The sequence below is a fragment of the Halopseudomonas xiamenensis genome (assembly GCF_014219065.1).
Lineage (GTDB): Bacteria > Pseudomonadota > Gammaproteobacteria > Pseudomonadales > Pseudomonadaceae > Halopseudomonas > Halopseudomonas xiamenensis.
Window position 1 is genome coordinate 53,668 of the sequence record NZ_JACLGO010000001.1, and the last position, 56,894, is coordinate 110,561.

At 65.5% G+C, this 56,894-nt stretch carries 49 protein-coding genes and 1 pseudogene (2 of these 50 only partly in view); 17 read left to right on the forward strand and 33 right to left on the reverse strand.

What is annotated here, in order from left to right; translation table 11 throughout:
- The 4 genes from fliJ to H6X51_RS00330 all read left to right on the forward strand — a co-directional run.
- Positions 1-284, forward strand: the 3' portion of a protein-coding gene (gene fliJ / locus H6X51_RS00315) for a flagellar export protein FliJ (protein WP_185265525.1). The gene continues 172 nt to the left of window position 1, outside the view; 284 of the gene's 456 nt are visible here — the last part of the coding sequence; its start codon lies off the left edge, out of view; it ends in the stop codon at positions 282-284.
- Between the two features lie 69 nt (positions 285-353).
- On the forward strand, positions 354-683 hold the full coding sequence (locus tag H6X51_RS00320; protein ID WP_185265526.1) for an STAS domain-containing protein: 330 nt from the start codon (positions 354-356) through the stop codon (positions 681-683).
- 148 nt (positions 684-831) lie between these two features.
- The gene (locus H6X51_RS00325; protein WP_185265527.1) at positions 832-1,176 is read left to right on the forward strand and encodes an Hpt domain-containing protein; all 345 of its coding nucleotides are present in this window, start codon (positions 832-834) and stop codon (positions 1,174-1,176) included.
- A 340-nt stretch (positions 1,177-1,516) separates the two neighbouring features.
- Positions 1,517-2,791, forward strand: coding sequence for a flagellar hook-length control protein FliK (locus H6X51_RS00330; protein WP_185265528.1), 1,275 nt, complete (start codon positions 1,517-1,519; stop codon positions 2,789-2,791).
- Between the two features lie 290 nt (positions 2,792-3,081).
- On the opposite strand, the gene H6X51_RS00335 is transcribed toward H6X51_RS00330, so the two are convergent.
- From H6X51_RS00335 to H6X51_RS00355, 5 genes are all read right to left on the reverse strand, one after another.
- Positions 3,082-3,756, reverse strand: coding sequence for a DUF4142 domain-containing protein (locus H6X51_RS00335; RefSeq protein ID WP_235991184.1), 675 nt, complete (start codon positions 3,754-3,756; stop codon positions 3,082-3,084).
- Positions 3,757-3,839: 83 nt separating this feature from the next.
- Entirely contained in the window at positions 3,840-4,589 is a 750-nt protein-coding gene (locus tag H6X51_RS00340) for an alpha/beta hydrolase family protein (protein ID WP_185265529.1), read from the reverse strand.
- Positions 4,565-5,674: a DUF3182 family protein gene (locus H6X51_RS00345; protein ID WP_185265530.1), complete on the reverse strand. Its 1,110-nt coding sequence runs from the start codon at positions 5,672-5,674 to the stop codon at positions 4,565-4,567. Before H6X51_RS00345 ends, H6X51_RS00340 begins: the two co-directional genes overlap by 25 nt.
- Before the next feature lie 34 nt (positions 5,675-5,708).
- Positions 5,709-5,978 (reverse strand): YgaP-like transmembrane domain, encoded by a 270-nt coding sequence (locus H6X51_RS00350; RefSeq protein ID WP_185265531.1) that lies wholly within the window; start codon positions 5,976-5,978, stop codon positions 5,709-5,711.
- 11 nt (positions 5,979-5,989) lie between these two features.
- Positions 5,990-6,364 carry a Rho termination factor N-terminal domain-containing protein gene (locus tag H6X51_RS00355; protein WP_185265532.1) on the reverse strand — a complete coding sequence of 125 codons (375 nt, stop codon included), beginning with the start codon at positions 6,362-6,364 and terminating at the stop codon, positions 5,990-5,992.
- 187 nt (positions 6,365-6,551) lie between these two features.
- Here H6X51_RS00355 and ku point away from each other — a divergent pair, with 187 nt between their 5' ends.
- Together ku and ligD are read left to right on the forward strand one after the other, a co-directional pair.
- Positions 6,552-7,415, forward strand: a complete 864-nt coding sequence (ku, locus tag H6X51_RS00360) for a non-homologous end joining protein Ku (RefSeq protein ID WP_185265533.1) — start codon at positions 6,552-6,554, stop codon at positions 7,413-7,415.
- Positions 7,416-7,446: 31 nt separating this feature from the next.
- The gene (gene ligD, locus H6X51_RS00365; protein WP_185265534.1) at positions 7,447-10,005 is read left to right on the forward strand and encodes a DNA ligase D; all 2,559 of its coding nucleotides are present in this window, start codon (positions 7,447-7,449) and stop codon (positions 10,003-10,005) included.
- A gap of 36 nt (positions 10,006-10,041) precedes the next feature.
- On the opposite strand, the gene H6X51_RS00370 is transcribed toward ligD, so the two are convergent.
- Positions 10,042-10,377, reverse strand: coding sequence for a DUF3509 domain-containing protein (locus H6X51_RS00370; RefSeq protein WP_185265535.1), 336 nt, complete (start codon positions 10,375-10,377; stop codon positions 10,042-10,044).
- Positions 10,378-10,902: 525 nt separating this feature from the next.
- On the opposite strand from H6X51_RS00370, the gene H6X51_RS00375 reads away from it, so the two are divergent.
- From H6X51_RS00375 to glgB, 5 genes are all read left to right on the forward strand, one after another.
- The gene (locus H6X51_RS00375; protein WP_185265536.1) at positions 10,903-11,067 is read left to right on the forward strand and encodes a con-10 family general stress protein; all 165 of its coding nucleotides are present in this window, start codon (positions 10,903-10,905) and stop codon (positions 11,065-11,067) included.
- Positions 11,068-11,207: 140 nt separating this feature from the next.
- Entirely contained in the window at positions 11,208-12,065 is an 858-nt protein-coding gene (locus H6X51_RS00380; protein WP_185265537.1) for an SDR family oxidoreductase, read from the forward strand.
- Positions 12,058-14,031 (forward strand): alpha-1,4-glucan--maltose-1-phosphate maltosyltransferase, encoded by a 1,974-nt coding sequence (locus H6X51_RS00385; RefSeq protein ID WP_407925924.1) that lies wholly within the window; start codon positions 12,058-12,060, stop codon positions 14,029-14,031. Before H6X51_RS00380 ends, H6X51_RS00385 begins: the two co-directional genes overlap by 8 nt.
- 10 nt (positions 14,032-14,041) lie before the next feature.
- Complete coding sequence (gene treS / locus H6X51_RS00390; protein WP_185265539.1) at positions 14,042-17,365, forward strand: maltose alpha-D-glucosyltransferase; 3,324 nt, start codon at positions 14,042-14,044, stop codon at positions 17,363-17,365.
- A complete protein-coding gene (gene glgB / locus H6X51_RS00395; RefSeq protein WP_185265540.1) occupies positions 17,358-19,553 on the forward strand; it encodes a 1,4-alpha-glucan branching protein GlgB in 2,196 nt (731 codons plus the stop codon). Before treS ends, glgB begins: the two co-directional genes overlap by 8 nt.
- Before the next feature lie 263 nt (positions 19,554-19,816).
- Here the strand turns inward: glgB and H6X51_RS00400 are convergent, their stop codons facing one another.
- The 18 genes from H6X51_RS00400 to glgA form a co-directional block, all read right to left on the reverse strand.
- On the reverse strand, positions 19,817-21,472 hold the full coding sequence (locus H6X51_RS00400) for a proton-conducting transporter transmembrane domain-containing protein (RefSeq protein WP_185265541.1): 1,656 nt from the start codon (positions 21,470-21,472) through the stop codon (positions 19,817-19,819).
- Positions 21,469-22,986, reverse strand: a complete 1,518-nt coding sequence (locus H6X51_RS00405) for a complex I subunit 5 family protein (RefSeq protein ID WP_185265542.1) — start codon at positions 22,984-22,986, stop codon at positions 21,469-21,471. Before H6X51_RS00405 ends, H6X51_RS00400 begins: the two co-directional genes overlap by 4 nt.
- A complete protein-coding gene (locus tag H6X51_RS00410) occupies positions 22,983-24,407 on the reverse strand; it encodes a complex I subunit 5 family protein (RefSeq protein WP_185265543.1) in 1,425 nt (474 codons plus the stop codon). The genes H6X51_RS00405 and H6X51_RS00410 overlap by 4 nt, the downstream gene beginning before the upstream one ends.
- Entirely contained in the window at positions 24,404-24,706 is a 303-nt protein-coding gene (locus H6X51_RS00415) for an NADH-quinone oxidoreductase subunit K (RefSeq protein WP_185265544.1), read from the reverse strand. The genes H6X51_RS00410 and H6X51_RS00415 overlap by 4 nt, the downstream gene beginning before the upstream one ends.
- On the reverse strand, positions 24,703-25,614 hold the full coding sequence (locus tag H6X51_RS00420) for a hydrogenase subunit MbhD domain-containing protein (RefSeq protein ID WP_185265545.1): 912 nt from the start codon (positions 25,612-25,614) through the stop codon (positions 24,703-24,705). The genes H6X51_RS00415 and H6X51_RS00420 overlap by 4 nt, the downstream gene beginning before the upstream one ends.
- Positions 25,601-25,909 (reverse strand): monovalent cation/H(+) antiporter subunit G, encoded by a 309-nt coding sequence (gene mnhG / locus H6X51_RS00425; RefSeq protein ID WP_185265546.1) that lies wholly within the window; start codon positions 25,907-25,909, stop codon positions 25,601-25,603. The genes H6X51_RS00420 and mnhG overlap by 14 nt, the downstream gene beginning before the upstream one ends.
- A gap of 1 nt (position 25,910) precedes the next feature.
- Positions 25,911-26,165 carry a monovalent cation/H+ antiporter complex subunit F gene (locus H6X51_RS00430; RefSeq protein ID WP_185265547.1) on the reverse strand — a complete coding sequence of 85 codons (255 nt, stop codon included), beginning with the start codon at positions 26,163-26,165 and terminating at the stop codon, positions 25,911-25,913.
- Positions 26,162-26,653, reverse strand: a complete 492-nt coding sequence (locus H6X51_RS00435; RefSeq protein WP_328795597.1) for a Na+/H+ antiporter subunit E — start codon at positions 26,651-26,653, stop codon at positions 26,162-26,164. Before H6X51_RS00435 ends, H6X51_RS00430 begins: the two co-directional genes overlap by 4 nt.
- A 98-nt stretch (positions 26,654-26,751) precedes the next feature.
- The gene (locus H6X51_RS00440) at positions 26,752-27,714 is read right to left on the reverse strand and encodes a lysylphosphatidylglycerol synthase domain-containing protein (protein ID WP_185265548.1); all 963 of its coding nucleotides are present in this window, start codon (positions 27,712-27,714) and stop codon (positions 26,752-26,754) included.
- Complete coding sequence (gene clsB / locus H6X51_RS00445) at positions 27,711-28,949, reverse strand: cardiolipin synthase ClsB (RefSeq protein WP_185265549.1); 1,239 nt, start codon at positions 28,947-28,949, stop codon at positions 27,711-27,713. Before clsB ends, H6X51_RS00440 begins: the two co-directional genes overlap by 4 nt.
- Positions 28,946-29,728: an endonuclease/exonuclease/phosphatase family protein gene (locus tag H6X51_RS00450; protein WP_221627157.1), complete on the reverse strand. Its 783-nt coding sequence runs from the start codon at positions 29,726-29,728 to the stop codon at positions 28,946-28,948. Before H6X51_RS00450 ends, clsB begins: the two co-directional genes overlap by 4 nt.
- A gap of 5 nt (positions 29,729-29,733) precedes the next feature.
- Complete coding sequence (locus H6X51_RS00455) at positions 29,734-30,648, reverse strand: DUF72 domain-containing protein (protein ID WP_185265551.1); 915 nt, start codon at positions 30,646-30,648, stop codon at positions 29,734-29,736.
- A 162-nt stretch (positions 30,649-30,810) separates the two neighbouring features.
- A complete protein-coding gene (gene glgX / locus H6X51_RS00460; RefSeq protein ID WP_185265552.1) occupies positions 30,811-32,964 on the reverse strand; it encodes a glycogen debranching protein GlgX in 2,154 nt (717 codons plus the stop codon).
- A gap of 6 nt (positions 32,965-32,970) precedes the next feature.
- Positions 32,971-33,315: a DUF2934 domain-containing protein gene (locus H6X51_RS00465; protein ID WP_185265553.1), complete on the reverse strand. Its 345-nt coding sequence runs from the start codon at positions 33,313-33,315 to the stop codon at positions 32,971-32,973.
- Positions 33,312-36,083 (reverse strand): malto-oligosyltrehalose synthase, encoded by a 2,772-nt coding sequence (treY, locus tag H6X51_RS00470; RefSeq protein ID WP_185265554.1) that lies wholly within the window; start codon positions 36,081-36,083, stop codon positions 33,312-33,314. The genes H6X51_RS00465 and treY overlap by 4 nt, the downstream gene beginning before the upstream one ends.
- Positions 36,076-38,145: a 4-alpha-glucanotransferase gene (gene malQ / locus H6X51_RS00475; protein WP_185265555.1), complete on the reverse strand. Its 2,070-nt coding sequence runs from the start codon at positions 38,143-38,145 to the stop codon at positions 36,076-36,078. The genes treY and malQ overlap by 8 nt, the downstream gene beginning before the upstream one ends.
- Positions 38,142-39,905, reverse strand: coding sequence for a malto-oligosyltrehalose trehalohydrolase (treZ, locus tag H6X51_RS00480; protein ID WP_185265556.1), 1,764 nt, complete (start codon positions 39,903-39,905; stop codon positions 38,142-38,144). The genes malQ and treZ overlap by 4 nt, the downstream gene beginning before the upstream one ends.
- Positions 39,893-41,464, reverse strand: coding sequence for a glycogen synthase GlgA (gene glgA, locus H6X51_RS00485; protein WP_185265557.1), 1,572 nt, complete (start codon positions 41,462-41,464; stop codon positions 39,893-39,895). Before glgA ends, treZ begins: the two co-directional genes overlap by 13 nt.
- Positions 41,465-41,710: 246 nt before the next feature.
- Here glgA and H6X51_RS00490 point away from each other — a divergent pair, with 246 nt between their 5' ends.
- Positions 41,711-42,208 (forward strand): CinA family protein, encoded by a 498-nt coding sequence (locus tag H6X51_RS00490; RefSeq protein ID WP_185265558.1) that lies wholly within the window; start codon positions 41,711-41,713, stop codon positions 42,206-42,208.
- Positions 42,209-42,213: 5 nt separating this feature from the next.
- Here the strand turns inward: H6X51_RS00490 and H6X51_RS00495 are convergent, their stop codons facing one another.
- Complete coding sequence (locus tag H6X51_RS00495; RefSeq protein WP_185265559.1) at positions 42,214-42,618, reverse strand: hypothetical protein; 405 nt, start codon at positions 42,616-42,618, stop codon at positions 42,214-42,216.
- A gap of 185 nt (positions 42,619-42,803) precedes the next feature.
- Here H6X51_RS00495 and H6X51_RS00500 point away from each other — a divergent pair, with 185 nt between their 5' ends.
- On the forward strand, positions 42,804-42,968 hold the full coding sequence (locus H6X51_RS00500; protein WP_105646280.1) for a con-10 family general stress protein: 165 nt from the start codon (positions 42,804-42,806) through the stop codon (positions 42,966-42,968).
- A 145-nt stretch (positions 42,969-43,113) separates the two neighbouring features.
- On the forward strand, positions 43,114-43,815 hold the full coding sequence (locus H6X51_RS00505) for an FKBP-type peptidyl-prolyl cis-trans isomerase (protein ID WP_185265560.1): 702 nt from the start codon (positions 43,114-43,116) through the stop codon (positions 43,813-43,815).
- 307 nt (positions 43,816-44,122) lie between these two features.
- Here H6X51_RS00505 and H6X51_RS00510 read toward each other — a convergent pair.
- Both H6X51_RS00510 and H6X51_RS00515 read right to left on the reverse strand, forming a co-directional pair.
- Positions 44,123-44,842 (reverse strand): annotated as a pseudogene (locus tag H6X51_RS00510) (EAL domain-containing protein); the annotation flags it as partial.
- 96 nt (positions 44,843-44,938) lie between these two features.
- Entirely contained in the window at positions 44,939-47,062 is a 2,124-nt protein-coding gene (locus H6X51_RS00515; protein WP_185265562.1) for a carboxy terminal-processing peptidase, read from the reverse strand.
- A 102-nt stretch (positions 47,063-47,164) separates the two neighbouring features.
- Between H6X51_RS00515 and H6X51_RS00520 the strand changes: the two genes are divergently transcribed.
- A complete protein-coding gene (locus tag H6X51_RS00520) occupies positions 47,165-48,115 on the forward strand; it encodes an NAD(P)H-quinone oxidoreductase (RefSeq protein ID WP_185265563.1) in 951 nt (316 codons plus the stop codon).
- Between the two features lie 299 nt (positions 48,116-48,414).
- Here H6X51_RS00520 and H6X51_RS00525 read toward each other — a convergent pair whose 3' ends face one another.
- The 5 genes from H6X51_RS00525 to minC all read right to left on the reverse strand — a co-directional run bounded on the left by H6X51_RS00525 (position 48,415) and on the right by minC (position 52,381).
- Entirely contained in the window at positions 48,415-49,707 is a 1,293-nt protein-coding gene (locus tag H6X51_RS00525) for a M18 family aminopeptidase (protein WP_185265564.1), read from the reverse strand.
- Positions 49,708-49,722: 15 nt separating this feature from the next.
- A complete protein-coding gene (locus H6X51_RS00530) occupies positions 49,723-50,358 on the reverse strand; it encodes an RluA family pseudouridine synthase (RefSeq protein WP_185265565.1) in 636 nt (211 codons plus the stop codon).
- 39 nt (positions 50,359-50,397) lie between these two features.
- Positions 50,398-50,655 (reverse strand): cell division topological specificity factor MinE, encoded by a 258-nt coding sequence (gene minE, locus H6X51_RS00535; protein ID WP_185265566.1) that lies wholly within the window; start codon positions 50,653-50,655, stop codon positions 50,398-50,400.
- Positions 50,656-50,657: 2 nt separating this feature from the next.
- Complete coding sequence (gene minD / locus H6X51_RS00540; protein ID WP_185265567.1) at positions 50,658-51,464, reverse strand: septum site-determining protein MinD; 807 nt, start codon at positions 51,462-51,464, stop codon at positions 50,658-50,660.
- 146 nt (positions 51,465-51,610) lie between these two features.
- A complete protein-coding gene (minC, locus tag H6X51_RS00545) occupies positions 51,611-52,381 on the reverse strand; it encodes a septum site-determining protein MinC (RefSeq protein ID WP_185265568.1) in 771 nt (256 codons plus the stop codon).
- Positions 52,382-52,511: 130 nt separating this feature from the next.
- Here minC and H6X51_RS00550 point away from each other — a divergent pair, with 130 nt between their 5' ends.
- Positions 52,512-53,474 carry a lipid A biosynthesis lauroyl acyltransferase gene (locus tag H6X51_RS00550; RefSeq protein ID WP_185265569.1) on the forward strand — a complete coding sequence of 321 codons (963 nt, stop codon included), beginning with the start codon at positions 52,512-52,514 and terminating at the stop codon, positions 53,472-53,474.
- The gene (locus tag H6X51_RS00555; RefSeq protein ID WP_235991185.1) at positions 53,474-54,655 is read left to right on the forward strand and encodes a patatin-like phospholipase family protein; all 1,182 of its coding nucleotides are present in this window, start codon (positions 53,474-53,476) and stop codon (positions 54,653-54,655) included. The genes H6X51_RS00550 and H6X51_RS00555 overlap by 1 nt, the downstream gene beginning before the upstream one ends.
- Before the next feature lie 176 nt (positions 54,656-54,831).
- Here the strand turns inward: H6X51_RS00555 and rapA are convergent, their stop codons facing one another.
- Positions 54,832-56,894, reverse strand: partial view of an RNA polymerase-associated protein RapA gene (gene rapA / locus H6X51_RS00560; RefSeq protein ID WP_185265570.1) — the 3' portion only. It continues 781 nt past the right edge of the window; 2,063 of the gene's 2,844 nt are visible here — the last part of the coding sequence; its start codon lies off the right edge, out of view; its stop codon occupies positions 54,832-54,834.

Here is a 56,894-nt window from a genome sequence, read left to right on the forward strand (position 1 = left end):
GCGGCGGCCAGGGCGTGGGGCGCGACTGGCTGATCAACTACCAGCGCTTCATGACCCAGATGCAGACCGCCATCGAACAGCAGCGCCAGACCCTGGACTGGCACCGCCAGAGCCTGGAGCGCGCGCGGGACAACTGGCGCCAGCGCTACCAGCGGGTGGAAGCGCTGCGCAAGCTGATCGAGCGCTACCAGGAAGAAGCCCGCGCGCGGGCTGACAAGCAGGAGCAGAAGCTGCTCGACGAGCTGACCCAGCGCGCCTTCGCCAATCGCGATTCGCCGTTATAGAGATTTCGTTACCGAAGAGGGCTAACATAGGACATAGGGTGTGTTGTGTGCTTGTCCAAGGGGGAGCCCATGCCGATCCATGCAGCGTTATCAGACGATGGCCAGCAACTGACCATCAGCGTCACTGGCCGCTTTGCTTTCTGTGCCCATCAGGATTTTCGCCAGGCTTATGAACGGGCCGGTGCGCCGCGCCGCTATGTCGTGGACCTGCGCGACACCGAGTACCTCGACAGCTCGGCGCTCGGCATGCTGTTGCTGTTGCGCGATCATGCCGGTGGCGACGCGGCGGATATCCGCATCGTCAACTGCAGCAGCGATATGCGCCGGGTGCTGAGTGTTTCCAACTTCGCCCAGCTGTTCCAGATCGAGTCGCCGGCGGTGGCGCAGGCGGGCTGCTGACCGGGCGGTCATTATGTGATCAGGTTGGCAGTATAAGCAAACGGTCATCTGGCTAAGGTAGTCTTTGCCGGACAGCTTGGGCATACTCGCCCGCCGGAACGGCGCGTCAGGCCCGGCCGTTTCGGTTCTCACTCAGTCAGGTGTATCCATGTTTGAACGACTTTCCGATCTGGATCCGGCGGTACAGGACATGCTCCGCGACTTGATGCAGGATGACTATCAGGCGCTGTTGCAGACCTTCCTGCAGGATACCGACCGGCGTCTGTGCCAGTTGCATGAAAACCTCGACCGCCACAACTGGGAAGGATTCCGCCAGGCGGCCCACAGTTTCAAGGGCAGTTGCAGCAATATGGGCGCGCTGGCGCTGCGCGAGGCCTGCGAACGGGCCGAGGACGCGGCGCTGAATGCCGACCCGGTGGCCGCCGCGCAGGTCTGCGCGCTGCTCGACCGGCTCAGCCTGCGCATCAGGCCGCAGTTGGTGTGTCGGTACTGAGCGGGGCGGCGCTTGGGTAAAGTACTTTTGTGCTGCGACCCAGGCCCCACCTGAGCTTTACTCCGTCATTCTCGGCAGCTCCATACTGTCGTCCTCGGGGCAGGTTGTGATGGCTGTTCACTTGACCCCGTCGTCCTTCGCGAAGGCGAAGGATCCACAAGCCACTCCGAGCCAACCGGCACCCTGGATCCTTCGCCTTCGCGAAGGATGACGGGTGAGGGGCGAAGGATGATGGGGGAGGAGTGGCTACGCTCTTTGCGGGAGGTGTCCAAGGTATTGGCCCGGAACTTGCTCTATTCATGTAAAGAATCTGCGTTTGCGTCTTCCATGGAGAGTATCGATGTCCACCAGCCAAGCCTTGATGGCTCTGTTGAGTACCGACCTGCGAGCTGCCGGCCAGGGCCCCGGCGCCCGGTCGGCGCCGTCTGCGGACAGCAACGGGGAGTTTGCCGGGCTGCTTGCCGAGCAGTTGCCCGCGCAACTGGAGTCGGCACTGGAGCAACTGAGCCCGGAACAGCTGGCCGCGCTGGAGCAGGCCGCGCTTGCCGCCGACGGCAAGATGTTGCCGGCCGAACTGCAGGATCTGCTGCAATTGCCGGCCGACGATACTGCCGAGCCGGTCGCCGAGGATGCGCTGGCGGTGATTGGCCAATGGATGCAATGGCTGCAGGAGGCAGCCGATCCCGCAGCGTCCCGCTCCGCCGCTACTGCCCAGGCCGGTGAACCGGCGACCATGGTGGCTGCCCGTGCGCCGAGTGCTGGCGAGTCAATGGCTCTGGCGATGGCCGGTGTGCAGCCAGGTGAGGAGGTCGAAGGTGAGCTACCAGGACGCGAGCTGGCCGGCAGAGGCCCGCAGGGCCGTGAACCGGTGAGTGTCGACTCCGCACGCCAGGCATCGGCCAGCACTGGGCTGCAGCAGAATACCCAACAGACTTCACCGCAGAACAGCCAACAGGAATTCGCCGCCGCCCTGCAGCGCGCCAGCGGCAGCGATAGCACCCCGTCATCGCCGGCCATGCTCGGCAAGCTGGTGGAGCAGCTGGAAAGCCTTGGTCGCCGCGAGGATGGCGACACGCTGGATAGCCTGGACCGCCCCGGCGCCCAGGTGGCGGGCAGCGCGGCACTGACCGCACGCCCGGTGGCGGCGGCGACGCAAGCCATGGGCGTGCCCTTTGGTCAGCCGAGCTGGGGCGAGGCCATGGTCGAGCGGGTGATGTGGATGTCCAGCCAGAACCTGCGCAGTGTCGAGATCCAGCTGGACCCGGCTGAACTCGGTCCGCTGGAGATTCACATCCAGCACCGCGGGCAGGAGCTGCAGGTCCAGTTCGTCAGCCAGAACCCCAGTGTGCGTGAAGCCCTGGAAGCGCAGATGTACCGGCTGCGCGATATGTTCGGCCAGCAGGGCCTGGAGCAGGCGCAGGTCAGCGTGGCTGACCGCTCGCCGGGTGAGCAGCCCCAGTCCCGTCAGGGCGATGGTCAGCTGGCTGAGCGGGGGGCAGGGCGGGCTGGCTCGGGCGGCGGCCTAAGCACTGGGGTCGATGGTGAGATAATCGAATCAGCAAGCGTACTGTCGCAATCTTTGCCGCTGCGGCGATTGGTCGATTATTACGTCTGAGCTTGGTTGATCCTCGCATTGGGTTGTCGAGCGCCCGCTCGACGACAGGCTTTGGCGGTGGGAGTTGGCGTAGCGCAGGCGCGCTACACCCCGGGTCCGTGGCACCCCGAATGGAGAGCGGCTCGTGGCGGGTTGTCGAGCGCCTCGGGCCGCGATCGGACCGGGGCACGTTGACCGGGTCACGCTGACCGGGTCGCGCTCGACTCGATGATAGGGCTTAGCGGTGGGGCGTGGCGTAGCGCCCGAACGGGGACCAGGACGCTACACCACTGGCTTGCCGGGTATGCACCTCAGCTATCCGGCGTAGCCTCCACCAGCTGGCGAGCCTCTTCCAGGTGTTCCTGCAGCTTGGGCAGGGTTTCCCTGGCGAAGGCGGCTATGCCGGCATCTTCCGAGCGGCTGGCGCGTTCGAACAGTTCGATGGCCTGCTCGTGGGCTGCTACCTGGTTATTGGCATAGGCTGCATCGAAGGAATCGCCATCACGCGCCTCGAGGATCATGCGCTTGGCCTTGTCCATCAGGGTCGCCTCGTCGGAAATCTCCATATTCCTGGCAGCTGCCAGCTCGGCCATCTTCTCGTTGGCGGCGGCATGCTCCTTGATCATGCGCTCTGCAAAGGCCTTGACTTCGGCAGACTGGGATTGCTCCAGGGCCTTGTGCGCGGTTTCGATTTCCGCCACGCCCTTGGCCGAGGCTTCTTCCAGGAATTCCTCCGCATCAATGCTGTCGACGCTGGTATCGACGCCGGCCATGCCGCCATCGACCTGGTCGTCGTTGCGGATGGCGCCGGTGGTATCGGCACTGCCGCCGTCACCGGTGGTGGCAGGGGTGCCGGTGGGGCCGGAGGTTTCGGGGGTGCGGTCGTTCATGTCCTGGGCGAAAGCGGGCTGGGCAATGTAGCCAAGGGCGATGGACATGATGGCGGCTGCCAGGATCTTCAGGTGCGTCGGTTTCGAGCTGTGCATATCTCACCTCTGCTGTTTTTGTGTACCTATCTGAATAGAGAAATATCCGTCATCCAAGGTTCAACCAGAATAAAGCGCAGCGCTCAGGATAGATGCCCGATGCGGTCACCGATGATCATCTCGCTGATCCAGTTGGTGAGTATGTCGGTATAGGCATGCTGGCAGCGCTCGTCGGACAGGCCATGATCGGCACCGTCGATGATGCGGTGGGTCATCGAGTGCGCCCTGCGGAACGAGGAACGGTAGTTCATGATGGTGCTGTGCGGCACATGCTCGTCATGTTCCGACTCGACGATCAGCACGTCACCGAGGAAATCGGCGCAGGCACCCAGCGCCCGGTTGTCCAATGGGCCGAGCAGGGTCTGGCGATAGCGCATCAGCTGTGCGCGGTCCAGTTGCTGCTTGGGCACATGCCACTGGTCGTCCCAATACAGCGCCGGTACGCGCATGGCCAGCCAGCGTACCGGTCGCAGGGTGGTGAGAATGGTCGCCAGGTAACCGCCGTAGCTGGTGCCGATCACCGCGATGCGCTCCGGGTCGGTGCTTGGGTGTTGCGCCAGGCGATCGTAGGCCACCAGCATGTCCTGCAGGTTGTGCTCGCGGGTGACGGTCTGCTTCTGCAGCAGGGTCTTCTCATGGCCGCGCAGGTCGAAGGTCAGGCAGACGCAGCCGAGGCCGGCGATGCCGCGCGCGCGGGTCATGTCCCGGGTTTGGCTGCCGCCCCAGCCATGCACGAAGAGGATGCCAGGCATGCGTTTCTGCGGTGCCAGCAGGGTGCCGGCGATGCGCTCCTGCTCGACGCTGAGTTCTATGGATTCGCTGGTGGCTGCCATGGGCTGAGTCTGACTCCTGTGGTAAGCGGGCCGGTGCTCGGATCATCGCCCTGGTACAACACCAGGGCACCGTCGGGAATCGGCGGCGCGGTCCCGTAGATTTCCCAGCTGCCGGCCTGTATGCGTTGCAAGCTCGGGTCGTGGGCGAAGGCTGCCAGGGCATGGATCTCGGCGCTGCTGGCGCCGCCGATGCGCCAGGATTGTTCCAGTACGCCACTGCAGTGCTGCCCGGCCGGGTCGCGGCCAACGGCGACGTCGCAATTGCGCCGTGAGGCGATAAAGCCGGGAAAGGCAGCTTCGGCCGCCTGCTCGTAACGCTGGGCCAGGCCGATGACGCGGCGCGCCAGGGGCATATCCAGCTGGCGCAGCAGGGCCTGGTAATCGCCGCGCACCACCCACAGGTCCGAGCCGCCGTATACCGCTTCGCCGTCATTGGTGCGGGTCAGCTGCTGGGTGCCGAAGTAACTGGCAACCAGGTTGCCGACGCGCGCCTGGCCGACGCTGTAGGTGGTCACCTCGCTCAGGTTCAGTTCCAGCACCAGGCCTTCCTGGTGCACCTGGGTCCGGTCCTGCTGGCCCAGCCAGTGTTCCAGCTCGGTCTGTGAGGCTATCACCTGCTGGCCGCGTCCGGCGCGCGCCTCCACCTGCTTGGCGCGTATGGCGCCTTGCTCCAGCAGACGGCGGCCGGCGCGCAGGGCATCGTCCACATCGAAGGCGCTGTAGCCGGGCAGCACCACCTTGCCGGCCAGTTGGATAAAGCGCTCGTTCCAGCCGACGGGGGCGTGGGCGTTGGCATCGATCAGCGGGTGGGAAATGGCCTTGCCGGCCATGAACGGCTGGCTGACCACGCCGCCGTAGAGGTCGGCATCGCTGCGGACGGCCGGTTGCGGCGCGATCAGCGTGGCGTCGGGCACCACGTACTGCTGGGGCGCGGCGTGGCAACCCTGCCGGACACCGGCAAACGGCATGCCCAGCAGCTCGGCTATCTGCATGGCCAGGTGCCGATGCACATGGCGCTCATGCGCCGCGACCGCCTGGCCGGTCTGCAGCAGTACCACTGCCCCCGGCGATTGCACCTCGCTCATGGACTTCCTCCAGGCCAGGCTCAGCGGTGAAGCGTTACTTGAAGCGCGGCGCCGGCGGTGCTGGCGGTGGGGCGAGGCGCTGCTCGCGCATTTCCCGCAGCCGCTGCTTGGCCGGGCAGTAACCCCGCACGCCGCGATAGATCACCGCCGCACCCAGGGCCAGATTGAGCAGCCCCAGTGGCCCCGGGCGTTTCAGGCCCTTGCCGACCAATACCAGACCGCCGCCGATGGATACCCACTTTTCCGCCGGGGTGACGTTGTGGGTCGGCGGCTTGCCAAACAGTTCTCGCAATGCGTGGTACATGATCGATCTCCTCATTGGGCCCGGCGCAGGGCATTGACCAGTTCCTGCTTGCGCATGGTCGAGCGGCCCCGAATGTTCTGCGCCCGTGCCTTGGCCATCAACTGATCCTTGGTCTGCTCCTGCAGCGAGGCCGAGCGGGAGCCGGCCTTGCGCGTGGCGGCGGCCTGCTGCGCCGAGTCACTGCGCGCGGCAGCCTTGCTGCCGGTGGATTTCTTCTGCCCGGAGCCGCCGGAGCGGTTGCCACCGCCGGACTGCTTGTTCACCGTGGCCCAGGCGCGGGCTTCGGCCTGCTTGCCGGAAACGCCCTTGCGCTCGTAGCTTTTCTCGATGTGCTCGGCCTTGCGTTTCTGCTTGTCGGTGTACTTGTCTTTATCACCTTGAGGCATGTCGATATCTCCCGGTTGGTTGATGATGGACAGGATCGGCCGCTGGCCCGTATCAATACAGACAATGGGCAGGGGCGGGGAGGTTCATTGTTTTTCTGCCGGATGCGGGCCGTGATCGGAGCTGAACTTTTGTCATTGGCGCCCGGTCATCCGTAGACAGGCACACAATGAACAGGAGCATCCTGTCATGGCACGGGCAATCTGGAAGGGCGCGATCAGTTTCGGCCTGGTGCATATTCCGGTCTCGCTGGTATCGGCCACCAGCTCCAGCGGTATCGACTTCGACTGGCTGGACCAGCGCAGCATGGACCCGGTGGGCTACAAGCGGATCAACAAGGCCACCGGCAAGGAGGTGCCCAGCGAGCATATCGTCAAGGGCGTCGAGTTCGAGAAGGGGCGCTACGTCATCATCAGCGAAGACGAGATCAAGGCTGCGCTGCCCAGGGCGACGCAGACCATCGATATCTTCGCCTTCCTCGACAGCGCCGAGATCCCGTTGCTGAATATCGCCAAGCCGTATTTCCTCAGCCCCGATCGGCGTGGGGAGAAGGTCTACGCGCTGTTGCGTGAAACCCTGGTCAAGACCGGCAAGGTGGCACTGGCGCATGTGGTGGTGCGTACCAGGCAGAGTCTCGCCGCGCTGATGCCGCTGGATGCGGCATTGGCACTGATCATCCTGCGCTGGCCGGCGGAACTGCGCGGTATCGAGCAACTGGACCTGAAGGAGGAGGTGCGTGAGCCGGAGCTGAGCCGCAAGGAGCTGGACATGGCCAGGCGCCTGGTGGAGGACATGACCGCCAGCTGGGAGCCGGAGGAATATCGCAACACCTTCGAGGAACAGATCATGGCGCTGGTCGATGAGAAGGTCGAGGCCGGCGAAATCCAGGCGATCGAGGCCGAAGAGCTGGAACAGGAACGCCAGAGCGCGGATGTGCTGGATCTGACCGAGTTGCTCAAGCGCAGCCTGGGCGGCAAGCAGCGCCATACCGGCAAGACCGCTACCAGGAGCACCGGCCAGGGTAGCAAGGCGCCGCGCAAGAAGTCCGGCTGAAGCCCTCTGACCACTCACCGGAGCCATCGCCATGCCCAGACCGCTGACCGAATACAACCGCAAACGGGATTTCGACAAGACCCGCGAGCCGCCGGGCCAGCGAGCGAAGGCGCGCCGGAGCGAGGCTGGCTCGTTGAGTTTCGTCATCCAGAAACATGCCGCCCGGCATCTGCACTACGATTTTCGCCTGGAGCTCGATGGCACCCTGGTCAGCTGGGCGGTGCCCAAGGGGCCGAGCCTGGACCCGAAGGACAAGCGCCTGGCGGTCCATGTCGAAGACCATCCGCTGAGCTATGGCAGCTTCGAGGGCAGCATCCCCAAGGGCCAGTATGGTGGTGGTGAGGTCATCGTCTGGGACCACGGCATCTGGAAACCGCACGGCGATCCAAGCCAGGCCTATCGCGATGGCAAGCTCAAGTTCACCCTGGTCGGCGAGAAGCTGGCTGGTGACTGGACCCTGGTGCGCACGCGGCTCAAGGGCAGTGGGGATCGCCAGCAGTGGTTGCTGATCAAGGAGCGCGACCACGCCGCCCGGGATGCGCAGGATTATGACGTGCTCAGCGAGCGCCCCGAGAGTGTGATCTCCGGTGCCACCCTGGATGAACGCAGCGGGCGCCGCAGTGCCGCCGCCGAGACACCCCGGCCTGCGTCGAAAAAGACGACGGGCAAGCAAGCACAGCGCCAGCCGGCAGCGACCGACCGCGCCGCTGCTGACTTTCCCAGGACTCTGGCGCCGCAACTGGCAACCCTGGTCAGCCAGCCACCGGCCGGCGACTGGCTGTACGAAATCAAGTTCGACGGCTACCGGCTGATGATCCGCTTCGATGGCCGTGGCAAGCTCAGCCTGATTACCCGCAATGGTCACGACTGGAGCCACCGGCTACCCGAGCAGTGCAAGGAATTGCGCCGCCTGAAGCTGAAGAACAGCTGGCTGGACGGCGAACTGGTGGTGCTCGATGAAGACGGCCTGCCGGACTTCCAGGCCCTGCAGAATGCCTTCGACACCGAGAGCAGCCAGAGCATGCTGCTGTACCTGTTCGATGCGCCCTTCCTGAATGGAGAGGACCTGCGCCAGCAGCCGCTGGAAAGCCGGCGCCAGGCCGTGCAGCAGTTGCTGGCGGAGCACGCCAGCCAGTCGCTGCGTTTTTCCGAGACCTTCGAGGCGGATTACGCCTCGATCTTCAAGAGCGCCTGCGCCATGTCGCTGGAGGGTATCATCGGCAAGCGTACCGGCAGCCCCTATGTCTCCCGGCGCAGCGCCGACTGGATCAAGCTCAAGTGCAAGCAGCGCCAGGAGTTCGTCATCATCGGCTATACCGCGCCCAAGGGTAGCCGCAAGGGCTTCGGCTCGCTGTTGCTCGGCGTGCATGATTGCGAGCAGAACGCGCTGCGTTATGCCGGACGGGTCGGTACCGGCTTCAACCAGGCACGCATCACCGAGATCCACCGCCAGCTCGAATCGCTGCGCCGGGACACCCGGCCAGTAGCGGCAAGTGTGCCGGACTCGCGCTCGGCAACCTGGGTCGAGCCGCAGCTGGTATGCGAGGTGGAATTCGCCGAATGGACCGGCAGTGGTGTGATTCGCCAGCCGGTGTTCATCGCCCTGCGCAGCGACAAGCCGGCCAGGGAGATCGTTCGCGAGCAGCCCATGGCCCCAGAGCAGGTGGAGCAGGTGATGGGGCGCAAGCGGGTGTCGGGTCAGGTGGCCGGGGTGCGTATCAGCAATGCCCAGCGGGTGATCGATCAGCGTAGTGGCACCACCAAGGGTGAGCTGGCGGCCTTCTATGCCAGCCTGTGCGACTGGATCATGCCGCACCTGACGGGTCGGCCGGTATCACTGCTGCGCGCGCCCGAGGGGGTGGAGGGCGAGCAGTTCTTCCAGAAGCATGCCGAGCGCCTGGCCATTCCGCACATTCGCCACCTCGCCTCGGCGCTGGACCCCGAGCATGGCCGCTACATGGAAGTGAACAACCTCAAGGCGCTGATCGGTGCGGTACAGATGGGCACCATCGAATTCCACACCTGGGGGTCGGGCAGCCGGGATATCGACCGGCCCGACCGCATCACCCTGGACCTTGATCCCGACCCGGAGCTGCCCTGGCGCAGCATGCTGGAGGCCACCGAGCTGGTGCTGGCGGTACTGGATGAGCTGCGCTTGCAGAGTTGGCTGAAGACCAGCGGCGGCAAGGGCATGCATATCATCATCCCGCTGGCCCGGCATGCCGACTGGGACACCGTGAAGACCTTCAGCCGGGCGATATCGCAATTCATGGCCCGGCAACTGCCCGATCGCTTCACCGACAAGATGGGACCGCGCAACCGTGTCGGCAGGATATTCGTCGATTATCTGCGCAATCAGCATGGTGCCAGCACGGTAGCGGCCTACTCGGTACGGGCGCGTCCCGGGCTGGCGGTGTCGGTGCCGATTGCCCGGGAGGAGTTGCCGCAGTTGCGCAGTTCAGACCAATGGCACGTTGGCAATCTGCATGAACGCCTGGCGCAGTTGACGCAGGACCCCTGGGCCGATTATCAGAATCGCCAACGCATCAAGCGCGAACATTGGCAGCAGCTGGATACAAAAGCCCCCTGACGGGGCAGGGGGCTTTCGGGGTGTAGCGGTATGGTCTCAGTTCACCGAGACTTTCATATCCAGACGCCTTCTGTCCCATAGGCTGGCCGCCCGGGTCTTGTACAAACGACCGTTGGTATAGGTCGGCAGACTGGCCACATCGATCGTGCCCAGTACCTCCCGGGTCGGTGGCTGTCCCTTGGCCAACATCAGATCCAACCGAATCCGGCGAATCAACTGATCCGCGCTTTTCTGATCGTGAGGCAGCACGCGCCGGAGTTCCTTGCCATCGACAGATTTCACGATGAGAACGAAGCTGCCATCGGGTCTCGGCGCTGCCGAGATCTTGCAGTCTGGCAAGGCTGCGTGCCATTTGGCCAAATTGGTAAGCATCTTTCCCTCCTATATTTAAGGTGGAAAAGTAACTCTAGTACAAGCGAAGCAGTTTGCCAGACGTTGAGTGGTTATCCGATGAAAGGAAGAATCTGCATTGATATCGTGATGATATTGGATTGGTCATGGTTTGTTTTGGTGATACATAAGATTGAATTGTTCGGAAAGATTGAATTTTCCCGAAACCGCCATTCTTCGTTCCCCCGTCATCCTTCGCGCAGGCGAAGGATCCACCGGCCACTCGGGTCAGCCGGCGCTATGGATCCTTCGCCTACGCGAAGGATGACGAGGTTGGGCAAAAAATGATGAGGTTAGGCGAAAGATGACGAGGTTATAGAGAGCGATTCTGCATTGGAAAGCAAATGGCTTGGCAGTATGGGCCAGGGTGCCTTTTAAGTTATATGTTCTTCTAAAAAGATAAGTATTGAATCTATAAATGGTTGGAACGATGAGCAGCGGGCTCTGCCTACTTATATAGTTCCGATCCCCGGAACTTGATTCGATAAACCAGACGGGAGAACCAAAATGGCTGAACATCGTGGTGGTAAAGGTAACTTCGCCGAAGATCCCAAGCGTGCATCGGAAGCCGGTCGCAAAGGCGGACAGCAAAGCGGTGGCAACTTCAAGAATGATCCGCAGCGTGCCTCTCAAGCGGGGCAGAAAGGTGGCGAGAAAAGCCGTCGCAGCTAATTGAATGAGCCGGCGGGACCTGTTCCCGCCGGCTTGTCCATTCACTTCACTACTCACCCCATCCCTATCACGCTGTAGCTGCGACAGCAGGGCTGCGCGGCTGGCGGCACTGGCTTTCCATCGAACAATCGAGGTGAGCGATGAGCGACAAACAGACTCCCCCAGCGCAACACCAGGACCAGCAACCCGGCTCGGAAGCGCGCATGCATCCCCAACCGCAGTTCATTTCCGAGCATTACCGCGCGGCGGGCAAGCTCGCTGGCAAGGTGGCCATAGTCACCGGTGCCGACAGTGGTATCGGCCGGGCGGTGGCGGTGCATTTCGCCGCTGAAGGCGCCAGGGTCGCGCTGCTGTATCTCAACGAGCAGGAGGATGCGCGCAAGACCGAGGAAGAGATCCGCAAGGCCGGTGGCGAGGTGCTCTGCCTGGCCGGGGATGTAGGGGACGCCGGGTTCTGCAGGGAGGTGGTCGATAGCGTCACCGCCAGATGGCAGCGCATCGATGTACTGGTCAACAACGCCGGCGAACAGCATCCACAGGAGAGGCTCGAAGACATCACCGATGAGCAGTGGCTGCGCACCTTCCATACCAACATCTTCGGCATGTTCCTGCTGACCAGGGCGGCGCTGGCGCATATGCCCGAGGGTAGCTCCATCATCAACACCACCTCGATCACTGCCTACAAGGGCAATCCGCAACTGATCGACTATTCCGCCACCAAGGGCGCCATCGTCTCCTTCACCCGTTCGCTGGCGATCAACCTGAGCAGTCGCGGCATCCGCGTCAATGCGGTGGCGCCGGGTCCGATCTGGACCCCGCTGATTCCCTCGACCTTCAGCGCCGAGCAGGTCTCCGAGTTCGGCGGCAACACGCCGATGGGGCGCCCCGGGCAACCCGCCGAACTGGCACCGGCCTATGTCTACCTGGCCTGCCAGGATGCCTCCTATGTCAGCGGGCAGGTGCTGCATATCAATGGAGGCACCGTGGTCAATGGCTGAACAGCTGTCGGTCGAACAGGCCATCGAACAACCAAGAATCGCCATCGAATCGATCACCCCGGCGGTGGAGCATGGCCGCTGCGCGGCCAAGGTGCTGCAGGGCCGCCCGCTGACCCTGTCGGCGGTGCTGATCTGCGACGGGCACGGCAAGCTGGGTGGCGAAGTGCTCTGGCGCATGGCGGCGGACCAGGGCTGGCAGGCGCTGCCGTTGCAGGCCCAGGGCAATGACCTGTGGCAGGCCGAACTGACGCCGCGGCGCACCGGCCTGCTGCAGTTCGTGGTGCAGGCCTGGGTCGATCCCTGGGCCAGCTACTGCGACGAGCTGAACAAGAAGCACCAGGCCGGGGTGTCCGTGGAGCTGGAGCTGCGCGAGGGCGAACGTCTGCTACAGGACACCTTGGAGCAGGCTGCCCCCGAGCATATCGACATGATGCAGGAGCTGCTGGTGGAGCTGGCGCAGACCGATGGTCTCGACGCCCGGGTGGCACTGCTGCTCAGCACCCATACCGCCGATACCATGGCCTTGGCCGGCACGCGGCCGCACCTGTGTCGCAGCGCCCTTCACCTGCTGGATGTGGAGCGTTCGCTGGCCGAGTTCGCCAGCTGGTACGAGCTGTTTCCACGCTCGCAGACCGACCAGCCCAACCGCCATGGCACCTTCGACGATGTGATCGCGCGGCTGCCGGACATCAGCCGCATGGGCTTCGATGTGCTGTATTTCCCGCCCATCCATCCCATCGGCCTGACCCATCGCAAGGGCCCGAACAATACCCTGCAGGCCGGGCCCAATGACCCCGGCAGCCCCTATGCGATCGGCAGCGAGGAGGGCGGGCACGATGCCGTGCATCCGCTGCTCGGCAGTATCGACGACTTCCACCGCCTGGTCAGCGCGGCGCGGGCGCATGACCTGGAGATCGCCCTGGACTTCGCCATCCAGTGCTCGCCGGACCACCCCTGGCTGCGCGAGCATCCGGGCTGGTTCAACTGGCGCCCGGACGGCAGCATCCGCTATGCGGAGAACCCGCCGAAGAAATACGAGGATATCGTCAACGTCGAGTTCTATGCCGAGCAGGCGCTGCCGGAGCTGTGGCTGGCACTGCGCGATGTGGTGCTGTTCTGGGTGGAGCAGGGGGTGACGCTGTTCCGCGTCGACAATCCGCACACCAAGCCCTTGCCGTTCTGGGAATGGCTGATCGCCGATATCCGCCGTGGGCACCCGGATGTGATCTTCCTCGCCGAAGCCTTCACCCGCCCGGCGATGATGGCGCGCCTGGGCAAGATCGGCTTCAGCCAGAGCTATACCTACTTCACCTGGCGCAATACCAAGCAGGAGCTGGAAAGCTATTTCACCGAGCTGAACCAGTCGCCCTGGCGTGAATGCTACCGGCCGAACTTCTTCGTCAACACGCCGGATATCAACCCGTATTTCCTGCACAACGCCGGCCGGGCGGGGTTTCTCATCCGCGCCGCGCTGGCGACCATGGGCTCTGGGCTGTGGGGCATGTATTCGGGTTTCGAGCTGTGCGAAAGCCAGCCGCTACCGGGGCGCGAGGAGTACCTGGATTCGGAGAAGTACCAACTGCGCCCGCGCGACTGGCACGCGCCGGGCAACATCATCGCCGAGATATCCCGGCTCAACCGTATCCGCCGCGACAACCCGGCGCTGCACAGCCACCTGGGCTTCCAGGCGTACCAGGCGTGGAACGAGCACATCCTGTACTTCGGCAAGCGTACCGCCGACCTGTCCAACTTCATCCTGGTGGCGGTGAACCTGGATCCATTCAATGCCCAGGAAACACACTTTGAACTGCCGCTGTGGGAGTTCGGTCTGAATGATGACGCCAGCACGCACGGCGAAGACCTGATGAATGGCCATACCTGGTTATGGCATGGCAAAACCCAGTGGATGCGCATCGAACCCTGGTATCTACCGTTCGGCATATGGCGTATCCGGCCTGTGGCCTGAGGGGCGAACAATGGCAAGACGAAACCGGACAGCGGAGTTCATCAACGACCCCTGCTGGTACAAGGACGCGATCATCTACCAGATCCACGTGAAATCCTTCTTCGATGCCAATAACGATGGCATCGGCGATTTCGCCGGCCTGATCCAGAAGCTGGACTACATAGTCGACCTGGGGGTGAACACCCTTTGGCTGCTGCCGTTCTACCCCTCGCCCTGGCGCGATGACGGCTACGACATCGCCGACTACCGCGGCGTGCACCCGGACTACGGCAACATGGCCGACGTCCGCCGGTTCATCCGCGAGGCGCACAAGCGTGGCCTGCGGGTGATCACCGAGCTGGTCATCAACCACACCTCGGACCAGCACCCCTGGTTCCAGCGCGCGCGCCTGGCACCCAAGGGCTCGCGCGAGCGCAACTTCTACGTGTGGTCCGATACCGACCAGAAATACCAGGGCACGCGGATCATCTTCCTCGACACTGAACAGTCCAACTGGACCTGGGACCCGGTGGCCGGGCAGTTCTTCTGGCACCGCTTCTATTCCCATCAGCCGGACCTCAACTTCGACAACCCGCAGGTGCTGCGCGCGGTGCTGTCGGTGATGCGCTTCTGGCTGGACATGGGCGTGGACGGCATGCGCCTGGACGCCATTCCCTACCTGATCGAGCGTGATGGCACCAACAACGAGAACCTGCCGGAAACCCACGTGGTGCTGAAGAAGATCCGCGCCGAACTGGACGCGCTGTACCCCGACCGCATGCTGCTGGCCGAGGCCAACCAGTGGCCGGAGGACACCCAGCCGTACTTCGGCGGCGAGGATGGCGGGCCGGGGGACGAATGCCACATGGCCTTCCACTTCCCGCTGATGCCGCGCATGTACATGGCCATCGCCCAGGAGGACCGCTTCCCGATCACCGATATCCTGCGCCAGACCCCGGAAATTCCCGACAACTGCCAGTGGGCGATCTTCCTGCGCAACCACGACGAGCTGACCCTGGAGATGGTCACCGAGCAGGAACGCGACTACATGTGGAACTACTACGCCGCCGACCGTCGCGCGCGCATCAACCTGGGCATCCGTCGCCGGCTGGCGCCGCTGGTGGAGCGCGACCGCCGGCGTATCGAGCTGCTCAACAGCCTGCTGCTGTCGATGCCGGGCACACCGACGCTGTACTACGGCGACGAGATCGGCATGGGCGACAATATCTTTCTCGGCGACCGCGATGGCGTGCGCACGCCGATGCAGTGGTCCACCGATCGCAATGGCGGCTTCTCCCGCGCCGACCCGGCGGGCATGGTGCTGCCGCCGGTGATGGACCCGCTGTACGGCTACCAGACCATCAACGTCGAGGCGCAGATCCGTGATCCGCATTCACTGCTGAACTGGACCCGGCGCATGCTCACGGTGCGCAAGCAGCAGCAGGCGTTCGGCCGGGGCACGCTGAAGATGCTGGCGCCGGCCAACCGCAAGATCATCGCCTACCTGCGCGAGTTCACCACCGAGGATGGCCGCCACGAGATCATCCTCTGCGTGGCCAACCTGTCCCGCGCCGCCCAGGCCACCGAGCTGGACCTGTCGGCCTGGGCCGGCAAGGTGCCGGTGGAGATGCTCGGCGGCAGCAGCTTCCCGCCGATCGGCCAGCTGCACTATCTGCTGACCCTGCCGCCGTACGGCTTCTACTGGTTCGCCCTGGCGGACGAGAGTCAGATGCCCAACTGGCATGTCGAGCCGGTGCAGCAGATGCCGGAGCTGGCCACGCTGGTGATCAAGCAGGACCTGTCGGACCTGCTGAAACAGGCCTGCCGGCGGGTGCTGGAGGAGGAGTCGCTGCCGCAGTGGCTGGGCAAGCGCCGCTGGTTCTCCGGGCGTGCCGATGGCAGTGAGCCGATCCGCCTGCTGTACGCGATCCCGTTCTGCGAGGACAGCGAACCCTGCGTGCTCTGCGAGGTGGCGGTGGGGCACGAGCATTATCAGCTGCCGCTGGGTTATCTACCTTCGACAGGTTCATCGGAAGGCCCGGCCCCGGCCGCCTTTGCCCTGGCGCGCCTGCGTCGCGGCCCGCGGCTGGGGCTGCTGACCGACGCCTCGACGCTGCCGGGATTTACCCGCCGGGTGCTCGGTAGCCTGCGCGAGGGGCGGGTATTGCCGGCCCAGGGGCAGGAAGTGCACTTCATCCCTGGACCGGGCCTGTTCCGGCACGAGGAGCAACCGGACGAGGAAATCCAGGCGGTCACCGCCGAGCAGTCCAATACCTCGGTGCTGATCGGCGAGCGGATGATGCTGAAGATCATCCGTCGGGTGATGCCCGGCGTGCATCCGGAAATCGAGATGGGCGGCTTTCTCACCCAGCGTGAATTTCCCGCCATCGCGCCATTGCTCGGCGAGGTACGGCGGATCAATGGCGAGGGCCAGCAGTACACGCTGATGATCCTGCAGGGCTATGTCGACAGCCAGGGTGATGCCTGGCAATGGACCCGCGACACCCTGGAGCGGGCGATCCGCGACCAGTTGGTCGGTGGTCTGTCCGAGCAGGAGAACCAGTACACCGCGCTGGCCGAACTGGAAGCCTTTGCCAGCATTCTCGGGCAACGCCTCGGCCAGATGCATGTGTTGCTGGCGGACCCCGAGGGCGGGGAGGGCTTCGGTTTCGCCATTACCGACCAGGCCGACAGCGAGCGCTGGATCGAGCAGATCGTCGGCCAGCTGGATATTACACTGGATGCCATCGAACGTCACCGCGAGCGACTGCCGGCCCCGGCGCAGGAACAGGCCCAGTGGCTGCTGGCCCGGCGCCAGGGCTTGGGCGAGAAGATCGCCGAGCTGGCGCGGCGCAGCCAGGGCGGTATTCGCATCCGCGTGCATGGCGACCTGCATCTGGGCCAGGTGCTGGTGTTGCCGGGGGATGCCTGCTTCATCGATTTCGAGGGCGAACCGGCCCGGCCGTTGGAGGAAAGACGCCAGCGCCTGAGTCCGTTCAAGGATGTCACCGGCATGTTGCGCTCCTTCGACTATGCCGCGGCCACGGCCATGCGCAGCCTGCACGGCACCGACCAGTCCGCCGAAGCGCACCAGGCCCGGCAGCATATCTGCCAGATCTATCGGCAGCAGGCCGAGCAGGCCTTCCTGGACGGCTACCGCATCGCCAGCGCCGAGTTGCCGCACGCCTGGGAGATGGCCGACGGCGAACAGGCGGCACTGACCCTGTTCAGCATCGAGAAGGCCATCTACGAAGTACGCTATGAAGCCAGCTACCGCCCCGAGTGGCTGGATGTGCCGCTGGCCGGATTGGTGGCGTTATGTAAACCCCTGGTGGAGAGTGGCAACCATGGTTGACAGGATAACCGGCAGCGACAGTGCAGACAGGCTGCAGGTACAGGCGCTGCTGCGGGCCGAGCATGGCGACCCCTTCGCCTTCCTCGGTGCCCATGAACAGGATGGGCAGGCCATCGTCCGCAGCTGGCAGCCCGGCGCTCTGGAGGTGGAGCTGCTGGATGCCCAGGGCGGCTCGCTCGGGCGCATGCAGGAACAGGTGCCGGGGCTGTTCACTGCCCAGCTGGCATCCCCCCAGCCCTATCGGCTGCGCATTCACTGGGCCGGCGGCGTCCAGGAAACCGAGGACCCGTACAGCTTCGCGCCGCAGCTCGGCGAGCTGGACATTCATCTGTTCGCCGAGGGCAATCATCGGCAGCTGGGCCGCTGTTTCGGTGCGCAGCTGTGGCAGGTCGATGGGGTCGCCGGGGTGCGCTTCGTGGTCTGGGCGCCGAATGCCCGGCGGGTCTCGGTGGTTGGCCACTTCAACAGCTGGGATGGCCGGCGTCATCCCATGCGCCTGCACCCGAGTGCCGGGGTCTGGGAGCTGTTCATTCCCCGGCTCGGGCCGGGGGAACTGTACAAGTATGAAATTCTCAGCGGCGATGAGCTGCTGCCGTTGAAGGCCGACCCGGTGGCGCTGGCGACCGAAATGCCGCCGGCCACCGCCTCGGTGGTGGCCGCCGGGCTGGACTTCCACTGGGATGACCGGGAGTGGATGACGCAGCGCCAGCAACAGCAGTCGCGCGACAAGCCACTGTCGATCTACGAGGTACATGCCGGCTCCTGGCGGCACGCCAGCGAGGCCGGGGGCGAGCCGCTGAACTGGGCGCAACTGGCCGAGCAACTGATCCCCTATGTGGTGGATATGGGCTTCAGTCATATCGAGCTACTGCCGGTGATGGAGCATCCGTTCGGTGGCTCCTGGGGCTATCAGCCGTTGTCGCAGTTCGCGCCCACCGCGCGCTATGGCACCCCGGAAGAATTCGCCGCCTTCGTCAACGCCTGCCACCTGGCGGGGATCGGCGTGATTCTCGACTGGGTGCCGGCGCACTTTCCCGGTGACGCCCATGGTCTGGGCCTGTTCGACGGCACCGCACTGTACGAATACGCGCACCCGTTCGAGGGCTGGCATCCGGACTGGGACACCCATATCTACAACCTCGGGCGTACCGAGGTGCACGGCTTCATGCTGGCCTCGGCGCTGCACTGGCTGCGCGAGTACCATGTCGATGGCCTGCGCGTGGACGCGGTGGCCTCCATGCTGTACCGGGACTATTCGCGCAAGAGCGGTGAATGGATTCCCAACCGCCACGGCGGCCGGGAGAACCTCGAGGCCATCGCCTTTCTGCGCCACCTCAATGATGTGGTCAGCACCGAGGTGCCGGGCGCGCTGGTGATCGCCGAGGAGTCCACCGCCTGGCCGGGCGTCAGCCAGCCGACCCAGCAGGGCGGTCTGGGGTTTTCCGGCAAGTGGAACATGGGCTGGATGCATGACACCCTGAACTACATCAGCGAAGACCCGCTGCACCGTCGCTACCATCACCAGCAGATCACCTTCGGCTTGCTGTATGCCTTTACCGAGCACTTCATCCTGCCGATCTCGCATGACGAGGTGGTGCACGGCAAGGGCTCGCTGCTGGGCAAGATGCCGGGCGACCGCTGGCAGCAGTTCGCCAACCTGCGGCTGTACCTGTCGTTCATGTGGAGCCATCCGGGCAAGAAGTTGCTGTTCATGGGCTGCGAGATCGGTCAATGGCGCGAATGGGGGCATGACCGCCAGCTGGACTGGTACCTGCTGCAATATGACGAGCACCGCGGTGTGCGCGATCTGCTCCGCGAGCTGAACCGGCTGTACCGCCAGCAACCGGCGCTGCACCAGCGCGATGACAGCGCCGATGGTTTCCAGTGGCTGATCGGCGATGACAGCAGCAACAGCGTCTATGCCTGGCTGCGGCGCGGCGGGGATGGTGCCATGCTGCTGGTGGTGCACAATTTCACCCCGGTGGTGCGCAGCGGCTACCGCATCGGCGTACCCCAGCCCGGCCGCTGGCAGGTACTGCTCAACAGCGATGCGCATGCCTGGTCCGGCTCGGGCGCCGGCAGCCAGGGCGAACTGCACACCGAACCCCGGCAGAGCCACGGCGAGCCCTGCTCGCTGGTGCTGGATCTGCCGCCGCTGGGGTGTCTGATACTGGGGCCTGGTGTTTGATGGTGCCAGTCTGCATGCAAATGCCTGCGGAATCTGTGCAAAACCCGTCGTCGAGTCGATCGCGACCCGGTCCGATCGCGGCCCGAGGCGCTCGACAACCCGGGGGTGTAGCGCGCCCGCGCTACGCCTGCGGAGTCTGCGTAACCCCGTCGTCGAGCAGGCGCTCGACAACCCTGGGGGTGTAGCGCGCCTGCGCTACGCCTGCGAGATTCGCGCAAACCCGTAGCCCCCCGGATCGCCGCGCCACCCGCCGCGATGGCGGCCTAGCCCAACCACCCCAACATCAGCAACAGCACTATGATCCAGGCGCTGGTGGCCACGGTGCCGACCTGCCACAGGCGGTTCCAGCGGCGCTCGCTGTGCCGCCACAGGCGCTCGTCCAGCGGTTTCCTCAATGCCGGTACCGGCGGCCAGTGCAGCAGGTGCATCAGCCGCACCGAGGCCACCCGCGCCGGGTTGGGCAACTGCCGCAGGCGGGGTGGCAGTTGCCAGCCCTGCTTCCACACCAGCAGGCCGATCGCCAGCGCCAGCAGGGCTGGCCACAGTGCGGCCCAGATGGCATACAGCGGCAGGCTGTCGAGCATCGCCTGGCGCAGCGGCGACCACAGCCAGGGCAGCAGGACTGGCATCAGACACAGCAATAGCCACGGCAGGCGCTGGCTGCCGGCCATCGGTGGCAGGTTCGCCTGCCGTTGGCTGGCGCGCATCAGCCACAGCAGGCGCAACATCAGCAGCATGGTGCCGGCGGAGCCGATGACCAGCAGGAACATCCAGCCGGCAAGATTACCGGCATCGATACCCTCCTTGAACAGCAGCTTGACCGCCGCGCCGCTGGTCAGTGGCAAACCGGCCAGCGCCAGCGCCGGCAGCGCCAGGCACAGCCAGTGCCAGGTCTGGAACCTCACCCGGGTACTCAGCCCCGCGCCCATGAACAGCGCGCCCTTGGCCAGGCCGTGATGCACCGCATAGAGTGCCAACAGGGTCGCCGCCGCCTCGCGGTATGCCGGCTGCTGCCAGGCCAGCGCCAGAATGACCAGCAGGTAGCCGACCTGGCTGATCGAGGAGTAGGCCAGCAGCGCCTTGCTGCGCGTCTGCAGCAGCCCCAGCGCCACCCCATACAGTGCGCTGATCGCCCCCACTGCCAGCAGCCAGGCGGACCAGTGTTGCAGCAGCGCATCATCAGCGGGCAGGAAGTGCCACAGGCCGAGAATCCCGGCCTTGATCATCGCCCCGGATAACACCGCGCTGGCCGCTGCCGGCGCCGCCGGGTGGGCCAGTGGCAGCCACACATGCAGCGGCCAGAAGCCGGCCTTGAGGCCGAAGCCGACCAGCAGCAGTGCGGCAGTCCAGGCGCCGGTCGGCGTATCCCGCCAGGCCTCCAGCGCCAGGGCGCCGCCGGCCTCGTGGATGCGCAGCAGCATGCCGGCGTAGATCAGCATTTCCCCGACTACCGCCAGCTGCAGGTACAGGCGTGCGGCCTGGCGCGGGACAGGGCCGCGCCGGTGGGCCACCAGGCCGTAGGCGCACAGACTCATCAGGGTGAAGCCGACATAGAAGCTGCCGGCGTCGGCGGCGATTACCAGCAACAGGTTGCCGAGCAGCGCCAGCAACCAGAACAGCCAGAAACGCTGCTGGTGGTCGGTGCTGGCGATATCGGTCACGGCAAAGCGACTGGCACAGGCCCACAGCAGGGCGCTGAAGCCGAGCCAGGCGCGACTGAGCAGATCGTCCGCCGCCCATTGCGCGCCCGGCCACAGCGCCGGCAGCGCCAGTGGTTCGGCGGGCCATAGACTGAGCAGCAAGGCGGGCAGACAGCTCAGCCACAGCCAGCCGGCGCAGCGGCGCGGTCCCGCGCACAACAGCAGCACCACGGCCAGCAGCGGGGCGCCGGGCACCAGCAGCCAGAGCAGGCCGTTCACAGGTCGAACTCGCGGTTGATGATCAACTGGCTCCAGCCCAGCGGGCTGAAGCCGGTGCCGGCGAGAATCCCGGCCAGCAGGGCCAGGGCCGCGGTGAACAGGGTCGGAGCCAGCAACATCCAGTGCGTCTCGCGCCAGCCGGGCCTGCCGGCGCGGGCGGTGGCCGCGGCCGGCCAGGGTGCCTTGGGCGTGGCGAACCAGCCGCGATAGATCAGCGGCAGGAAGTACGCCGCGTTCAGCAAGCCGGACAACACCAACACCAGCAGGATGCCGCTCTGGCCGGTTTCCAGCGCACCCAGCCCGAGGTACCACTTGCTGATGAAACCGGCGGTCGGCGGCACGCCGATCATGCCCAGCGCCGCCAGGGTGAAGGCGGTCATGGTCAACGGCATGCGCTGGCCGATGCCGTCCATCTCGCGGATGCGATGCACGCCCAGGGTCTCGGCGAAGTTGCCGGCGCAATAGAACAGGGTGACCTTCATCAGCCCCTGATGCACCAGGTGCGCCAGCGCGCCGACGGCGGCGATCGGCCCCATCAGCGCCACACCCAGGGTGATATAGGACACCTGGCTGACGGTGGAGTAGGCCAGCAGCTTCTTCAGTTCGCGCTGCTGCAGGGCCTTGAGCGAGCCGTAGATGATGGTCGCCGCCGCCAACGCCAGCAGCGGCAGGTGCAGACCCAGGGCCTGTACCGGCTCCACCCCGTAGACGTCGTACACCACCCGGACGATGCCAAAGGCGCCGGCCTTGACCACCGCCACCGCGTGCAGCAACGCGCTGACCGGGGCCGGCGCGACCATCGCCTGCGGCAGCCAGCCATGCAGCGGCAGCAGCGCGGCCTTGACGCCGAGACCGCCGACCAGCAGGGCGAAGGCCAGGATCAGGCTGGGCGTGCGGGTTTCCAGCAGCGGCAGCAGGTAGCCGCCGGCGCTGAACTGCGGGCTGCCGGTCAGGCTGTGCAGCAGCGCCACGCCCATCAGCAGCAGGGCGCCGCCACCCAGGGTATAGGTCAGGTAGACGCGCCCGGCCTGCAGCGCCTGCGGTGTACCGCGGTGCACCACCAGCGGGAAGGTGGCCAGGGTCAGCAGCTCATAGAACAGCAGGAAGGTGACCAGGTTGCCGGCCAGCGCCAGACCCACGGTGGCGCTGACGCACAGGCTGAAATAACCGAAGAAGCGTGAGCGCAGCGGGGCGTCTTCCAGGTAGCCGATGGCATAGATGGTGGTCGCCAGCCAGAGCACGGTGGACAGGCTGACGAACTGCAGCGACAGCGCATCGCCCTGCAGCACCAGCTCGCCACCCGGCAGGAACGGAATGCTGAAACGAAACTCCAGGCCACGGGCGACTCCCCATAGCATCAGCCCGACCAGCCCCAGCTTGAGTAGCACGCCCGTCAGGTTGAGCGCCACACGCAGGCGGGTCTGCTCCTCGCGCAGGGTAAAGATCAGCAGCCCCGGCAGCAGCGAGCTGAGGACGATGCCCAGTGGCAGCAGGTTGGTCCAGGTGGCGTTCATCCGCTTGCCTCGCTCAGCCAGAGGATCAGCGGCTGGCTGAACAGCGCCAGGCCCCAGACGGCGATGGCCGGCAGCAGCGCCAGCCATTGGGCGAAGGGATCGGGGTCGTAGTCCGGCGGGGTCGCATCGGCGCGGTCGAAGGACAGCGCCACCACCCGGAACACATAGGCGGCGCTGGCCAGGGTGCCGAGCAGCACGCCCAGTGCCCAGGGCCAGTGGATCGGTTCCAGCAGCAGGGGCTGCAGCAGTACCCACTTGGCAACGAAGCCACCGCTGGGCGGCAGGCCGATCAGGCTGCCGCCGGCCACGGCGAAGGCGAACATGGCCACCGGCATGGTCTGCGTCGCGCCCTTGAGCGAGGCCACCCGCTTGCTGCCGAGGGTCGCCTGCATCTCCCCGGCGGCCAGGAACATCGATACCTTGGCCAGCCCGTGGGCCAGCACGAACAGCCACAATGCCACCGACAGCTCGCTCTGTTGCCAGCGCAGCAGCAACCCCAGGGCCAGCAGCGCATAGCCCAGCTGCGCCACCGTGGAATAGGCCACCAGGGTCTTCAGCAGTGGCGTGCGCAGCGCCGCCCAGCCGCCGGCCAGCAGGGCGACGATGCCGGCCAGGGCGAACAGGAGGCCGGCCGATTCGGTCATGTCCACGGGTGCCACGCGGCTCCACAGCAGCCAGAGAATGAACAGCGGGCCCTTGACCACCAGCGCCGAGAGCAGGGCACTGACAGCGGTCGGCGCACTGCTGTGGGCCGCCGGCAACCACAGGTGCAGCGGCCAGAGCGCGGCCTTGAGCATCAGCCCGACGGTCATCAGCAATAGCGCCATGCGCGTGCTGTGGTCCGCCTCGCTGGCCTGTGCCAGCAGATCGAGGTCGAGCACGCCATAGCGGCCGTACAGCAGGGCGACGCCAAGCAGATAGCACAGCGAGGCGGCCAGCGACAGCAGCAGGTAGCGCAGTGCCGGCGCATGCGCCCTGGGACCGCTGAGGATGATCATGGCCACCGCCACCAGCCCGAGCAGTTCCAGGGTGACGTACCAGTTGAACAGGTCACGCGACAGCCACAGCGCCGCCAGGCTGGCATGCAGCAGGCCGGACAGCGGCCAGTAGTCGGTGTTGCGGGCATGGCTGTGGCGGCTGTGCTGGGCATAGATCGCCACCAGCAGATGGGTCATCGCGGTGAATACCAGCAGCACGGCGGTCAGACTGCTCAGCTCGAAGCGGATGCCCAGCGGGGTGCGCCAGCCGCCGATGGCCAGTGTCTGCACGCCCTGCTCAATCACCTCATGCAAGGCCAGGCCGGCGCACAGCAGGCTGCCCAGGCTGGCGGCAATCACCCAGATACCGGAGCGCAGACGCAGCAACAGCATCAGCAGGGCGGTACCCAGCGGCAGCAGCAGGCTGGCCAGGGCCAGGGTCATTCCTCGTGCTCCCCGGTCGGGCGCTGTCTGGACCGGTGTGCCTGGTGCGCCACTGCCAGGCGCAGGGCGAAGGCGGTGGCGCTGACCGCTACCACCAGCCCGGTGACCACCAGAGCCTGCAGCACCGGATCGTTGTGCCCACTGCGGCTGGCCAGGGCCACCATCACCATGAAGGTGCCACTGCCCATCAGGTTGATCGCCATGATGCGCCGCAGGGGGTGGCGCAGGCGCAGCAGCCCGTGCAGGCCGAGCAACCAGAGCAGCACGCCCAGGCCCAGGTAGAGCGAGGCGCCGCTCATCTGCCCAGCTCCTGGCGTTCGCCAACTACCAGCAGGCTCAGGCTGGCAGCGATCGACAGGGTGGCGGCGACCTCGATCAGCACGATCAAGGCACCGGACCAGTGCGCGGGGTAGTTCAGCCAGCCGGCGCCGAACCAGGCGCCGGCAGCGGCAACGGTGAGAAACAGTGCCACGCCGACCAATACCAGCAGGCGCAGCAGCCCGTTTTCCCAGCGCAGCAGTGGCAGCAGCCCGGCCAGGCGCAGCATCACCACCCCGGCGGCCAGCAGCGCACCGGCCTGGAAGGCCCCGCCGGGTGCATGGCTGCCGCGCCACAGCAGGTAACCACCGATGATCACACTGAGCGGTGCGAGAATACGGCTCCAGGCCTGCAGCAAGGGCCACACACCGGGCCGGGGCCGGCCGGCTGGCTGCAACTGCCGCACGCCGAGCACCGCCAGCAGCAGTACCAGCAGTTCCAGCAGGGTATCCCAGGCGCGGAAGTTGAGTAGCACAGCGGTTACCGGATGGCTGACGCCGCTGGCCTCCAGCTGGCTGTTGACCAGTGCCGGCAATGGCTGCGGCCCCTGCGCCAGCGGCAGTACCGCACGCAGCAGCAGTATCAGTACCAGCACACCGAGCAGCAGGGTCGCCAGCGTTCGCACCGCTGACCCGGGCTGCGCCGGCTCGTCAGCATGCCGGCCGAGCGCGGACAACAGCAACACGCCGGTCAGCCCGGCGCCGATCGCCGCCTCGGCCAGCGCCAGGTCGGGAGCGCCGAGCCGGGCCCAGACCAACGCCAGCAGCAGGCCGAAGGCGATGAATGAAATGATGCCGGTATACAGCCGCGTGCCATGCAGCGCGGCGCCGGCCAGGATCAGCAGCAGCACACCCAGGGTGATATCCAGCAGCAGCTCAGTGGCGGGCATCCTGGTCTCCTCCCTCGGCTTGGTCGCGTTCGCGCTGGTAGCGTGCCAGCAACTGGCAGGCAGTGGTGCTCGAGGCCATCACCAGCAGCCAGACCAGCAGCATCATGACCACCGCCCGCCAGGATGGCGCACGCAGACACAGGCCGAGCACCACCAGCCCCAGGCCCAGGGTGTCGGCCTTGGTCACCGCATGCAGCCGGCTGTAGACATCCGGAAAGCGTAGCAGCCCCAGGGTCCCGGCAATGAAGAAGAACGCCCCCAGTGCCAGCGCCGCGTTGCTCAGCCAGCCGAGCATCTCAGCCGGCCCCCGGCGGCCGGCGCAGCAGCTGCACCAGGGCTGCGGTGACCACCGCCGCGAGCAGCGCCAGTACCAGCGCCGCATCGATCAGCGCCGGCTGCGCCTGCCAGTCGGCCGCCAGCATCAGCAGGGCGGCACCGGTGGTACCGAACAGCTGGATGGCCAGCAGTCGGTCAGCCCGTGTCGGCCCGGAGAATACCCGCCACAGGCCGGCCAGGATGGTCAGCAGCAGGATTACCGCGAGCAGGATCATGTCGGTTCCTCGCCGAGCAGACGCAGCAGTTGCCGCTCCAGCTGCGCGGTATTCTGCTGCCAGGGCTGGTGCTGGTCGAGCACGTGCATGCTCAGGCAGTCATCCTCGATCGCCGCCGCCAGGGTGCCGGGCAGCAGCCCGACCAGCGAGGCGAACAGCAGGCGGCTGCGCGGCTGCCGGATATTCAGCGGGTAGCGGACCCAGGCGGGGGCCAGCGGCATGCGCGGCTGTATCGCGCGGCGAGCCACATCCCAACCACCCGCCACCAGCGCGCGCAGGAAGAACCACAGAAAGCGCGGCGCCGCGGCGGGGCGCAGGCGCCAGGCCGGGGTACCCAGCCAACACGACAGCAAGGCCGCCGCGACAATGCAGGGAGCGCCCAGATACCAACCGCCGCCACCGGCCAGCAACCACCACAGGGCGCAATACAGGAGCAGCCAGAACAGTATCTGGCGGGAAAGAAAGCGGTCTGCCAGAGGCCTAGGCACGATGACTCCCGTTGCGTCGTTGCAGTCATGTTAGGTCAGCTTCCGGGGCGGCTCAAATGGCGACCGTCGGGGTATGTTTCAGGATATGTGGCGATATCCTAGGCATTCGCCTGACGCATGGCCTTGGCGCGTTTTTCCAGTACCAGGTACACCGCCACGGCGATGCTCAGCGGCAGCAGGAAGTAGATTGCCCGGTAGCCGATCAGCGCGGCGACCAGGGCGCTTTGCGCCACCTGGCCCTGCAGCAGGGTGAGGAAGATGGTTTCCAGTACGCCGAGGCCGGCGGGGATGTGGGCGATGGCGCCGGCGATGCTGCTGATCATCAGGATGCCCAGCACCGTCGGGTAGAACACATCCTCCGGCAGCAGCAACCAGATCAGCGAGGCCATCAGCGACCAGTTGAAGGCACCGACGGCCGCCTGCACCAGGGCCAGGCGCCAGTGCGGCAGCTCGATGCTGTGTCCGCGGATATGCCAGCGCCGGCGCGGGGAGAAGGCGCAGGCCAGCAGGTAACCGAGGGCGACCAGCAGCATGGCCACACCGATCAGCCGCAGGCCGCTGTTGCCGATGTTCCAGCCCTCAGGCAGGCGCACCATGCCCAGGGCGAACACGCTGCCGCCCAGCCACAGGTAGCCCAGCCAGTTGGTGATGATGCTCAGGCTGAAGATGCGGGTGATGGTCGGTATGTCCAGGCCGAGTCGGGTATACAGCCGATAGCGCAGTGCCACCCCGCCGACCAGCGCGTTGAGGTTCAGGTTGAAGGCATAGCAGACGAACACCAGCGGGATGACCTGGCGCACTGGCAGCTTGTGCCCGGTGTAGTGACGGCCGAGCAGGTCGTAGCAGCTGTAGTTGAGATAGCTGAGCAGGGCGATGCCGACACCCAGCAGCAGCACCCAGGGCGGGTAGCCGCGCAGCGCGCTGCTGACCTCCTGCCAGTCGGTGTTGCGCAGTTGCAGGTACAGCAGCACCGGGATCACGATCAGGAACAGCAGGGTCAACGCACCCTTGGCCCAGCGCATGCGCTGACTGGCTGGTGGCTTGGTGCCGGTGTCGCTCATAGCAGCTTCTCCTGCTGGTCCATTGGCGGTAGCTCGTCTTCCGGTTCTTCCTCGATCACTGGCAGCAGGGGTTCGAGCCGTGGCGTGTGGGCCGGCAGGCTGCCGGCGATGGCGGGGAAGTGGCGCAGGAAGTGGAAGCACAGGAAGGTCATCGGTGCGCGCCACCAGAAGCCCCGGGTCGCCTTGCTCTGGGTGATCTCGCTGCAGTGCTGGCTGGCCAGCGATTGCAGGTGATCATACAGCCGCTGGTTGAGCGCGGCGTCACGGATGAACAGGTTGCCCTCCAGGTTCAGCGACAGGCTCAGCGGGTCGAGGTTACTGGAGCCGACGGTGACCCACTCGCGGTCCATCAGCGCCACCTTGCCATGCAGCGGCCGCTCGCAGTACTCGTGGATGACCACCCCGCTGCGCAGCAGATAGCTGTAAAGAAAGGTCGAGCAGTTGCGCGCCCAGGGCATGTCCGGCTCGCCCTGCAGGATCAGCGTGACATGCACGCCGCGGCGGGCGGCGTTGCGCAGCTCGCGCAGCATGCGGTAGCCGGGGAAGAAGTAGGCGTTGGCGATCACCAGCCGGTAGTTGGCCGAACGGATGGCGCGCAGGTAATGGTCCTCGATGTCCGAGGTGTGGTGGTGGTTGTCGCGGATCGCCAGCATGATGCGTGAGCTGCCGGCGTAGCGGGCAGCGGCGCGCTGTTCGGGGTTCAGCGGCAGCGGCAATTCGCGGCGGGCATGGCGGAACAGGTTGAGACTGGCATGGCGGATATCCCGCACCACCGGCCCGCGTACTTCCACCGCGTAGTCCTGCTTGGCACCGGGGCCGTAGTCGCCCAGGTGCACCGCGGTGAAGTTGATCCCGCCAACGTAGGCGACTTCACTGTCGACGACCACTATCTTGCGGTGCAGGCGGCGGAACAGGTTGGTACGCATGCCCATCAGTCGTGGCTGCGGGTCGAACACGTGCACATGGATGCCGGCCTCGATCATCTCGCTGAGGTAGGCATTACTCAGGTCCACGGTGCCGTAGCCATCGACGATGACCTCGACATGGGCACCGTTGCGCGCAGCGCTGATCAATGCCTGCTGCAGCGCCTTGCCGACCTTGTCCTCGAGCACGATGAAGGTCTCCAGCAGCACCTCCTTGCGCGCCTGGCGGATACGCTCGAATACGCGGGGAAAGAACTCCTCGCCGTTGATCAGCAGTTCCGCACCATTGCCTTCACGCCAAAGCGGTTTCATCTGAAGCGTACCTCGACAGCCAGGGGCGCATGGTCGGACAGGTGCGACCAGGGGCGCCGATACAGGGTCTTCGGATCGTGGGTGGTGACATTGCGCACATAGATACGATCCAGGCACAACAGCGGCCAGCGCGCCGGAAAACTCCTGGCCGGCGAGCCGTAGGCCTCGACGAATGCCTCATGCAGGCCGCAGCGATCCATGCGTTGGCCTGCGCGCTGCCGCCAGTCGTTGAAGTCGCCGGCGACGATCACCGGATCGTCCGGCGGCAGGCGGTCCAGCAGCCGGCACAGCAATCGCAGCTGGCGCCGGCGATGGCGCTCGCGCAGGCCCAGGTGCACACAGATCGCATGCAGGTCGGCCTGGCCGGGTACGTCGAGAATGGCATGCAGCAGGCCACGTTCCTCGGTTCCACTGATCGACACATCCAGGTTCTCGTAATGCAGTATCGGAAACTTGGACAGCAGCGCATTGCCGTGGTGCCCGTCGGGATAGACCGCGTTGCGCCCGTAGGCGAACTCCGGCCACATGGTGTCGGCGAGAAACTCGTAGTGCGGCGCGTCGGGCCAGTTGTCGATCAGTTGGCCATGGCGTTCGTGGGTGCCGAGCACTTCCTGGAGGAACACCACGTCGGAGGACAGGGTGCGCACTGCGTCGCGCAGTTCCGGCAGGATGAAACGGCGGTTGAGCCAGTTGAAGCCCTTGTGGGTATTGACGGTGAGCACGCGGATCGACCGGACCGTGGGGGCCTGGTTGGTCAGGTGCTCCTGGGTGGAACTCAGTGGCGTCACAGAAACTCCCCGGACAGCTGGCCCGGACGCACCTGCAGATGATCGGCCAGGCCGAGCTTTTCCAGCAGGCGGCGGGCGTCATAAGGTGCGCGGACCTTGATGTCATTATCGAAATAGCAGTACACGTCGTGCTGGCGGCGTGCCGGCGCTTTGCCCTGCGATACGCGGTGGGCGTCAGCCGGTTGCCGGCCCTGGTACCAGAGGCGGATGCGTTGTTCCCAACGGCTCAGCGCCTGCTCGTCGTAACCGCTGGTGTACAGCTCCTTGTCGCCATGCAGGCGCAGGTACATGAAGTCGGAGGTCAATTCCTCGATCAGTGGCCACTTGCCGGCGGTATCGGCCACCACCAGGGCTATGCCGTGCTGGCGCAGCAGGTCGATGAAGGCATCCTGCACGAAGCTCTCATGGCGGATCTCTACCGCATGGCGCAGTGGGGTACCGGCCGCCGTCCGCGGCCGTGGCGAGTCGGCGTAGCGGTTACTGCGCAGGCCACAGTGATGGGCCTGGCCGATGGTCCGGGGCAGCAGCTCGAACAGCTCGCGGAACAGCCCCGGGTCGAACTTGAAACTGGGCGGAAACTGCCAGAGAAAGGGCCCCAGCTTGTCCTCCAGTTGCAGTGGGCCGGAGGCGAAGAAGTTGGCCATGGGCTCGGCGATGTCGCGCAGGCGCCGGACATGGGTGATATAGCGCGGCGCCTTGACGCTGAAGACGAAGTCCTCCGGGGTCTGCGCATACCAGCCGGCAAAGCGCTCCGGTGTCTGCAGGGCATAGAAGGAGCCGTTGATTTCGATGCTGCCTACTGCCCGCGAGGCGTATTCCAGTTCCCGGCGCTGCAATAGCCCCTCGGGATAGAAGTCGCCCCGCCAGGGAGCGTAGCGCCAGCCGGAAATGCCGATATGGATGCCCTTCATGCCGGTCCCGTGACTCAGGCCTGTGGCGAGGCCATCGACGTCGCGCGGCCGGGCGCGTCGACGTCATGAAACACCACTGCTTTCATGCTGTTACCTCCTTCGCAGCGCAGCCGACAGTGTTCAGCGCTGTCATAGGTTCCGACTGGAAGGCAGTGGCTTGGTTCAGGCTTTTTCGCGCTCCAGGCGCAGCAGCAATACCGAGCGGCCGGTCAGCAGGAACTCGCTGTCGAACTCGTGAATCTCGCCGTTGCGCAGTTGCGGGCGGTTGGTGTCCAGCTGGCACAGCCAGTGGCTGCCCTGGGTCACTGCCGGCAGGCGGAAGCTGACCACATCGTGGTGGGCGTTCATCAGCAACAGCAAGGTACTGTCGTCACCGGGACGGCGGATGCCGGTCGGCTGGGCACGGCCATCGAGCAGCATGCCCAGGCAGCGGGCGTTGGGGTCCTGCCACTGCTGCTCGCTCATCTGCTCGCCGGAGGGCGACAGCCAACTGACGTCGTTCACCCCCAGCTCCTCGTTGTACTCGCCGACCAGGAAGCGGCCGCGGCGCAGGATCGGATAGGCATGGCGCAGGGAGATCAGGTAGCGGGTGAAATCCAGCAACTCGCGGCCATCGTCGTCCAGGTTCCAGTCGATCCAGCCCAGCTCGTTGTCCTGGCAGTAGATGTTGTTGTTGCCATGCTGGGTGCGGCTGAATTCATCGCCGGCCAGCAGCATCGGCGTACCCTGGGACAGCAGCAGGGTGGCCAGCAGGTTGCGCATCTGGCGCATACGCAGGGTATTGATCTCGGGGTCGTCGCTGGGGCCTTCGCAGCCGTGGTTCCAGGACAGGTTGTGATCGCTGCCGTCCTGGTTGTCCTCGCCGTTGGCCTCGTTGTGCTTGTGGTCGTAGCTGACCACGTCGCGCAGGGTGAAACCGTCATGCGCGGTGACGAAGTTGACCGAGGCATAGGGCCGGCGGCCGCGCTGGTTGAAATGGTCACCCGAGGCGGTCAGTCGGCTGGCCAGCTCGGCGATCTGGCCTTCCTCGCCCATCCAGAAGGCGCGCACGGTATCGCGGAAGCGGTCATTCCACTCCACCCAGCCGGGCGGGAAACCGCCGACCTGGTAGCCGCCGGGGCCGCAGTCCCAGGGCTCGGCGATCAGTTTGCTCTGGCTGAGGATGGGGTCCTGGCGACAGGCGACGAGAAAACCGTGGCGCTCGTCGAAGCCATGCGCGTGGCGGGCCAGGATGGTCGCCAGGTCGAAGCGGAAGCCATCGACCTGCATCTCCTCGGTCCAGTAGCGCAGCGAGTCGGTGACCATCTGCAGCACGCAGGGGTGGCTCAGATCCAGGGTGTTGCCGGTGCCCGAGTCATTGATGTAGTAGCGCCGATCGTCGGGCACCAGCCGGTAGTAGGTGGCATTGTCGATGCCGCGCATGGACAGCGTCGGCCCCAGCTCGTTGCCCTCGGCGGTATGGTTGTAGACCACGTCCATGATCAGCTCCAGCCCGGCGTCGTGCAGGTGGGCGACCATTTCCTTGAACTCGCTGATATTGCCGGTGGCCAGGTAGGCCGGATGCGGGGCGAAGAAGGCGATGCTGTTGTAGCCCCAGTAGTTGCTCAGGTGCTTGTCCAGCAGGTGCTGGTCATTGACGAAGGCGTGCACCGGCAGCAGTTCGACGCTGGTCACGCCCAGCGAGCGGATGTGTTTGAGCAGCTCCGGGTGCATCAGGCCGGCGAAGGTACCGCGTACCGGTTCGGGCACGGCCGGGTGGGTCATGCTGATGCCGCGCACGTGGGCCTCATAGATGATGGTCCGGTTCCAGGGTGTTTCCCGATGGGTATGCCGGCCCCAGGTGAAGGCCGGATCGATGACCCGGGCTTTGGGCATATAGGCGGCACTGTCACGGTCGTCGAAACTCAGGTCCGCATCCGGCGAGCCCAGGGTATAGCCGAACAGCTGGTCCGACCATTTGAGTTCACCGACCAGTTGCTTGGCATAGGGGTCGATCAGCAGCTTGTTGGGGTTGAAGCGGTGCCCGGCGTCCGGTTCGTAGGGACCATGCACCCGGTAGCCGTAGATCATGCCCGGGTGGGCGTCGGGCAGATAGCCGTGCCAGATCTCGTTGGTGTATTCGGGCAGCTCGATGCGCTCCAGCTCCTGCTTGCCCTGGCTGTCGAACAGGCACAGCTCGACCTTGGTGGCGTGCGCCGAGAACAGCGCGAAGTTCACCCCCAGCCCATCCCAGGTGGCTCCCAGGGGAAAGGGCTGGCCCTCGGAGACCCGGGAGCGGTGGTCCGGCTGCCGTGCAGTGCGTTTCCTGGCGTTCATGATGGATTACTCTCGCTGATCCGCGTCGGGGTTGCCCGGTTCGGTGATCTTGGTGGTGCGGGTGATGGCCTGGCGTCGTGGTCGTGATGGCTTCTTCGCCGCCGCCGGTTTCTCCAGTAGCGCTGGTTTCTCCTGTCGGCTTGCCTCCTCGGCTGGCGCCGTGGCGGGCTTGGCGCGGGGTTTGCGGGTGGCGGGCTTTTTCTTCGGCGCCGGCTGCAGGTCGCCCTGCTGTTCGCTGTGCAGCAGCTTGCAGGCCATCTGCCAGTGCCGTTGCTCCTGGCCGGAGGGGCGGCCTTCGCTTTCCCATATCTGGTAGGCCAATTCGCGGATACGCTGTTGATCTTGGTTCATGGGGTCGGTTCCTGGGGTTTGGCGGTAACGAGAAGGTTCACCGGCATGCTGGCCAGCAACTCGCCCAGCGGCACAGCGGGCCCGCTGCTGACCGCGGTGCCGGTCAGCGCGCTGACCAGTGGGGTATTCGGCAGGTCGATCAGGGTGTCGTCCCAGCGCTCGGCGGGAATCAGCGGCTGTTCGCTGTCACCGAGCAGTGGCGCGGCGAGGCGGGGGACTATGCTGATTGCCAGTTGCTGCCCGTGCCGTCGGCAGAAGGCGATAACCCGATTGGCATGCCGGCCCTGCAGTGCCAGTGGCTGGTAGTCGCCATGGCTGAACAGCGCCGGTTGGCGGCGGCGGGCATCGAGTACCTGGGCGATCAGCCATTGCTTGATGCGGCCATCGCGCCAATGCTGCAGCAGCTCGGCGGGGCTGACCGGCTGGTCAAGGGTGTGGCGCCGCCGGTGGTAGTCGACCGGCCGGCGATTGTCCGGATCGACCATGCTGAAATCCCAGTACTCGCAGCCCTGGTACAGGTCGGGCACGCCGGGCGTGGTCATGCGCAGCAGGCACTGGGCCAGGCTGTTGAGCGCGCCGTTGCAGGCCGCGAGGTTAACCGCATGGGCCAGCGCGCGGCGCAGCTCGGTACCTTCACGGCTGGTCATCAGCCGCTGCAGGAAGTCATGACAGGCCTGCTCGTAGGCGCTGTCCGGTGCGGCCCAGCTGGTGCGCAGCTTGGCCTCGCGCAGGGCCTTCTGCTGCCAGTTCAGGACCCGCTGGACGAACGCCGCGCAGCCCTCGGCATGCTCCGGGTCCAGCTCCAGCGGCCAACTGCTGAACAGGGTCTGGTAGAGCATCAGCTCATCGGCGGGCGAGGGTGCCGGCTGCTCATCGACCAGCGAGCGCAGTGGCTCGGCCAGCTTGTGCCAGAAGCGCACCTGGATGCCGAACCAGGGGGCGTGTTCGCTGACCACCGCCAGCCGCGCGCGGGCATCCTCGCCGCGCTTGTGGTCATGCGTGGCGGTGGCCAGCAGACCCAACGGGAAGCGCTCGGCCTGCTCGCTGCAGTGGGCATGGAACTCTTCGGCAGTGGCACTGAAGCGCTGCGGATCGAAGCCGACGTCGTTGCGTGACAGCAGCACCGCCGAGCGGTAGCAGGCGGTGTCCTCCACCGCCTTGGCCGCGACCGGCGCGGTCAACTGGTGGAAGCGTGCCAGCAGGCGGCGCTGGAAACGCCGCCTGGGGCCGGCCGGGCTGGCGTGCAGCGGTTCACCGCCGAGCCAGCGCTGCAACTGCGCCAGTGCCGGCCAGTCATTGCTGCCCAGTTCCCTGCGTGCGCCGGCCAGCGCCTGCTCGAACAGCCGCTGGTCCTGGGCAGAGGGGCCGCAGACCCAGGTATAGGTGCGATACACTGGATAATGCACGACCAGTGCGCGCAACGCGCGGCGTAGCGTGCCGAGGCCCAGGTCGCGGCTGGCCAGACTGCTGCGGGCCAGGCGCAGCAGGGCCTGGGCCAGGGTCTCCAGGTCCGCGGCCAGCGAGCCGTCCAGCACCAGCCGGCGCGCGGCGCGGGCCTCCTCGGTGAAATCCGCGCTGCGGCCGCTGAGCGAGTGCCACAGCTCGGCCAGTTCGGCCTGGCCGTTGAGGTCGTGCTGCAGCAGCGAGACCCGGTTCATGAACTCGTAGCCGGTGGTGCCATCGACCAGCCAGTCGCCGGACAGCTGCTCGTCGGCAGCGAGGATCTTCTCTACGTAGATCGGAAAATGCTGTCGCGGGTCGGGCAGCAGGCGCTGGATACGCCGGCGCAGCCGCCGGCAATAGGCCCGGGGGTTGGCCAGCCCATCGATATGGTCGATGCGCAGGCCATCCACCAGCCCGGCGGCGACCAGCTCGAAAACCTTGGCATGGGTGGCCTCGAACACCTGCGGCAGCTCGCTGCGCAGGCTGACCAGCTCGTTGACATCGAAGAAGCGTCGCCAGTTGATCTCGTCATTGGCGGTGCGCCAGCAGGCCAGGCGGTAGTGCTGGCGCTCCAGCAGTTCATGCAGGCGCCGGCAGCCCTGGGCGCTGCCGGGGTCGAAGCGCTGCAGGGCCTGGTCGATGGCCCTGGCGGTGTCGCCCCAGGCGATGGCCGCCAGCTCCTGGCGGATATCGGTGGCGATGCTCTGGGCGTCGAACTCGTCCTCCAGCGCCGCGCAGCGGTCGGCCAGGCGGGTCAGGGCGTCGAGGCCGGTATCCTGCAGCAGCGCCGGATAGCAGCTTATGGCCAGCGGCAGGCGGTGATCGAAGTGGCAGACCTGGAAGCTGCCGGCGGCGGCATCGAACTGCAGGCGGATCTCGCCTGCCTTGAGTGTGGTCAGGTAATCATCGCGCAGGATCGGCAGCAGCAGCCGGTCGCGCATGAACTCGTCATGCGAATGCCAGGTGATGTCGAAGAAGCTGGCGTAGGGGCTGGCGGCGCCCCACAGCAGGACGTCCTGCCACCACTGATTGCCGTTGTCCACCGCCATGTGGTTGGGCACGATATCCAGGATCAGCCCCATCTGCCGATGGTGCAGGGCGTCGGCCAGGCGCCGCAGGGCCGGCTCGCCGCCCAGTTCGGGATCGAGGCAGGTCGGGTCGATCACGTCGTAGCCGTGGCTGGAGCCGGGGCGTGCCTTGAGCAGCGGCGAGGCATAGATGTGGCTGATGCCCAGTCGGGCGAAGTAGTCGACCAGCGCCGTGGCATCATCCAGGGTGAAGCCGGGGTGGAACTGCAGGCGGACGGTGGCGCGTGGCTCAGTCATCGGACGGGTTCCTTTCACGACGCAGACGCTCCTGTTGCAGATGGTGCAGGCGCCGGCGTACCGGGGCAGCATCCAGCATCTCGGCGGCGGCCTGCGGCCAGCGCCGCCGCCAGTTCGGATGGACCGCGGAGCCGGGCAGGTTGGGCTGTTCTGCGGCACCCATCACATCCTCCAGTGGCAGCAGCACCAGCGGCGCCGGGGTACGGCCGAGAAAGTGGATGCTGGCGTCCAGCCGCTGGCTGGCGCTGGCGCCCGGGTCCAACAGCCCTTCCTGTCGCAGGGCGCTGTCCAGCACAAGAACCTGCTCATCACGCAGTTGCCGGTCACGGCGGGCCTGCTGCGGCTGCAGCTCGCCGCCCTGCAGGCGCCAGTCGATATCGCGGCCGCTGAACCAGCCGCTCAGGGTCGGCAGGTCATGGGTACCACTGGTGGCCAGGGCCTGGTTGGACCACTGCGCCGCCGCGGGCATATGGTCGTCATCCTGCTCGAACAGCAGCACGTGCATACCGAGGATGTTGCGTTCGGCGAGCAGTTGCTGCAGGCCAGCCGGCACGGTACCGAGGTCCTCGCCGATGATCAGCGCGCGGTGCCGCCAGGCCTCCAGGGCCAGCAGGCGCAGCAGGTCGTCCAGCGGATAACTGAGGTAGGCGCCGTCAGCCGGATGGGCGCCGTCGGGGACGATCCACAGTCGTTGCAGGCCCATGATGTGATCGATGCGAATGCCGCCGGCCTGGGCCAGGTTGGCCCGCAGCATGGCGATGAAGGCGCTGTAGCCGTTGCGTTTGAGGTCCAGCGGCGAGAACGCCGCCACGCCCCAGTCCTGGCCGTCGCGGTTGAGCAGGTCCGGTGGCGCGCCGACACTGACCCGGCCGAGCAACTGCTGCTGGCAGGCCCAGCCGAAGCTGCCGCTGGGGTCGGCACCGATGGCCATGTCGGCAATCAGGCCGATGCCCATGCCGGCGCTGCGCGCCTGTTGCTGGACCTGAGCCAGGCAGCGCACCGCCAGCCATTGGCCGAAGGCGTGGAACTCCAGCTCGGCGGCATGCTCCTCGGCGAAGCGGCGCACCGTTGGCGAATCCGGTTCGCGCCAGGCCATGGGCCACCGGCGCCAGTCGTCACCATGGCCGGCCGCCAGCAGGTGCCGTTGCAGGGTTTCATGGCAGCAATGCAGCTGCAGCGTATCACCGCCTTCGCGGCGAAAGCGCTGGAAGTCCTCCCGTAGCGCGCTGGGTGCCTCGGCGAACTGGCCATGCAACTGGCGCAGCAGCTCAAGGCGCAGCGCCGTCACTGCCGGCCAGTCGATCAATTCCTGCTGTTCCAGGGTTCGAGCCAGGGCGCTCAATTGGCATCGCTCCATGGCGCGCTGCACCGCCTCGGTACCGAGGATCTGTTCCGGCGCGGCATGCAGGATATTGAGCAGCGAGCGGCTGGACGGGGAATAGGGGCTGTATTGCTCGGGGCGGCAACTGAACATGGCGTGCAACGGGCTGATGGCCAGGGCGTCGGCACCCTGGTCGGCGGCGCTCAGGGCCAGGTCCAACAGTGCGGCAGTATCGCCCAGCCCGCCATCGCCGGGCCGGCGCAGCGAATAGACCTGCGCGGCGATACCCCAGATAGACTGTCGGTCGCCGGTCAGCTCGGCGACCGACGGGCAGGCCGGCGGGGCGCAGGCCAGTTGCCACTGCTGCTCGCCACAGCTCAGTTGGTGATAGCCGCAGGGCAGGGCGGGTAGATGGCCGTGGCGGTCGACCTGCGTGCTGATAGTGTCGCCATCTTCCTGGGCGATCTGGCAGTGGCTGCCCGGCGCCAGCCGCTGGCGGACATCGATCGGTTGTCCGGCATTGCATACTAGCAGCGGCCCCTGCTCGGCCTCGCGCCGCAGTTGGCGGGCCCTGGCCAGGCTGGCGTCGAGCTGCGCCGGCGTATCGGCGGGTAACTGCAGCGCCTTGAGTACCCCACGCAGGGCCTGCTCGCCGAGGCTGGTCGAGTGGCCGTGGGCGTCGGTCCACTGGCAGAGTATGCCGACTTCCTCGGCCAGTTGAGACAGCAGGCGGGCGTTCATGTCGCCGGGTCCAGAATGGCCCTCGTGCTGTAGCCCGGCAGCAGGCCCGGGTCCCGCGACAGGCTGGCACGATAGTCGTGGATTACCGTGGTGCCCGGGTCGGGTGCCGCTACCGCCACAGCATGCTCGGACAGGTTCAGGTCGATACGCAGGCGGCTGCCGTCACCCAACCGCCAGCACGCCGAGACCGCCTTCTCGCCGAGGATATGGGTGCCATCGGACAGGCTGCCGGGCAGGCGCGGTACTATGTGCGCGTGGCGCAGGCGCAGCAGGCTGCGGTAGCAGGCCAGCCAGTCCTCCTGCAGGGTCGGGTTGCCCTGGCTGCGATCCGGTACCGAGCTGAGGTAGGTGGCGGCGACGTTCGGGTCCGGAATGCGCTGGCGCAGGGCCTCATCGGCAAAGGCGGCGAAATCGGCGAACTCGTTGCGTCGGCCTTCACGCACCGCCTTGCCCAGTTCCTGGTCGTGGTCGGTGAAGAACAGGAATGGCTGTTCGCAACCCCATTCCTCGCCCATGAACAGCAGCGGAATCATCGGGCACAGCAGCACCAGACCCAGTGCGGCCTTTATCGCGCGGTGGTCCGCCAGGTTGATCAGGCGCTCACCGAGGGCACGGTTGCCGACCTGGTCATGGTTCTGCAGGAACAGGATGAAGGCAGTCGGCGGCAGATGGCCGCTGGGTTCGCCGCGCAGGCCGCCGCCACGGCTGGTCTCGCCCTGGTAGATGAAGCCCTCCTGCAGGCAGCGCGCCAGCTTGATGGTGGTGTCCCGGGCAAAATCGCTGTAGTAGCTTTCGCTTTCCCCGGTCAGCAGCACATGCAGGGCATGGTGGCCGTCGTCGTTCCACTGGGCGTCATAACCCTGGTTGAGCAGGCTGGCCTGGTTGCGCTCGTTCTCCAGCATCAGGTGCACCTGGCGGCCATCGGGCACGGCGCTGCGCACGCGCTGGGCCAGGGTCCTGAGGAAATCCGCATCGCGGATGGCATGCACCGCATCCAGGCGCAGGCCGTCGATACGGTAGTCCAGCACCCACATCAGCGCATTCTCACAGAAGTAGTCGCAGACCTGCGCGGCGCGGAAGTCGATGGCTGCGCCCCAGGGCGTCGGCTGGTCCTGGCGGAAGAAGCCGCTGGCGTACTCGCCGAGGTAATTGCCGTGGGGGCCGAAGTGGTTGTAGACCACATCCATGAACACCATCAGGCCCTGGGCGTGGGCACTGTCGATCAGTTGCCGCAGCTCATCGGGCGTGCCGTAACTGGCCTGCGGGGCGAACGGGAACACGCCGTCGTAACCCCAGTTGCGCTGTCCCGGACACTGGCTGACCGGCATCAGCTCGATGGCGGTGATACCCAGTTCAAGCAGCTCCGGCAGCCGCGCCTGGATGCCGGCAAAACCACCGCAGGCGCCCGGATGCAATTCATAGATGACCGTTTCATGCCAGGGCCGGCCCTGCCATTGCCGGCATTGCCAGACGAAGGCATCGGGATCGATCACACAGCTGGGTCCATCCACGCCCTGGGGTTGATAACGCGAAGCGGGGTCGGGTACCGACAGCTGGCCGTCGATCAGGAACCGATAGGCGGTGCCGGCACCGCAGCTGACCCGGGCGCTGTACCAGCCATCATCCTGGTGGTGCAGGGTGTGCACGCTGCCATCGCCAAGGCGCACGGCGACGCTGTGGGCATCGGGTGCCCACAGGGAAAAGCTGGTGGCGCCATCGGGCTGCAGCGTGGCTCCATGCAGGCGGGTCAGGTCGTGCATGCGCGCGCTCTCCTGCCGGGCACAGGCCCTCGGGCAAAGGAGTCATACGTACGCTCGATCAGTCTGCGATAGAGTCGGTCATAGGGCTTCACCGACTGGTGCCAGTACAGCGGCGCCGCCATCGCCTTGCAACGCATGGCGTTGAGCAGCACCGGATGACGGTGCACGTTCAGCGCTCGGCGAATGGCCTGCAGGTAGCTGTCGGTGGTCGGCTCGCGGAACAGGAAGCCGGAGACGCCGTCCTCTATGGTATCGGCCAGGCCGCCGGTGCGCCGGGCGATCGGCAGGGAACCGTAGCATTGGGCGTAGATCTGACTGAGGCCGCAGGGTTCATAGCGCGATGGCATCAGCAGGAAGTCGCTGGCGGCGATGATGCGCCGCGCCTCGGTCTCGTCGAACTGCAGGTTGACGCCGACCCGGCCGGGATAGCGCTGGCTCAATTCCTCGACGCGGCGCTCCAGCGCGCGCTCACCCTGGCCGATGATGGCGATGCGGCCGCCGCCGGCGACGATGCTGTCCGCCGCCTCTATGGTCAGGTCGATACCCTTCTGGTGCACCAGGCGCGAGACTACCGCGAACAGCGGCGCATCCTGCCGGGCAAACCCGAAGGTCTGCTCGACGTAATGCCGGTTGGCCTGCTTGCCCTGCCACTGGCCGGGAGCGAAGCCCTGCACCAGACGCGGGTCGCTGCGTGGCTGCCAGCTGGTATCGATACCGTTGACGTAGCCGCACAACAGCCCCTCGTCGGCCTTGCGCCGCAGTAGCCCTTCGAGGCCGCAACCGAAGGCCGGGGAGGTGATCTCGTGGGCGTAGGTGTGGCTGACGGTGGTGATCTGTGTGGCGTAGTTGATACCGGCTTTGAGGAACGACAGCTTGCCGTAATATTCCATGCCGTCGGTGTGCAGTGCCTCTTCGGGCAGGCCCAGTTCGACGCGGCTTTCCGTGGAACACAGGCCCTGGTAGGCGAGGTTGTGGATGGTGAACACGCAGGGTACCTGCTGGCCGCGCCAGGCCATGTAGGCCGGCGTCAGCCCGGTCGGCCAGTCGTTGGCATGCACCAGGTCTGGTCGCCAGTTGTGTACGCCCAGGCCATCGGCGATGTTGGCCGCCGCCAAGGCCAGGCGGGCGAAGCGGATATGGTTGTCCGGCCAGTCGATACCCTCGCTGTCGCCGTAGGGGTTGCCCTCCCGGTCATACAGTTGCTGGCACAGCACCACGTAGACGATGAGCTGGTCGGACAGGGTGATCTGGCCGATCAGGCAGGGAGGGATGGCACCGTGGCCGGGCAGCTTGCCGACCACCCGGATCGGTAGCCCGCTCTGGATCACCTGGCGGTAGCCGGGGATCAGTACCCGTACCGAATGATGTTGCCCCAGCGCGCGGGGCAGGGCGGCGGACACATCACCCAGTCCGCCAACCTTGACCAGGTCGGTGAGTTCGGAGGTGACGAAGAGGATATTGTGGCCAGTCTCTCCTGGCGGCGAGGGCTGCACCTGGATTTTCGTTGAGGTGCGCTTGAATGACTTTTCGGGCAGGATCGCCGCCTCAGCATTTCCCATGACATCCTCCAAACCGTTTGTTTCTCTGGGAGTGTTGGTACCTGATCACAAGCGCTTTGGTCGGGATCATCCGCCGCAGCAGATCAGAAGGTGTGGATAGCCATCCCTCAATTCAGTGACTGGTTGGGTTTGCAGAAGTTTCGACTTTTTTTGCCTCTGGCGCGTGGCGGCAAGCGGGAACTTAAGGGCTCGGTACTCGGCTCTAAGCAGGTAGTGTGAATGCCGGGCCGGGGAAGGTGACTGAGCATGCAGAACCTGCAGCAGGTGGTGGATTTTCTTGAGCGCAACGAACTGGTGCTGGCCACGGCCGAATCCTGTACCGCAGGGCTGATCGCCTCGCTGGTGGCCGAGGTGCCCGGCAGTGGTGCGGTGATGGAGTGCGGTTATGTGGTGTACGCCGTGCGCGCCAAGCGGGAGATGCTCGGGGTCAGCCTGGACACCATCGACAGCCATGGCCTGACCAGCGAACAGGTGGCCCGGGAAATGGCGCTGGGTGCCCTGCAACGCTGCGGTGCCGACGTGACTCTGGCCGATACCGGGCTGGCGGAGGCCGAAGGCGAGATGGATGGGGTCATCTGTTTCGCCTGCGCCATGCTGATCGACGGCCAGCCACGGGTCTTGAGTGAAACGCGCAAGTTCGCCGGTCAGCGCAACGAGGTGCGCAGCAAGGCGGCACGCCACGCCCTGCTGTCGCTGGAGAGGTACGTCGCCCAGCTGCGCCAGACACCAGCCCGGCAGTCCTGAAGCGCTTACCAGAACCCGGCGGGGTGGCGCTGGTTGATCACCGGCAGGTCCAGCGCGAAGCCATCGTGAAACAGCGTCACCAGTTGGGTATCGAGCACCATGTTGTTGATCGAGTCGAGACCGGCCTCCAGCGTGCGGGTGGTGCCATCGGCGGCGAAGTACAGTTGGTGCCGGACCTGACCGCCGCCGATATCGGCGCTGATGTGGTAATGGCTGGCATAGCCCTGATCGCTGGCCTTGAGCTCCAGGCACAGCTCGGGTGGCGCGCCACTGGTGTGTACCGTGGCACGCAGGCCGGCCTGGCGCGCGGCCAGTGCCGCCTGTTCGAACAGGGGGGCGGCCCTGCCCAGCAATATCTCGCCATAACGGCGGGCAAAGGCATCGGCGGGTGGCGGAGCGGATTCGGTCATGACGTACCTCGCTGGGGCAAGCGGATGAGAGGGTACAGAGTTGGACAGGCGAACCGCGATGGAGTTGTGCCGGCAAGCGTTGATCCGGCGGCTGGCAAAAATAACGCGAACCTCTTATCGGGCCTGCCCTCCAATGAAACAGGTGCCGTGCACCTGTATGTACAACCTGAGTGGAGGTCAAGCACATGACTCAACGTAGAGGTGGTAAAGGCAATTTTGCCGAAAATCCGCAACGTGCATCGGAAGCCGGCAGAAAGGGCGGTCAAGCCAGCGGTGGTAACTTCAAGAATAATCCGCAGCGTGCTGCGGAGGCCGGGCGCAAGGGTGGCCAGCAAAGCAGACGGACCTGAGGCAACGGCAAAGCGGGGGCTGCGGCCCCCGTTTTTTTGTGTCGAGTTTGCTGCAGACCTGCCCCTTCGCGGTAGCCGGCCTTGGTCTGCACTGTTATGCTTCGTGCTTTATTTTCGCCCGTCCGGGCTAGTCGAAGAGGTAAGCATGAAGCGGAATCTGCTGGCGGCCAGTATTGCACTCAGTATCGTTACCCTGGTGGGTTGCAGTGAAAAGGAACCCGAACTCACCACTTCCATCCAGCAGGCGTCCTACGGCATCGGCCTGAACATGGGCCAGAGCCTGTTGCAGGATGGCCTGGATGATGTGGATACCCAGGCCCTGGCGCTGGGGATGCGCGACGCGCTGGAAGGCAGCGAGGCCCGGGTCAGTGAAAAGGACCTGATCGCCGCCTTCGGTGAGTTGCAGGCCCGCGCCGAAGAGCGCGCCAATACCCAGAATGTAGAAGCCCTGGAAGCCAATACAGCCTTCCTGGCGGAGAATGCCAAGCGCGACGGCGTGATCACCACCGAGTCCGGCCTGCAATATGAGGTCATCGAATCCGGCGATGCCGACGGCGCCCAGCCGAAGGTCAGTGATGTGGTATCGGTTCACTACGAAGGCAAGCTCACCGATGGTACCGTATTCGACAGCTCGATCAGTCGCGGTGAGCCGATCGACCTGCCGGTCAGTGGCGTGATCCCCGGTTGGGTCGAAGCGCTGCAGCTGATGCGCGTCGGTGACAAGTGGAAGGTGACCATCCCCAGCGACCTGGCCTATGGCCCGGGTAGCCCCAGCCCGCTGATTCCGCCGAACTCGGTACTGGTATTCGACATGGAACTGCTGGGCATTCAGCAGGACGACGAGTAAGTCTCCGCGGAAGGTAACACTTGCTGAGGCCCGTGACAGACACTGCGGGCCTTGGAGTGTTACCGTTATGCACATTCCCCCGGTAACAGGCAAGCGACAATTTGCCACCTTTCTGATATTTCTTCCTTGATCTAACTGGCTGTTTTCTAAGGTTTTTGTGCCTGGTTAAAAAATGCGCAGAGCGTCTGGGAGCGCATCCGAACGGGTGTTTGCCTGCCTTTTGCAAACCTTGTTCACAGACTTATCCACAGGAATTGTGGGTAACCTGCGCAATGTGGCCTGCGCCGGCTATGGCGATGTTCCAGGCCTGCGGGCGGCCCAGCCAGAAACCCTGTACCATCTGCGCGCCCAACTGCTCCAGCACCGCCAGTTCCTCGCCCAGTTCCACCCCCTCGGCCACCACGCGGGCCCGCGAGGCTTCGGCCATGCGTAAGATCGAGCCGATGAATTCGCGCTTGAGCGGGTCCAGGTGGATGCCATCGATGAAGTAGCGATCGATCTTGACGTACTCGGGCATCATCTCCGTCCACAGGCGCAGGCCGGAATAGCCGGCACCGAGGTCATCGAGGGCGATGGAGAAGCCCATGCTGCGGTAATAGCGCAGCGCCCGTTGTAACAACTGATAGTCGTCGATCGGCGATTGCTCGGTCAGTTCGATCACTACCCGTTCGGGCGCCAGGGCCGCCTCATGCAGCATCTGCAGGGTGCGCCCGGAGGAGTGCTGGTGATCGAGCAGGGTTTCCGGCAGCACGTTGAGAAACAGCTTGCCGGGCAGTTGCCCCTCGGCAAAGCGCTGGATCGCCCGGCGCCGGCAGAGCATGTCCAGTTCCAGCAGCTTGCCGCACTGGCGGGCCACGGCGAACAGCGTGACCGGCGAATGCAACGGACTGTTGGAGGGGCCACGCGACAGCGCTTCATAGCCGATGATCCGCCTGCCCGCGGTGGCGAAAATCGGCTGGAACAGGGTGGAGATGGCGCCATTGTGGAGGATCTCGCACAACGCGGCCTGTTGTTCAAAGTGAGTCATAGGATGCCCAGACAGGTGAAAACTACCTTGCCCGGGCGGGACAACCCGGCAAGTTTCCTGCCGTGATTGTCCGCCTGTCAGATGACAGAAGTGTGACTAGCCAGCGCTGGCGACCTGCTGGCGCTTGATCTCCAGCAGGTCGATGAGGATGTGTCCGGTCTCGGCCAGGAACGGATCGTCCTTGTCATCGCTGTCCTTCTCTTCCAGCGGCGAGGGGATGCCGCTGCCGTCCATCAGCGGGTCTTCCTTGTCCAGCGCCGCCAGAGGTTCTTCGCCCAGCGCCTGGCGTCGGGTGTTTTCCATGGCCAGCAGCTTGTCCTCGAATTCCTTCTGTACGGCGCGACGCTTGGCCTCGTTCAACGGCAGGTACTCGCGCTCCTGCATGCTCCGGTTCAGGTCGATGCGGGCCAGGGTGTAGACGAACTCGGGGTCCTTGGCGGCGCGGGCCTTGTGCCGGTCGGTCAGCTGCGGGATCAGCGGCTGCAGGCCGTTATCGGCCTGGTAGCGGGCCGGCGGAATGGTATCCCAGGGCAGTGCGCGGGGCAGGGCGCTTTCGCCGATCTCGGCGGTTTCCAGCAGCGAGGGGTAGGCGATATCCGGTACCACGCCCCGGTTCTGCGTGCTCTGGCCGGAGACGCGGTAGAACTTGGCCAGGGTGAATTTCAGCTCACCATGGTTCAGCGGCTGGATGGACTGCACCGTGCCCTTGCCGAAGGTCGGCTCGCCGATCACCAGGCCCCGACCATAATCCTGTATCGCACCGGCGAAGATCTCCGAGGCGGAAGCCGACAGACGGTTGACGATCACTGCCAGCGGGCCATTGTAGGCGACCCCGGCATTGGGGTCGTCGAGCACCTGTACATCGCCCTTGCTGTCACGCACCAGCACGCTCGGCCCCTGGCCGATGAACAGGCCGGTCAGCTCGGTGGCTTCCTGCAGCGAGCCGCCGCCATTGTTGCGCAGGTCCAGTACGATGCCGTCGATATTCTGCTTCTGCAGGTCGCCGAGCAGCCGGCGCACATCGCGGGTGGTGCTGCGGTAGTCCGCGTCGCCACGGCGGTAGGCCTTGAAGTCGATGTAGAAGCCGGGCACCTCGATGACACCGATGCGGTAATCGTTGCCCTGCTCGTTGAACTCCAGCACCGAGGACTTGGCGGCCTGGTCTTCCAGCTTCACCGCCTCGCGTACCAGTGCCACTTCGCGGCTGGTCATGTCGCTCGGCGGGTTGCTCGCCGGGATCACCTCCAGGCGTACCGATGAACCCTTGGGACCACGGATCAGCTTGACCACTTCATCCAGGCGCCAGCCGACTACATCGACCATCTCGCCCTTGTCCTGGGCAACGCCGATGATGCGGTCGGCGGGGGACAGCTGCTTGCTCTTCTCCGCAGGTCCAGCCGGCACCAGACGGACGATCTTGGTGTAGTCGTTGTCGCTCTGTAGCACCGCACCGATGCCCTCCAGCGACAGACTCATGTTGATGTCGAAGTTCTCCGCATTATCCGGAGACAGGTACTGGGTGTGCGGGTCGTAGACCTGCGCCAGGGCGTTGATGTAGTTCTGGAAGATGTCTTCGCTGCGAGTCTGGTATAGGCGTTTCTGCTGGTTGGCATAGCGCTTCTCCAGCAGGTCCTGGATGGCGTCGGTTTCCCGCCCGGCCAGTTTCAGGCGCAATACCTCGTCCTTGATCTGCTGGCGCCAGAGGGTATGCAGGGCCTTTTCATCGGCCGGCCAGTCGGCCTCCTCACGGTCGATGAGGATATCCTGGTCACTGTCGAAATCCAGTTTGCCGACGCCTTCACGCAATAACTGCCGGGCGTAGGCCATGCGCTGGTCGGCACGCTGGATCTGCCGGGTGTGCATGGCGAAACCGACGCTCAGGTCACCGGCCAGCAGTAGGTCGTCGAGCTTATGCCGATACTCTTCGAAAGTATCGATATCGGCCGCGGTGAACAGGCTGCGCTGCGGGTCGAGCTGGCGCAGATAGGTATCGAATACCTCACTGGACAGCGCGTCATCCAGGCGGATGCGGTTGTAGTGATGGCGCCGCAGCAGCTCCACGGTATTGAGGCTGGCGATCATCTGCTCGCGTGTCGGTTGCAGGCTCTCCAGATCGAGAATGGGCATTGCGCTGTCGGCCGTGTCTGCGGCGAAGGCATTGGCGCCAAGGCTGAGCAGAGCGATCAGGCAGGACTTGCGCAAGAGGTTGGAAACTGTCATCAGAGGTATCGTGTCCGGAGAGGTGAGGGTATTCTTTAGTGCTCAAATGGAACCCTGAGGTTCCCTTTTCAAACCGATTCGACTGATAACTATGGGGGCACCGTGAGAGGATTGCAAGCTGTTGGCGGGGTACTGAGTTGGCGCACCGAAGGCGCGGTGGCACTGGCGCCGGGGCAGGTTCGGGTGGCCGTTCGCGCAGCCGGAATCAACCGTGCCGACCTGTTGCAGAAGGCCGGGCATTATCCGCCGCCGCCGGGCACCACCGATATCCTCGGGCTGGAATGCGCCGGCGAAGTCATCGAGGTATGCGGGCCGAGCCGCTGGGCGGTGGGTGACCGGGTATGTGCACTGCTGGCCGGTGGCGGCATGGCCGACGAGGTGGTAATTGATGCGCGGCACCTGCTGCCGGTACCCCAGGGCATGAGCTGGGAGGACGCGGCGGCGATCCCCGAAGTCTTCAGCACCGCCTGGCTGAACGTCTTCGAACTGGGCGCCGCGCAGCCCGGTGAGAAAGTACTCATTCACGCCGGTGCCAGTGGTGTAGGTACCGCTGCGATCCAGCTGTGCAAGGCCCTGGGCAATCCCTGCTGGGTCAGCCTGGGCAGCCAGGAGAAACTGGACACCTGCAAGGCGTTGGGCGCGCAGGGCGGGGTGCTGCGCCATGACGGCATTGCCAGCTTGAAGGATGCAGGCCCCTTCGATGTGGTGCTGGACCCGGTCGGCGCCAACTACGCACCGGATCATCTGGACCTGCTGGCGGTGGATGGCCGCTGGGTGGTGATCGGCCTGATGGGCGGCCGCGAGGCCACCCTGGACCTGGCCAAGTTGCTGGTCAAACGCCTGCAACTGACCGGCTCGACCCTGCGTACCCGCAGCGCGGACTTCAAGGCCGGGCTGCTGGAGCGGATGGAACAGCGTCTGTGGCCGTTGTTCGAGTCTGGGCAACTGAAGCCGTTGGTGGCCAGGACCTACTCCTTCGAGCAGGCAGAAGAAGCTTTCGCCGAGCTGGCCAGGGATCAGATTGTGGGCAAGATTGTGTTGGTGAAGGGGTAGGGGGCCTTCCCCTCTCCCCCGGCCCCTCTCCCGCAAGGGGCGAGGGGTGACTCGCGCCTGGGCCTGCGTGTTTGTCCTGTAGGCAATGGAGTATTCAGTGGCACTGCCGGGCATGCTGCGAGTCGCGATCACAATAGTCGCGTGGGGAGAAGCGTCGTTATATGGAGTGAGTCACCAATCAGGAATTTCTCACACACAATTCAAGCAGGAGATGCACAGCATACCCAGCGCGAGTCACCCCTCGCCCCTTGCGGGAGAGGGGCCGGGGGAGAGGGGGAGCGCTCAGGCTACCACCTCTACTACACCCGCTCACAATTCAAAAACGCCCCCAACACCCTGTGCAGATACTCCACATCCCTGACCCCCGCCAGCTCCCGAATCGAATGCATGGCAAAGGTCGGCGCGCCGATATCCACGGTGCGCACGCCCAGGCGGCTGGAGGTGATTGGGCCGATGGTGCTGCCGCAGCCCATGTCGCTGCGCACCACGAAGCTTTGCACCTGCACATCGACCTGCTGGCACAGGTGGCGGAACAGGGCGGCGGTTTCGCTGGTGGTGGCGTAGCGCTGGTTGCTGTTGATCTTGATCACCGGGCCGGCGTTGAGTTGCGGGCCGTGGTTGCCGTCGTGGCGGTCGGCGTAGTTGGGGTGGATGGCGTGGGCGTTGTCCGCCGAGACCAGTACCGAGCGCTGGATGCTGCGGATGCGCTGGCTGTCATCCGGCAGCAGGCGGCGCAATACGTCCTCCAGGAACGGGCCGTCGGCGCCGCAGCAGGAGGCGGAGCCGACTTCCTCGTGATCGGTGCAGACCAGCAGGCAGGCCTGTTGGCCATCGCTGTCGAGTAGCGCTTGCAGGCCAGCGTGGCAGGACAGCAGGTTGTCCAGCCGGGCGGCGGCGAGGAAGTCTCCGTCAAGCCCCACCAGCGCCGGGGCCTGGGTGTCGTAGAAGCTCAGTTCGTAGTCCAGAACCTGCAGCGGGCCATGGTCGGGATGGCGACTGTGCAGCTCGCTGGCCAGCAGGGCGCGCAGGTCGCGGTTCGGTTCGATGCTGTGCGCCAGTACCGGCGGCAGGTCGGTCTGCGGGTTGACCGCAAATCCGCTGTTGACGTCGCGGTTCAGGTGGATGGCCAGGCTGGGGATGATGGCGAGCGGGCGCTTGAAGTCGAGCAGCAGGTTATGCAACTGGCCCTGGTCATCGCGGCAGGTGACCCGGCCGGCCAGCGACAGGTCGCGGTCGAACCAGGGGGCGAGCAGCGCGCCGCCATAGACTTCCACGCCCAGTTGCCACAGGCCGTGGCGGTTCAGCTCCGGCTGCGGCTTGACCCGCAGGCAGGGGCTGTCGGTATGCGCGCCGATCATGCGCAGGCCATTGTCCAGCGCACCGGGCTGGCCGAGGCTGAAGGCGATCAGCGAGGACTGGTTGCGCAGCACGTAATAGCGCCCGCCCGGCTCCAGCGACCATTCATCGCGCTCATCCAGTTGCCGGTAGCCGGCGGCCTGCAGGCGCGCGGCCAGGCTGGCAGCAGCGTGGAAGGGGGTGGGCGAGGCCTGGATGAAATCGGCCAGGGACTGGCTGGCGGCACTGTGTGGCATGCGAACTCCTGTAGGTCAGAATGGGGCGGGGCAGTCGAAGACCATGCGCTCGCCGCTGCGCGGATGATTGATCTCCAGCCGGGCGGCGTGCAGCGCCAGGCGCGGGCAGGCTGCCAGTGCCTGCTCGTGGGCGTACAGCCGGTCGCCCAGCAGCGGGTGACCAATGCTGAGCATGTGTACGCGCAGCTGGTGCGAACGCCCGGTGATCGGGGTCAGTTCCACCCGGCAATGATTGGCGTGGCGTTCCAGTACGCGCCAGAAGGTCTGCGCCGGCTTGCCCAGTTCGTGGTCGACGATATGCCTCGGCTTGTTCGGGGGATCATAGCGCAAAGGCAGGTCGATATGCCCGGCGTCCGCCTGTGGCTGGCCCCAGCACAGGGCGATATAGGTCTTGCCGGTCTCGCGATCCTGGAACTGGCGCGACAGCTCGCGGTGGCTGTCCGGGTCGCGGGCGATCACCAGGATGCCGGAGGTTTCCCAGTCCAGCCGATGCACGATGCGCGCCTCCGGGTAGCCATTGTCCTGCAGGCGGGTGATCAGGCAGTCCTTGTTGTCCTCGGCGCGGCCGGGAACCGAGAGCAGAAGGGTAGGTTTGTTGACGATCAGAAAAGCCGGATCCTCATGGAGGATACCGATATGGGTCAGGGGCATGGGGGTACCGCAGCGCCGCCAGCGGGCGGCGCCTGTCTGTCAGCGTTCGGGCAGGGTGATGTTGAGTTCGAGAATCGAGCAGTCGTCCTGATTGTCCAGGGCGACGTGCACCTGCTCACGGTCGATCGGCACGTACTTGCTGATCACGTCGATGATTTCCTGCTGCAGCTGCGGCAGGTAGTCGGGCTGGCTGCGCTGGCCGCGCTCATGGGCGACGATGATCTGCAGGCGCTCCTTGGCCAGCGAGGCCGGGGAGTCCTGCTTCTTCTTGCGGCTGAAATAGTCGAAAAGACTCATCGTCATCCTCCGAACAGGCGCTTGAGCAGCCCTTTCTTCTGGGCTTCGAGGAAGCGGTGGGGGACTTCCTTGCCAAGCAGGCGTTCGACGGCGTCACTGTAGGCCTGGCCGGCGTCGCTCTTGTCGTCCATGATCACCGGGATGCCCTGGTTGGATGCCTTGAGCACCGCCTGGGATTCGGGAATCACACCCAGCAGTGGGATCGACAGGATGTCCTCGACATCGCTGACCGAGAGCATCTCGCCGTTTTCCACGCGCTCGGGGCTGTAGCGGGTCAGCAGCAGGTGCTCCTTGATCCGGTCGCCCTGTTCCGAGCGGCGCGATTTGCTCGACAGCAGGCCGAGCATGCGGTCGGAGTCACGCACCGAGGAGACTTCCGGGTTGGTCACGACGATGGCTTCGTCGGCGAAGTACATCGCCAGGTGCGCGCCTTTCTCGATGCCGGCCGGGGAGTCGCAGACGATGAAGTCGAAGGTTTCCTTGAGCTGGTCGAGTACGCCCTGCACGCCTTCCAGGGTCAGCGCATCCTTGTCCCGGGTCTGTGACGCGGGGAGGATATAGAGGTTGTCCGAGCGCTTGTCCTTGATCAGCGTCTGATTGAGATTGGAGTCGCCGTTGATCAGGTTGACGAAGTCATAGACCACGCGACGCTCGCAACCCATGATCAGGTCGAGGTTGCGCAGGCCGACGTCGAAGTCGACGATGACTGTCTTGTATCCACGCAGAGCGAGTCCGGTACCGATGGCAGCGCTGGTGGTGGTTTTGCCAACGCCCCCCTTGCCTGAGGTAATGACTAGGATCTTTGCCAAAATGACCTTCCTGACTGATCTTGAATGTAATTGTGCAACGCGCAAAAAGCCGGTCTTGAGCGCTGTTTCCGCTGCCGTGTCGGGGCTCCGTCAAGCGGCCTAAGGCCACGGCATACGGGTGTTTGCGAATGGTGCAACAGTATCTGTCAAAGGGCAGCTATCTTCAAGCTGTCACCGTCCAGGGAAATCTGTACCGCCTCCTTCCATTGCTGCCGACGCAGGTCCTCCGCCACCTTGTACTGGCCGGCCACCGAGACCAGTTCGGCCTCCAGTGACTGACAGAAGATACGCGCCTGGGTATCCCCGCGTACCCCCGCCAGCGCCCGGCCGCGCAGCGGGCCGTAGACATGGATATGCCCATCGGCCAGCAGCTCTGAGCCGGCACTGACCGGCGCCAGCACGATCAGGTCGCCGCCGGGGGCGTAGACCTGCTGGCCCGAGCGCACCGGCTGGGTGATGACCCGGGTCGGCGTGCCCTGGGCTGGCTGGGCTGCTGCGCCTGGCTTTTGCGCCGCGGCTGGTTGTTGGGCAACGGCTTGCGCTTCTGGTTCCGGAGCTTCCAGCACTTTCTCGCGGCCGCGGCCGGGCGGCAGCAATACCAGGCTGGCCTGCTGGGCCAGTGGGCGAAAGTCTTCCGGGCCGCGCAGGGCCACCGGCAGCAGGCCATGATCGCGGCAGATGCGCAGCAGGGCGATCAGGCCGGCGATATCCAGACGGTCGTCGAGCTTTTCCAGACTGATCAGCACCGGGGTGTCCTGGAAGAAGTTCGGTGCCTGCTCGACTTTTTCCGCCAGTTGCATGGCAAAGCGTTCCGGTGCCTGGCGCACCAGCTCCACCACGGTCATGGCCAGCATGCCACCCTTGAGATGGAACACCGGGTCGTTATCGAGAAGGTCGAGGTTTGCATCGGAAGTCATGGCAGATCCATAGAGCGTTTGGTGGGCACACTTATATAGCCTGAAAACGGCGACCGCAAGCCGAATGCATAAATGGGCGAGGCTTGGGTAGAATAAGCGTTTTCGACATTTTCCAGGAATGGCCCTGCTGATGACTCGTCCCGGCTTCAAGCCTGCATTGCTGCATCCCCGCTACTGGCTCATGTGGTTCGGACTCGGCCTGCTGTGGCTGGTGGTGCTGTTGCCCTATCCCGTGTTGTTGTGGCTCGGCCGGCTGCTGGGCCGTGGCATGTATCTGGTGATGCGCGAGCGCCGCGAGATCGCCCGGATCAATCTGCAACTGTGCTTCCCGCAATGGAGCGATAAGCGGCGCGCCGAAGTGCTGCGCGAGAACTTCGCCTCCAATGGCATTGCCCTGTTCGAGATGGCCATGGCCTGGTGGTGGCCGTCGCGGCGGCTGGCCAGGCTGGCGCGGATCGAGGGGTTGGAACATCTGCAGCAGGCAGCGGCGGCGGGGCAGGGCGTGGTGCTGATGTCGCTGCATTTCACCACCCTGGAGATAGGTGCGGCGCTGCTCGGCCAGCGGGTAACCATCGACGGCATGTACCGCGAGCACCGCAATGCGGCGTTCGACTATGTGCAGCGGCGCGGGCGTGAGCGTCACAACGCCGATGCCATCGCGGTGGAACGCGAGGATGTGCGCAGCATGCTCAAGTCGCTGCGCAAGGGCCGCGGCATCTGGTATGCCCCGGACCAGGACTACGGCCGTAAGGCCAGCGTGTTCGTGCCGCTGTTCGGCGTCAGCGCCGCCACGGTCACCGCCACCGCGACCTTCGCCCGCCTGGGCAAGGCACTGGTGGTGCCCTTTACCCAGACCCGCCTGCCCGGCGCCCAAGGTTATCTGCTGACCGTGCATCCGCCGCTGGAGGATTTTCCGGTGGGCGACGAGCAGGCCGATGCGCTGCGCATCAACCAGTGGGTCGAGCAGCAGATCGTGCAGCAGCCGGAGCAGTACATGTGGGTGCACCGGCGTTTCAAGACCCGTCCCGAGGGCGAGCCCAGGCCCTATCCCGAGCGTCAGCGCAAAAGGCGCAAGCGGCGGAGGAGCAACTGATGATGGTGGAGGCCGGGCCGTGCAGGGATGACTGCCTGGCATTGATCCTGTCCGGTGGTGGTGCCCGCGCCGCCTATCAGGTCGGGGTCATGGCGGCGCTCAGCGAGTTGACCCCGCAGAGTACGCCCAATCCGTTCCCGATCATCTGCGGCACCTCGGCCGGCGCGATCAACGCAGTGGCCCTGGCCACCCATGCCGGTAACCTGCATAAGGCGGCGGACAGCATGCTGGAGGTCTGGTCCGAGTTTCGCAGTCATCATGTCATGCGTACCGACTGGCCGGGGCTGCTGGGGCAGGCCTGGCGCTGGTCACGGACCAACCTGCTGGGCAGGTCCGGCGAAATGACCACCGCACTGCTGGACAACCGGCCACTGCGTGACCTGCTGGAGGCACGCATGCGCTTCGGTTGTATCGAGGAGGCGCTGCAGGCCGGCCAGTTGCGGGCGATCTCGGTGAGTGCCTTCGACTACCGGGCCTCGCAGACGGTGTGCTTCTACCAGGGCCGCGGGCGTATCACGCCGTGGCGCCGGCATCGCCGCATTGGTGTGCAGACGCGCCTGGGGCTGGACCACCTGATGGCCTCGACCGCCATTCCGCTGCTGTTCCCGCCGGTGCTGCTCAATCGCAGCTGGTATGGCGATGGTGCGGTACGCCAGCAGTCGCCGTTGAGCCCGGCACTGCATCTGGGAGCGAGTAAGATACTGGTGATCGGGGTGACGCATAATACCTCCGAAATACCGGTGGCCGGCCAGCCCGGCCCGGTACTGAAGACCCCGTCGCCGCCGAGCCTGGCACAGCTGGGCGGGCATCTGCTGCACAGTACCTTCATCGACAGCCTGGAAACCGACCTGGAACAGCTGGAGCGGATGAACCGGCTGGCGGCCTACCAGCCGTTCGCCATGCGTACCGGTGCCAACGGCATCCGCCATGTCGATGTACTGGTGATAGCGCCCAGCGAGCCGGTGGACCTGATCGCCGCCCGGCACCGCGATGCCTTGCCGGCGGGGTTGCGGATGTTCCTGCGCGGCAGTGGTGCGACCCGCAGCTCAGGCAGTGATCTGCTGAGCTACCTGCTGTTCGAGGCCGAATATTGCAACGAGCTGATCGAACTCGGGCGCCGCGATGCACTGGCCCGGGCGGAGGATCTGCGGCGTTTTCTGGGGATTCCGGCTATTGCCTGATGTGCAGGCGTAGCGCAGGCGCGCTACACCCCCGGGGGCACTACACCCCCGGGACGGGTGGCTGGGGTTTCGGGTTGTCGAGCCCCTGCTCGACGACAGCGCACTACCAGCCACACAGGTGTTGCCTGCCAGTGCGCAGGGTGTAGCGCGGGGGCGCTACAGCCCTTAGGGAAGTGTTATCCCACCACCAGAATGCGCAGCGCATCCAACCGGATCTTCGCCTGGCCCAACACCTCGATGCCCTGGGCGCGCTGGCGTTGCAGCGCATCGATCTCGCTCTGGCGTACCAGCGGGTTGACCTGCTGCAATGCCCTGAGTCGCTCGATCTCCTCATCCATGTCACTGGTGAAGCGCTGCGAGGCCTGCTCGACCAGTTCGTAATGCTGCAGGTCGGCCAGGGCTTCGGCGCGGTCGAGCAGGCGTTCGACGGTGTCGCGCTGGCTCTTGGCGATCTTGCTGGCCAGGTGCTTGGGCAGGCCGTCGATCTGTGCTTCCAGGGTTTCGAAGGCGACCTTGGCGGCCAGGTCGTTGCCGTTGATGTCGAGCAGGCAGCGTACCGGGGTCGGTGGCAGGTAGCGTTGCAGTTGCAGATTGCGCGGGGCGATCGCCTCGCTGACGAACAGGCATTCCAGGAGCATGGTGCCGGGTTTGAGCGCCTTGTTCTTGAGCAGCGCGACCGAGCTGTTGCCCATGCTGCTGGACAGCACCAGGTCCATGCCACCCTGCAGCATCGGGTGCTCCCAGGTGATGAACTGCATGTCCTCGCGTGACAGCGCGGTATCCCTGTCGTAGGTGATGGTCACGCCTTCGTCGTCACCCAGCGGGAAACCCGCATCCAGCATGCGTTCGCCGGGCCGCAGTACCAGTGCGTTGTCGGAATGGTCCTCGCTGTCGATGCCGAATACGTCGAACAGACGTTCCATATAGATGGGCAACTGGAAGTCGGCATCCTGTCCGGAGATGGCCTCGATCATCCGCTGCGCATCCCCACTCTGGCCGCGAGAGTGCAGCTCCAGCAGGCGGTCACGGCCGTTGTGCAGCTCGGTTTCCAGTTCGCTGCGGGCTTGCCTGGCCTGTTCGATCAGTTGTTGCCAGTCATCGCTCTGCGGGTGATCCAGTTGCTGCAGCAGTGCCGAGCCGAAGCGATGCTGCAGCGCGTTGCCGGTGGGGCAGGTGGCGCGGAAGGCATTCAGCGCCTGGTCATACCATTCGAACAGCTGCTGCTGGGCGGTCTCTTCCAGGTAGGGCACGTGCAGCTGGATGGTCTGCCGCTGGCCGATACGGTCGAGACGGCCGATACGCTGCTCCAGCAGGTCCGGATGGGCGGGCAGGTCGAACATCACCAGGTGGTGGGCGAACTGGAAGTTGCGGCCTTCGCTGCCGATCTCCGAGCAGATCATCACCTGCGCGCCGAACTCCTCGTCGGCGAAGAATGCCGCCGCGCGGTCGCGTTCGATGATGCTCATGCGCTCATGGAACACCGTGGCCGGGATGCCGCTGCGGATGCGCAGAGCATCGTCCAGGTCCAGGGCGGTTTCGGCGTGCGCGCAGATCACCAGTACCTTGCTGTGCTTGAGCATCTTCAGTGTGTCGATCAGCCAGTCGACCCGTGGGTCGTCCTGCCACCAGGCGGTTTCCGCCGGTTCGAACTCATCCTGCAGGCCGACTTCCGGGTACAGTGCGGCGCGGCCTTCCAGGTCCTGGTAGATCGGCGGGCAGGGCAGCGGGTAGGCGTGCAACTCGCGCTCGGGGAAGCCGCTGATCACCGCACGGGTGTTGCGGTACAGCACCCGACCGGTACCGTGCCGGTCCAGCAGTTGGCGGATCAGGCTGCGGCGGGACTCGTCCGCCGCCGCGCTGTCACCGTCCAGAGCGTCCAGCAGGGCGGTGGCGCTGTCGCCCAGCCATAGGCTGATGGCCTGCCGGTCGCTAGCGGCCAGTTGGCGGGTATCCAGCAGATGCTGCACCGCCTCGGCCACCGGCTGGTAGCGTGCGGCTTCCTCGCGAAACGCCTGCAGGTCGTGGAAACGATCCGGGTCGAGCAGGCGCAGGCGGGCAAAATGGCTGGCCTGGCCCAGTTGTTCAGGGGTGGCGGTCAGCAGCAGTACCGCCGGGATGCGCCCGGCCAGTTGCTCGACCAGGGCATATTCCGGGCTGGCCGCTTCCTCATGCCAGACCAGATGGTGTGCCTCGTCGACCACCAGCAGGTCCCAGTCGCTGGCCTGCAACCATTCGGTGG

What these genes read in the sequence shown, in the direction of transcription:
- H6X51_RS00330 (WP_185265528.1), top strand. Translation starts at nt 1,517, where the DNA reads ATGTCCACCAGCCAAGCCTTGATGGCTCTGTTGAGTACCGACCTGCGA.
- treZ (WP_185265556.1), bottom strand. Translation starts at nt 39,905, where the DNA reads ATGCACGACCTGACCCGCCTGCATGGAGCCACGCTGCAGCCCGATGGC.
- glgA (WP_185265557.1), bottom strand. Translation starts at nt 41,464, where the DNA reads ATGGGAAATGCTGAGGCGGCGATCCTGCCCGAAAAGTCATTCAAGCGC.
- H6X51_RS00355 (WP_185265532.1), bottom strand. Translation starts at nt 6,364, where the DNA reads ATGCCTCAAGGTGATAAAGACAAGTACACCGACAAGCAGAAACGCAAG.
- H6X51_RS00370 (WP_185265535.1), bottom strand. Translation starts at nt 10,377, where the DNA reads ATGCTTACCAATTTGGCCAAATGGCACGCAGCCTTGCCAGACTGCAAG.
- minC (WP_185265568.1), bottom strand. Translation starts at nt 52,381, where the DNA reads ATGACTTCCGATGCAAACCTCGACCTTCTCGATAACGACCCGGTGTTC.
- H6X51_RS00490 (WP_185265558.1), top strand. Translation starts at nt 41,711, where the DNA reads ATGCAGAACCTGCAGCAGGTGGTGGATTTTCTTGAGCGCAACGAACTG.
- H6X51_RS00345 (WP_185265530.1), bottom strand. Translation starts at nt 5,674, where the DNA reads ATGAGCGAGGTGCAATCGCCGGGGGCAGTGGTACTGCTGCAGACCGGC.
- H6X51_RS00440 (WP_185265548.1), bottom strand. Translation starts at nt 27,714, where the DNA reads ATGAGCGACACCGGCACCAAGCCACCAGCCAGTCAGCGCATGCGCTGG.
- H6X51_RS00555 (WP_235991185.1), top strand. Translation starts at nt 53,474, where the DNA reads ATGATGGTGGAGGCCGGGCCGTGCAGGGATGACTGCCTGGCATTGATC.
- treY (WP_185265554.1), bottom strand. Translation starts at nt 36,083, where the DNA reads ATGACTGAGCCACGCGCCACCGTCCGCCTGCAGTTCCACCCCGGCTTC.
- glgB (WP_185265540.1), top strand. Translation starts at nt 17,358, where the DNA reads ATGGTTGACAGGATAACCGGCAGCGACAGTGCAGACAGGCTGCAGGTA.
- H6X51_RS00340 (WP_185265529.1), bottom strand. Translation starts at nt 4,589, where the DNA reads ATGGCAGCCACCAGCGAATCCATAGAACTCAGCGTCGAGCAGGAGCGC.
- H6X51_RS00385 (WP_407925924.1), top strand. Translation starts at nt 12,058, where the DNA reads ATGGCTGAACAGCTGTCGGTCGAACAGGCCATCGAACAACCAAGAATC.
- minE (WP_185265566.1), bottom strand. Translation starts at nt 50,655, where the DNA reads ATGAGTCTTTTCGACTATTTCAGCCGCAAGAAGAAGCAGGACTCCCCG.
- H6X51_RS00530 (WP_185265565.1), bottom strand. Translation starts at nt 50,358, where the DNA reads ATGCCCCTGACCCATATCGGTATCCTCCATGAGGATCCGGCTTTTCTG.
- H6X51_RS00350 (WP_185265531.1), bottom strand. Translation starts at nt 5,978, where the DNA reads ATGTACCACGCATTGCGAGAACTGTTTGGCAAGCCGCCGACCCACAAC.
- H6X51_RS00415 (WP_185265544.1), bottom strand. Translation starts at nt 24,706, where the DNA reads ATGAGCGGCGCCTCGCTCTACCTGGGCCTGGGCGTGCTGCTCTGGTTG.
- H6X51_RS00325 (WP_185265527.1), top strand. Translation starts at nt 832, where the DNA reads ATGTTTGAACGACTTTCCGATCTGGATCCGGCGGTACAGGACATGCTC.
- ku (WP_185265533.1), top strand. Translation starts at nt 6,552, where the DNA reads ATGGCACGGGCAATCTGGAAGGGCGCGATCAGTTTCGGCCTGGTGCAT.
- H6X51_RS00335 (WP_235991184.1), bottom strand. Translation starts at nt 3,756, where the DNA reads ATGCACAGCTCGAAACCGACGCACCTGAAGATCCTGGCAGCCGCCATC.
- H6X51_RS00505 (WP_185265560.1), top strand. Translation starts at nt 43,114, where the DNA reads ATGAAGCGGAATCTGCTGGCGGCCAGTATTGCACTCAGTATCGTTACC.
- H6X51_RS00410 (WP_185265543.1), bottom strand. Translation starts at nt 24,407, where the DNA reads ATGACCCTGGCCCTGGCCAGCCTGCTGCTGCCGCTGGGTACCGCCCTG.
- H6X51_RS00495 (WP_185265559.1), bottom strand. Translation starts at nt 42,618, where the DNA reads ATGACCGAATCCGCTCCGCCACCCGCCGATGCCTTTGCCCGCCGTTAT.
- H6X51_RS00500 (WP_105646280.1), top strand. Translation starts at nt 42,804, where the DNA reads ATGACTCAACGTAGAGGTGGTAAAGGCAATTTTGCCGAAAATCCGCAA.
- treS (WP_185265539.1), top strand. Translation starts at nt 14,042, where the DNA reads ATGGCAAGACGAAACCGGACAGCGGAGTTCATCAACGACCCCTGCTGG.
- H6X51_RS00380 (WP_185265537.1), top strand. Translation starts at nt 11,208, where the DNA reads ATGAGCGACAAACAGACTCCCCCAGCGCAACACCAGGACCAGCAACCC.
- clsB (WP_185265549.1), bottom strand. Translation starts at nt 28,949, where the DNA reads ATGAAACCGCTTTGGCGTGAAGGCAATGGTGCGGAACTGCTGATCAAC.
- malQ (WP_185265555.1), bottom strand. Translation starts at nt 38,145, where the DNA reads ATGAACGCCCGCCTGCTGTCTCAACTGGCCGAGGAAGTCGGCATACTC.
- H6X51_RS00465 (WP_185265553.1), bottom strand. Translation starts at nt 33,315, where the DNA reads ATGAACCAAGATCAACAGCGTATCCGCGAATTGGCCTACCAGATATGG.
- H6X51_RS00550 (WP_185265569.1), top strand. Translation starts at nt 52,512, where the DNA reads ATGACTCGTCCCGGCTTCAAGCCTGCATTGCTGCATCCCCGCTACTGG.
- glgX (WP_185265552.1), bottom strand. Translation starts at nt 32,964, where the DNA reads ATGAACGCCAGGAAACGCACTGCACGGCAGCCGGACCACCGCTCCCGG.
- H6X51_RS00455 (WP_185265551.1), bottom strand. Translation starts at nt 30,648, where the DNA reads ATGAAGGGCATCCATATCGGCATTTCCGGCTGGCGCTACGCTCCCTGG.
- ligD (WP_185265534.1), top strand. Translation starts at nt 7,447, where the DNA reads ATGCCCAGACCGCTGACCGAATACAACCGCAAACGGGATTTCGACAAG.
- H6X51_RS00405 (WP_185265542.1), bottom strand. Translation starts at nt 22,986, where the DNA reads ATGAACGCCACCTGGACCAACCTGCTGCCACTGGGCATCGTCCTCAGC.
- mnhG (WP_185265546.1), bottom strand. Translation starts at nt 25,909, where the DNA reads ATGCTCGGCTGGCTGAGCAACGCGGCGCTGGCACTGGGGGCGTTCTTC.
- H6X51_RS00525 (WP_185265564.1), bottom strand. Translation starts at nt 49,707, where the DNA reads ATGCCACACAGTGCCGCCAGCCAGTCCCTGGCCGATTTCATCCAGGCC.
- H6X51_RS00430 (WP_185265547.1), bottom strand. Translation starts at nt 26,165, where the DNA reads ATGATCCTGCTCGCGGTAATCCTGCTGCTGACCATCCTGGCCGGCCTG.
- H6X51_RS00515 (WP_185265562.1), bottom strand. Translation starts at nt 47,062, where the DNA reads ATGACAGTTTCCAACCTCTTGCGCAAGTCCTGCCTGATCGCTCTGCTC.
- H6X51_RS00320 (WP_185265526.1), top strand. Translation starts at nt 354, where the DNA reads ATGCCGATCCATGCAGCGTTATCAGACGATGGCCAGCAACTGACCATC.
- H6X51_RS00375 (WP_185265536.1), top strand. Translation starts at nt 10,903, where the DNA reads ATGGCTGAACATCGTGGTGGTAAAGGTAACTTCGCCGAAGATCCCAAG.
- H6X51_RS00420 (WP_185265545.1), bottom strand. Translation starts at nt 25,614, where the DNA reads ATGCCCGCCACTGAGCTGCTGCTGGATATCACCCTGGGTGTGCTGCTG.